This is a genomic window from Salinispora cortesiana (assembly GCF_000484695.1).
GTDB classification, from domain to species: domain Bacteria; phylum Actinomycetota; class Actinomycetes; order Mycobacteriales; family Micromonosporaceae; genus Micromonospora; species Micromonospora cortesiana.
Window position 1 is genome coordinate 113,052 of sequence record NZ_AXVR01000003.1, and the last position, 57,671, is coordinate 170,722.

Consider the following 57,671-nt stretch of genomic DNA (forward strand, 5'->3'; position numbering starts at 1 on the left):
GGCGGGCGCGGTCGGGTTGCCGGCCCAGGACCGGGTGCTGGGAACGGACTACCCGCCGGGGTACCCGCCACTGCCGACGGCGACCGCCGCGGGCGAGCCGACGATCCGGTTGGCCGCCAGTCGCAGCCGCCCCCCGGTCTTCCTCACCGACCTGGCTGCCGAGGTGGGCGCCGAGCTGGTGCCGATGGGGTCGGCCGGTGCGAAGATCGCGGCGGTGATCACCGGTGAGGTGGACGCGTACATCCATGCGGGCGGGCAGTACGAGTGGGATTCGGCGGCGCCGGTGGCGGTGGCGACCGCCGCCGGGCTGCATGCTTCCCGAATCGACGGCTCCGCGCTGAAGTACAACGAAGCCAACCCGCGCCTGCCGGACCTGTTGGTCTGTCGCAAGGATCTCGCCAGCGGGCTGCTCACGGCGTTGCAGCGCCATTGCGGGTAGCCTGAGCGCTACTTCTGGCAAAGCCGACCGGAAAGGTCTGGAAATGAGTGCGGGAATCGAGTCGGTGTCATGACCACGACGGCCGCATACCAGGTGTCCCACCTCGACGCGCTGGAGGCGGAGAGCATCTTCGTGCTGCGCGAGGTGGTCGCGGAGATGGAACGACCGGTGCTGCTCTTCTCCGGCGGCAAAGACTCAATTGTCATGCTGTGGCTGGCGCAGAAGGCGTTCGCCCCGGCGAACATTCCGTTCCCGGTGCTGCACGTCGACACCGGGCACAACTTCCCCGAGGTGCTGGCGTACCGGGACCAGCGGGTCGCCGAGCTGGGCCTGCAGCTGGTGGTGGCGAGCGTGCCGGAGGCCCTGGCCAGCGGGCTGGTGCGGGAGAGCGCGGACGGCATGCGCAACCGGATCCAGACCCCGGTGCTCCTGGCCGCCGTCGAGCAGCACCGCTTCGACGCGCTCTTCGGTGGCGCCCGTCGGGATGAGGAGAAGGCGCGGGCCAAGGAGCGGGTGTTCAGCTTCCGGGACGAGTTCGGCCAGTGGGATCCGAAGAACCAGCGTCCGGAGCTCTGGTCGCTCTACAATGGCCGGCACCAGCCGGGTGAGTCGATCCGGGCGTTTCCGCTGTCCAACTGGACCGAGCTGGATGTCTGGCACTACATCGCCCGGGAACGGATCGAGGCGCCCTCGATCTACTACGCGCACGAGCGCGAGGTGATCGAGCGCGACGGGATGCTGTACGCGGTGAACGAGTTCATCCGCCCCCGCGCCGGTGAGGAGCGGTTCAAGGCCCGGGTGCGCTATCGGACGGTGGGCGACGCCTCCTGCACGGCGGCGGTCCGCTCGGACGCCGACACGGTGGCGAAGGTCATCGAGGAGGTGGCGGCCACCCGGATCACCGAGCGGGGCGCGACCCGCGGTGACGACCGGGTCAGCGAGGCCGCGATGGAGGACCGCAAGCGGGAGGGCTACTTCTGATGACCACCGAGACGACCGCCGAGGTCGGTGCCGAAGCGGCGTCCGCCCGCCCGATGGACCTGCTGCGGTTTGCTACCGCCGGCAGCGTGGATGACGGCAAGTCGACCCTGATCGGCCGTCTGCTCTATGACACCCGATCCCTCTTCGCCGATCAGCTCGCCGCGGTGGAGGCGGTCAGCGCGGCCCGCGGCGACGAGTACACCAATCTCGCGCTGCTCACCGACGGTCTGCGGGCCGAGCGGGAGCAGGGCATCACGATCGACGTGGCGTATCGCTACTTCGCCACCCCCCGGCGGAAGTTCATCATCGCCGACACTCCGGGGCACATCCAGTACACCCGGAACATGGTCACCGGTGCCTCCACCGCCGACCTCGCGCTGATCCTGGTCGACGCCCGGAAGGGGCTGGTGGAGCAGTCCCGTCGGCACGCCTTCCTCTGCTCCCTGCTGCGGGTGCCGCACCTGGTCCTCTGCGTCAACAAGATGGACCTGGTGGACTGGTCGCACGAGGTCTACGAGAAGATCGCCGACGAGTTCACCGCGTTCGCGGCGAAGCTCGACGTACCCGACCTGACGGTGGTGCCGGTCTCCGCGCTGCACGGCGACAACATCGTCTCCCGGTCGGAGAAGATGCCCTGGTACGAGGGGCCGTCCCTGCTGCACCACCTGGAACGGGTGCACATCGCCAGCGATCGCAACCTGGTCGACGTGCGCTTCCCGGTGCAGTACGTGATCCGCCCACAATCCACCACCGTCACCGACTACCGCGGGTACGCGGGGCAGGTCGCCTCCGGCGTACTCAAGCCCGATGACGAGGTGATGGTGTTGCCGAGCGGCTTCACCAGCCGGATCGCCGCGGTAGAGACCGCCGACGGGCCGGTTCCGGAGGCGTTTCCGCCGATGTCGGTGACCGTACGGTTGACCGACGAGATCGACATTTCCCGGGGCGACATGATCTGTCGCCCGAACAACGCCCCGGCCGTCGCCCAGGACATCGAGGCGATGGTCTGCTGGATGGACGAGACCCGACCGTTGCAGCTCGGTGGCAGGTACGTGATCAAGCACACCACCCGGTCGGCGCGGGCCATTGTCCGCGGGCTGCACTACCGGTTGGACATCAACTCACTGCACCGGGACGAGTCGGCGGGGGAGTTGAAGCTCAACGAGATCGGCCGGGTCCGGTTCCGGACGATGGTCCCGCTGCTCGTTGACGAGTACCGCCGGAACCGTACCACCGGTGGGTTTGTTGTTATCGATGAGACGACGAACCGGACGGTTGGCGCCGGCATGATCGTCGAGGCGGGCTGACCCACCCGGTCGCGCGAGCGCTCCTGGTCCGCCGCTGATCGAGGTTGGCCGCGGGCCGGCGACGGCGTGCCGCCGGCACCGTGCTGGCTATCCCCGTTTCGGCAGGTGGTCGCGGTAGAAGGCCCAGGCGTCGCGGATGATGTCGTGCAGGGCGGGCTTGGCGGGCGTCCAGCCCAACTCGGTGCGGGCCAGGTCGGCGGTGGCCACCAACTCGGCGGGGTCGCCGACGCGGCGTGGGGCGACCACCACCGGAACCGGACGGCCGGTGACCTCACGGACCACCTCGACGACCTGACGGTTGGTGAACCCGCTGCCATTGCCGAGGTTGTAGATCCGGTGCTGTCCGCCGACCGCGGCGTCGAGCGCGAGTAGGTGGGCGCGGGCGAGGTCGGTGACGTGGATGTAGTCGCGGACGCAGGTGCCGTCAACGGTCGGGTAGTCGTCGCCGAAGAGTTGGAGCTTCTCCCGGCGGCCGGCGGCGATGTCGAATGCGATGGGGATGAGGTGCGTCTCCGGGTCGTGCCGTTCCCCGAGGGGCACCGGGGCCCCTAGGTGAGCGCCGGCGACGTTGAAGTAGCGCAGCGAGACGGCAGCCAACCCGCTTCCGGCCGCCGCCGAGGTGAGTGCCATGTCGACGGTGAGCTTGGTGGCCCCGTACGTGTTGGTCGGGGCGGTGATCGCCGACTCCGAGATGGGTAGCTCGACCGGGTTGCCGTACACGGCGGCGGTGGAGGAGAAGACGACCTTCGGCACCCCGGCGACGCGTACGGCGTCGAGCAGGGCGAGGGAGCCGATGACGTTGGTGTGCCAGTACAGCTCTGGCCTGACCATTGACTCACCGGCGGCGATCAGGGCGGCGAAGTGCAGCACCCCGTCGAAGCCCGCCTGTCGGGTTACCACCTGCGCCACGTCGTCCAGGGGGGCGACGACGTGGGTGGCGTCGGGTGCCACGGCGATGCGGTGTCCGGTCCGTAGGTCGTCCAGGACGACAACCTCGTGGCCGGCGTCGAGCAGCATCCGGGTCACCACGCTGCCGATGAAGCCAGCGCCGCCGGTGACGAGCAGTTTCACGTCGATCTCCTCCTGGCGGGGCCGCCCTGCAGCGACCCTCGGTGGTCACCCTACGGCGGCTTGCTGTGCCGGCGCTGCGAGTCACCCGGCGGGGCGGGACGCCGTCCGCGGCGAGGAAGAAGTGGCGCAGTGCTGTCCCGCCACTGCGGTGAGTGTCTACCATCCATCTCATGCGGGAAGCGGGTCGTCCCGGGCTCCGGCGCCGTGCGCGGGGGCGACCCCGCCGCGAACCCGGCCCGCTGGCCGGCGCGATAGCCCGGGTCGTGGTCCGCACCGCTACCGCCGCCACCCGGCTGGTGACCGGTCTGCTCGGCACCAGCCCGGTGGCCGGCCGGGAACGGATCAGCGAGGACGAGCTGCGCGACCTGGTCGCCGCGGCGACCGTGCTGGGGCCGGTGGAACGGCGGATCATCGACGAGGTCCTCGTCGCCGGTGCGAGCCTGGTACGCGAGGTGATGATGCCGCGCACCGAGGTGGTCTTCCTCTCCACCGCGCTGACCACCGCCCAGGCGGAGCGCCTCGTCCGGGCTGAGCCGCACACCCGCTACCCGGTGGTCGACGGGACCCACGACGACGTGGTCGGCTTCGTGCACCTGCACGACGTGCTGCTCCGTACCGACGAAGACCCGCGGGTCACGGTCGGCGAGCTGGCCCGGGAGGTCAAGCGCCTGCCCGGCAGTAAACGGGTGCTTCCGGCCCTGAGCGAGATGCGCCGGGAGGGGCATCACCTGGCGGTGGTCGTCGACGAGTACGGGGGGACCGCCGGCATCGTCACCTGTGAGGATCTGATTGAGGAACTGGTCGGCGAGGTGCACGACGGGTACGACACGCCGCCGGAGCCGACCAACGCCGGCCTGCCCACCACGGTTGACGGTCGGCTGAACCTGGCCGACTTCGCCGAGCGGACCGGGGTGAACCTGCCGTACGGGCCGTACGAGACGGTTGGTGGCTATGTCATGGCCGCGCTGGGCCGGCTGCCGGTGGCCGGCGACGAGGTGTCGGTGACCGTTGCCCCGGCCGCCCCGGTGGAGCCGGTGCGGGAGGCAGCCGGGGGCTGGCGGCTGCGGGTGCTGGCGCTGGAGGGGCGTCGGGTCGCCCGGGTGACGGTTGCCGCCGCTCGGCCCGCCGAGTCGCGACGGGGGACGGGGCTCCCCACCCAGTCTGGACGCGGTCGACCCGCCGGCCCGTCCTGACGGGTGCCCTGGGTTGCTGACAGAATTGCCAGCATGTCCAACGTACCTGTTCGACCGCGCGTGTTCTCTGGCATTCAGCCGACCGCCGACTCATTCCATCTCGGCAACTACCTGGGCGCGGTTCAGCACTGGGTGGCGTTGCAGGAGACGCACGACGCCACCTACTGCGTGGTTGATCTGCATGCGATCACCGCCGGGCACGACCCCCAGGTGTTGGCGCAGCGGTCCCGGGTAGCCGCCGCACAGCTTCTCGCGGTGGGGCTGGACCCAGAGCGCTGCACCCTCTTCGTGCAGTCCCAGGTGCCCGAGCACGCGCAGCTGGCCTGGGTGTTGGGGTGCATCACCGGGTTCGGTGAGGCGGGCCGGATGACCCAGTTCAAGGACAAGTCGCAGAAGCAGGGCAACGAGCGGGCCAGCGTCGGCCTGTTCACGTACCCGGTCCTACAGGCGGCCGACATCCTCCTCTACCAGGCGGACGCGGTGCCGGTCGGCGAGGACCAGCGGCAGCACCTGGAGCTCAGCCGCGATCTGGCGCAGCGGTTCAACACGCGGTTCGGGTCCACCTTCACGGTACCGGCGGCGCACATCGTCAAGGACACGGCGAAGATCACGGACTTGCAGGACCCGACGGCGAAGATGTCGAAGTCGTCCTCCTCACCGGCGGGCATCGTCCTGTTCCTGGAGGAGGCGGCCCGATCGGTCAAGAAGATCCGTTCGGCGGTCACCGACACCGGCCGCGAGATCGTTTTTGACGTCCAGCAGAAGCCGGGTGTCTCCAACCTGCTGACGATCTACTCGGCGCTCTCCGGCCGGAGCATTGACGATCTGGTCGGCGCCTACGCGGGCAAGGGCTACGGTGATCTGAAGAAGGACCTCGGCGAGGTGGTGCGCGAGTTCGTGACGCCGATCCAGGAACGCACCCGCGGCTACCTGGACGACCCGGCCCAGCTCGACAAGCTGCTCGCGACTGGGGCGCAGAAGGCGCGGGCGGTGGCGGCGCCGACGCTAGAGGCGGTGTACGAGCGGGTGGGTTTCTTCCCGCCGGTGCGCGCCGAGTAGGCAGCGACGCGACGTGTGCGGGTGAGCGGGATGGAACCGGTGGCCAAAGGGGTGGCACGAGGCGTGGACCTGCGGGACGGGTCGTCGGCAGCCGGCGGCACAATCCAGATCGGCATCGCTGTGGACATCCCCGAGCCCTGGGGGAGTGTGCTGACCCAGCGGCGGATGGCGGCGGGGGACCAACAGGCCGTCCCGGCGCACGTCACGCTGCTCGGGCCGACCGAGATCCCAGGTGCTGCCCTGCCGGCCGTCGAACGGCACCTGACCGCGGTCGCCGCCGCGCACCTCCCGTTCACCCTGCACCTGCGCGGGACCGGGACGTTCCGGCCGGTCACCCAGGTGGTCTTCGTAACAGTGGCGACCGGGATCAGCGAGTGCGAACTGCTCGCCGCGGCGATCCGGGCGGCTCCGGAGCTGCACCGGGAAACCCGTTTTCCGTACCATCCGCACGTCACGGTGGCGCAGGACGTCTCACCCGAGGCGCTGGACCAGGCGTACGAGGACCTGGCCGACTTCTCGGCGATGTTCGGGGTGGAGGCGTTCACGCTCTTCTCCCATAGTGGCCAGACGCGGTGGCAGCCCCGGCGGGACTTTCGGCTCGGCGGCTGAGCCGGTGCCCCGCCCCCGACGGCGCAATCCGTGTCCCGCCCCCGGGGGGTCCGCGTCGGTCCGGTCTTACCGCGGGGGATGCGGGCGCGTCGGTGACCAGTCGGCGAGGATGGCGGGGTGAACGTGTTCCGCCGTCTCCAGGCGGGTGTCCACGGGCGGGTCACCACCGCGCGGCGCCGCTATTCGGCCTTCGACCACGGGTTGCGCGCGGCCCTGCTCTACAACCGTCGGTTCGGCAGCCGGCTCGCCGCCGCGATCGCGTACTACGGCTTCTTTGCGGTCTTCGCGCTCGCCCTCGTCGCCTACTCCGTCTTCGGGGCGATCCTGGAGGGCAACGCCGAGGTCAATGCCGCCGCGGCTGGATTCCTCCGGGAGAACCTGCCTTTCCTCGACCCGGTGCAGGTCGCGGAGAGTAGCGGGGCTGTCGGTGTGGTCGGTCTGACCATCCTGGTCTTCACCGGGGTCGGCTGGGTGGAGGCGATCCGTTCCTCCCAGCGGCTGCTGTACGGCCTCGACCAACAACCCGGCAACTTTGTCGTTCGCCGGCTGGTCGACCTGGGCGTGCTGCTGGTGGTGTTCGTGCTGCTCGGCATCTCGGTAGCGGCGGTGGACACGCTGGAGTCGCTGCTGCGGTGGTTGTTGGGCAGTGCCGGCTCGGCCGGGCTTACCACGATCAGCGCGGTGCTCAGCATCTTCGTGAACGCGGTGCTGGCGACCTTGTTGCTGGCGGCGGTGCCTCGGCTGCGGCCCAGCCGAGTCCGGCTGCGCCCGGCGGTGCTGCTGGTGGCGGTGGGTATCACCCTGCTCAACACCATCGGGCGGTACTACGTGGTGCGGACCGAGCGAAACCCGGCGTACACGGTGGTGGCGGGCGCGGTGGGGCTGCTGCTCTACCTCTATCTGCTCAACCAGCTCGTGCTCTTCGGCGCGGCGTTGGTGGCCACCGACACCCGGGGACAGGTGGTGGATCTCGCGGCGGAGCGGGTCGAGGTCGATCAGGAGGAGGGCTCCCCGCCCCCCGGGCAGCCGGATGCGAACCGGCCGACGGCACCCGAACAAGGGACGGAGCGTCGAACCGGGGATCCGCCCACCGCCGGGGAACGATGATTGACGGGTGGGCGCTCTCGTGACACTCGATCTGCCGGACGACTCGCCGATGCTCGACCTGCCGTGGATTATCACCTTCGGGCCGCTTGGCGACGCCGACGAGTGGGAGCCGGTGGTCTGCGGCCCGTACGAGCGAGCGCCCGCGTTGGCGCTGGCCGAGGTGATGGTGGCGGAGGAGGCGCTGATGGCGGTGGTCGAGCCGCTGCTGCCGGCGGTGTCGGCGGAGCAGATCCGCGATGAGATCACCGCAGCCCGGGCCGCCGCCGAGGAGGAGGTGGCGGCGCAGGCGGACAGCGCCGAGCTCTACGGCAGCTTCGAGGACACCTTCGACGAGGAGCTGGCGGCGGCGGAGCGGGAGCCGGACGCCCAGCCGTCGATGCCGCCGAGCGAGGCCGCGATCCGGGCGGGCTTTGCCCGGATCGCGGCGAAGTTGCCCGGCATCGAGCGTTGACCCGCGCCGGCCGGCTGCCCAGCCGCCCGGCGGCCCGGGGCACGCCGAACGACCAGGTTGACTGGGGCTTACCCGGTCAGCGCCGTTCGAACCAGGCAGCCGCGTCGACCGAAATCAGGTAGCCGGTGCCCTCCCGGGTGAGCGGGGCGCTGGCGACGAGCGGGTCGCCGTACCCGGTGCTGACGGCGGGTGCGTCGCTGATGTTGACCACACAGGTGAGCGCCGTACCGCCGGCGGTACGGGTGAAGGCGAGGACGCCCGGCCGGGTCTCCTCCCAGACGATCTGGGCCGCGGCGGTGGAGAGCGCCGGGTGCGCTCGGCGGATCCGTAGCGCGGTGCGATACAGCTCGAGCGTGGACTCGGGGGCGCCGATCTGGGCAGCTACCGACAGGTCACGCCAGGTCGCCGGGGCGGGCAGCCAGCTCGGCGCGCTGCCGTCGGGGCTGAAGCCGTACGGGGCCAGCTCGCCGCTCCATGGGATCGGTACCCGGCAGCCGTCCCGGCTCTGGCCGGTCCGCAGGTACTGCGGGTCCTGCCGCAGGTCGTCGGGGAGGTCGAGGACCTCGGGCAGGCCCAGCTCCTCACCCTGGTAGAGGTAGGCGCAGCCGGGCAGCGCGAACATCAGCAGGGCTGCGGCGCGGGCGCGGCGCAACCCGGCCGGCCCATCCCCGTACCGGGTGACGTGTCGTTGCTTGTCATGGTTTGACAGCACCCAGGTGGTGGGCGCGTTGATGACCGCTGACTCGGCGAGCGCGGTGTCGATGACCTTGCGGAAGGAGTCGGCCGACCAGTGGGCGTCGAGGAAGTCGAAGCTGAACGCCTGGTGCAGCTCGTCTGGACCGATGTAGCGGGCGAGCCGTTGCGGGGTCTCCGCCCACGCCTCGGCCACCGCCATCCGGCCGCCGGGGTAGCTGTCCAGGATCGGCCGCCAGGCGCGGTAGATGTCGTGTACCTCGTCCTGGTCGAAGTAGGGCAGTCGGCTCTTGCCGAGCAGTTCGACCTGTCGTTGGCCGGTCTGTCGGCCGAAGCCGACATCCGGCAGGCCCTCCGCTTTGATCATTCCGTGGGCCACGTCGATCCGGAAGCCGTCGACGCCGCGGTCCAACCAGAACCGGAGCACGTCCTCAAACTCGGCGCGGACCTTGGGGTTGCGCCAGTTCAGGTCCGGCTGCGCCGAGTCGAAGAGGTGCAGGTACCACTGCCCGTCGGGCAGTCGGGTCCAGGCTGGCCCGCCGAAGATGCTCTCCCAGTCGTTCGGCGGCAGCTCGCCTGCGGCTCCGCGCCCCGCGGTGAAGTGGTAGCGGGCCCGTTCGGGGGAGCCGGGGGCCGCAGCGAGGGCGGCCTGGAACCAGGGGTGGGCACTCGACGTGTGATTGGGCACCAGGTCGACGATGATCCGCAGGCCCAGCGCGTGCGCGTCAACGATGACTTCGTCGAACTCGGTGAGGGTGCCGAACATCGGGTCGACATCGCGGTAGTCAGCGACGTCGTAGCCGCCATCAATCATGGGCGAGGGGTAGAAGGGGGTCAACCAGAGCGCCTCCACCCCGAGGTCCCGCAGGTATGGCAGGCGTTGCCGCAGGCCCGCCAGGTCGCCGATGCCGTCGCCATTCGCGTCGGCGAAGCTGCGGAGGTAGACCTGATAGATGGCGGCGGAGCGCCACCAGTCATCGTCGGAGGTCGGCGGCGTGGGGTTGCGGACGGTCATGAGGGGTTCCCCGATCTCGCGCGGTACGGCGGTCTCCGGCGCGGGCAGGGGTGGTGGCGCCGGTTGCTGTGCAGAATGCCGGCAGGGTGTTGCAAGAGTCAAGCAGACCTTGCGCAAGTTGGCCCTCGGGTCACTTCCTGATGGGAACCCGACGGGTGGACGGTGGGGTGTTAGACCGAGACCGCCAGGGGGGACGGGGTGGGGGCACCCGGGTCAACGCTTGGCGTCCGGGCGACCGCGGTCGAGCCGCGTACCACCAGCTCCGGCCGGAACAGGTACTCCGAGTGTGGGGCGGCATGCCCGTTGATCTCGTCCACCAGGGCCTGGACGGCGGCAACCGCCATCGCCGCGACCGGTTGACGCATGGTGGTCAGGGGCGGGTCGGTGAAGGCCATCAGCGGGGAGTCGTCGTAACCGACGACGGAGATGTCGCGGGGCACGGCGAGCCCGCGCTGTCGGGCGGCTCGGATGGCACCCAGCGCCATGGGGTCGGAGCCGCAGATCAGGCCGGTGACGCCGCGATCCAGCAGCCGGGTGGCGGCGGCCTCACCCCCCTCGACGCCGAAGAGGGAGAGCTCGGTCAGCTCGGTGAGCTCAGCCTCGGAGACATCGGTGCAGCGCCGCATGGCGGCTGTGTAGCCGGCGACCTTGCGCTGCACCGGGACGAACCGGTTCGGTCCGGTGATCAGGCCGATCCGGCGGTGCCCCAGCGCGACCAGGTGGGTGACGGCCAGCTCGGCGGCCTCCCGGTCGTCACAGGAGATGAAGGGCGCGGGGAGGTTCGGCGCGTAGCCGTTGACCATGACAACCGGCAGTGGTCGGGCGATCAGTGCGCGGTACCGCTCGTGGTCGGCGGCGGTGTCAGCGTGCAGGCCGGAGACGAAGACGATGCCGGAGACCTGCCGGTCGAGCAGCATTTCGACGTATTCGTCCTCCCGGATTCCGCCGGGGGTCTGGGTGCACAGCACGGGGGTGAAGCCGGTCGGGGCCAGCGCCGACTCGATGATCTGCGCGAAGGCGGGAAAGATCGGGTTATCGAGCTCCGGGACGACCAGACCCACCAGTCCGGCGCAGCGCTTGCGTAGCCGGGCCGGACGTTCGTAGCCGAGCACGTCGAGGGCGGTCAGGACGGCCTGTCGGGTCTCGGGCGCCACCCCGGGCCGGTCGTTGAGCACCCGCGACACGGTGGCCTCACTGACCTCTGCCTGCTGGGCGATGTCGGACAGTCGAGCGCGCATGGCGGCACTGTAGCTCACCGAATGGTTCTTGCGCTCACGGGCAAATGTTTGCAGTCGTGGCTCCGGGGCTGTTGGCCCGAGCTGAGGACGGCTTTCGATTGGGTGCGGGCCCCGGGGCGGTCTGCATCGAGCTGCGTCAACACAGCGGGGGTGTGGGCCGTGGGAGTGCGGGGGTGATGGTCGGTCGGTGCCAGGGCCTGCCGTTTTGTCTTGGAAGCCCGACATAAGGGAGGGTCTGGATGACAAGATGGCCCCGGTTGTTGCAAGACTGTTCGCAAAGGGTTTCTAACTTAGAAAACTCTTGCTAGTGTCCCGCCGACACCGGCAGGCAATCTAGGAGCGAACATGCGTCGCACAGCCAAGGGAGTCGCCGTACTCGCCTCCGCCGCCCTTGCTCTGACCCTCGTCGCCTGTGGCGGGGACGAGCAGAGCGCGGGGGAAGAGTCAACGACCGACCCCGCAGCCATGAAGGCCGAGCTGACCTGGTGGGACACCTCGGACCCGAAGAACGAGGGTCCGGTCTTCCAGGAGCTGATCGCCAAGTTCAACCAGACCTATCCGAACGTGAAGATCAACTATCAGTCGGTCCCGTTCGGTGAGGCGCAGAACCAGTTCAAGACGGCCGCGCAGGCCGAGACCGGCGCACCGGACATCCTGCGGGCGGAGGTGGCCTGGGTTCCGGAGTTCGCCTCGCTGGGCTACCTCTACGCGCTGGACGGCTCCGAGCTGCTCGCCGACGAGTCGGACTTCCTGGCTACTCCGCTCGCCTCGAACAAGTACGACGGCAAGACCTACGGCGTCCCACAAGTGACCGACACGCTGTCGCTCATGTACAACAAGAAGCTGTTGGCCGAGGCGGGTGTCGCCGCCGCGCCGACGACCTGGGCCGAGCTGAAGACCGCCGCCCAGGCCGTCAAGGAGAAGACCGGCGCGGACGGCCTCTACCTCAATCCGGCGGGCTACTTCCTGCTGCCGTTCCTCTACGGCGAGGGCGGGGACCTGGTTGATGTCCCGGCCAAGAAGATCGTCGTCGGCTCGGACCAGAACGTCGCCGGGCTGAAGATCGCCAAGGATCTGATCGACAGCGGCGCAGCCGTTCAGCCGCCTGCCACGGACTCCTACGGAACCATGATGACCCTCTTCAAGGAAGAGAAGGTCGCCATGATCATTAATGGTCCCTGGGAGGTCAACAACGTTTCGCAGGCGCCGACCTTCGGCGGCGTGGAGAACCTCGGCATCGCCCCGGTCCCCGGCGGCTCGGCCCGGGCCGGCGGTCCGGTCGGTGGGCACAACTACACCGTCTGGTCCGGTATGCCCCAGGAGAAGGTCGAGGCCGCCGTCGCCTTCGTGGCGTTCATGAGCTCCACCGAGTCACAGGCATTCCTCGCCGAGAAGCTCGGGCTGCTGCCGACGCGTAAGTCGGCCTACGACCTCGACGCGGTGCGGAGCAATCCGATCGTGACCGCGTACCAGCCGGCCGTCGAGGCCGCGGTCGGCCGCCCCTGGATCCCCGAGGCCGGCCAGTTCTTCGAACCGCTGGACCAGATGGCCACCGAGGTCCTGATCCAGAACCGGGACCCGAAGGAGGCGCTCGACGAGGTCGCGAAGAGGTACCAGGCGGAGGTCGTCACCGCGTACGGGTTCTGATTCACCGCCGGCGGGCAGGGGCCGGCGACCACTTGTCCCTCGGTATCCGGCCGGGCCGGCGACCGCTCCGGTCGCCGGCCAGCCGGCTCACCTACTGGAGCTCAGCTGATATGCGCACCGTGACCGCCGCGCCAGCGTCCGCGCCGCCCGACCATCGCTTCGCCCGTCCGTCTCGACTTCGTCGTAGCTGGGACCGGAACTGGTACGCCTGGGCGATGGTCCTGCCGGTGGTGATCGTCCTGGCAGTCTTGATCTTCTATCCGCTCGGCCGGGGAATCTGGCTCTCCTTCACCACCCTCAACGAGGCCAACCAGGTGGCGGAGATCTGCACCAAGTCGATCAGCGGCGGCGAGGTCTGCGAGGAGAACCCCAACCGGTGGGAGTATGCGGGTCTGGACAACTACGTCCGGGTCCTCACCGGCCAGGTCGGCCGGTTCTGGGAGTGGACCGGGATCACCCTGATCTGGACCTTCGTCGGTGTCGCCTTCCACTATTGTCTCGGGCTTGGCCTCGCCATCCTGCTCAACCGCCCGATGCGCGGCCGTGGCCTCTACCGGGTGCTGCTGGTGCTGCCGTGGGCGGTGCCGGCCTTCGTCAGCGCCTTCGCCTGGAAGTTCATCTTCAACGAACGCTTTGGCCTGGCGAACTCGCTGCTCACCGCGCTCGGGGCCGACCCGCTCCCGTGGTTCTCCGAACGGTGGACATCACTGTTCACCGCGATTGTCACCAACGTCTGGCTCGGTGTGCCGTTCATGATGGTGGCGCTGCTCGGCGGGCTGCAGACCATTCCCGGTGAGCTCTACGAGGCGGCGGAGATCGACGGCGCATCGCCGTGGCAGCGGTTCCGTGCCGTCACGATGCCGGGCCTGCGCCCGACCAGCATGACCGTGATCCTGCTCGGCACCATCTGGACGTTCAACCTCTTCCCGGTCATCTTCCTGGTGACGGAGGGAGAGCCGGCCGGAGAGACCGAGATCCTGGTGACCGGCGCGTACCGGGCAGCCTTCGAGGGCATTCGCAATTATTCGCTCGCCTCCACGTACGGCGTGTTGATTCTCTCCATTCTCTTGGTCTTCTCCGTGTTCTACCGGCGGGCACTGCGTAAGCAAGGCGAGGTGTGGTGATGGGCCAATCGACCAGCTCCGGGACGGCCGCGTCAACGGCGCGGACGCCGACGGCCCCGATCAAGGCCGGGTCAACGCCGGCGGCCCCGGCGGAGCCTGCACGGCGTGCCGGCCGTAGTCGGCGCAGCCGGGCGACGTCGCTGCTGTTGCACGGGACCTTGATTGTCGCGTCGCTGGTCGCGATCGGTCCGATCGTCTGGGTGCTGCTCTCCTCGTTCAAGCCCGGGTACGCGGTGCAGAGCACCAACCTGACCCTGGTCCAGGATCCAACGCTGACCAACTACCGCTACGTGCTCTTCGACACCAGCTTTCTGCGGTGGCTGCTGAACTCGGTGATCGTGGCTGCCGGCACGATGGGGATCGGTATTTTCCTCTCGGCGACCACCGGTTACGCCGTCTCCCGGTTCAACTTCCCGGGCCGCCGGCCGTTGATGATGGTCTTCCTGGTCACCCAGATGTTTCCGGTGGCCATCCTGATCGTGCCGATCTACACCATCATGGCGCGGCTCGGGTTGATCAATACGTTGCCGTCGCTGGTGATCGCCTACCTGACCATCGCTGTTCCGTTCTGCGCCTGGATGCTCAAGGGCTACTTCGACTCCATCCCCACCTCGCTGGACGAGGCGGCGGCGCTGGATGGCTGCGGCCCGTTCGCCACCTTCTGGCGGGTGGTGCTGCCACTGGCCCGCCCGGCCATCGCGGTCACCGCCTTCTACACCTTCCTGACCGCGTGGGGGGAGGTCGCGTACGCGTCGGCCTTCATCCAGACCGACAACCAGTTCACCCTGGCGTACGGGCTTCGGCAGTTCGTGCCGCAGTACAACCCGCAGTGGGAGTACCTGACGGCGGCGGCGGTGCTGGTGACGGTCCCGGCCGGGCTGGTCTTCCTGTTCGCCCAACGGCACCTGGTCTCGGGTCTGACCGCAGGTGGTACGAAGGGCTGACGCGCCGATCGACCGAGCCCCTCTACTACGACCCGTCGTTGGTGCGGGAGGATAGGCCGCGTGGAAGCTCTACGACTCATCCTCCGCTACATCCACCTGATCGGGTTCGCGCTGCTGCTCGGTGGCGCGACGGTGCAGTACCTCAAGGGCAGGTTCCGGATCAACCCGGCCATGCTCTGGGGTGCGACGCTCGCACTGCTGACCGGAATCGGCCTCTCCGCGCCCCTGCGGGACGGGGGTGAGCCGGACCCCGCGAAGCTCGTCACCAAGCTGGCGCTCGCGCTGTTCATCTTCGTCATGGTCTTCTTCTCGCGGAAGCGGGAAGCGGTCAACCGTGGACATTTCCTCGCGATCATCGGGCTGACCCTGGTCAACGCTGCGGTAGCGGTCTTCTGGCGGTAACGTCCGACGGGGGACCTCCCCTGCGGAGGAGAATTCGTCCCACCCCGCGCTCCTTTGACCGGCATGTCGAGTGACCGAAATACCCCAGGATCACGTCGGGGTAACAGGCACTCAACAGTCACGCATGATTGTCGGCCGGGGTAGGTGCCTGGGCGTACGCTCGGCGTCCGGAACGTGGGACACCGGCGGCACAGTGCAGGCCGGTTCACAAGGGCTGCCACCGCGGATGCGCGGTGCGCAACGGAAGGAGACGTCTTGCGCTCGGTGCGTGGGATGCGGATCGCCTCGGTCTTCGCGGTGGGTGGCCTCGTGCTGGCCGCCACCGCCTGCGGTGAGGCACCCGAGGAAGACAACGCCGGCAACGGCGGCGAGAAGTTCAGTGCCTGCATGGTGACCGACGTCGGCGGGATCGACGACAAGTCCTTCAACACCTCGGCCTGGAAGGGCCTGGAGGCGGCCAAGGCCGAGAACAAGGACATCGACATCAAGTACGTCGCGTCGAAGGCCGAGGCGGATTACGAGCCGAACCTGACGCAGTACGTCAACCAGGACTGCAACTTCATCCTCGCCGTCGGTGGACTGATGGGTGACGCCACCTCCACGATCGCGGCGGCGAACCCGGACCAGCAGTTCGGCATCGTGGACACGAAGTTGCCGGAGGGCAACGTCTACCCGATGCAGTTCGACACCGCCCAGGCCGGCTTCCTCGCTGGCTACCTGGCCGCCGGCCTCAGCGAGACCGGCAAGGTGGGCACCTACGGTGGTCTGAAGATCCCGCCGGTGACGATCTTCATGGACGGCTACGCCGACGGGGTCGACCACTACAACGAGGCCAAGGGGAAGAACGTCCAGGTCCTGGGCTGGGACAAGGCCAGCCAGAACGGCTCGTTCGCCAATGACTTCGTCAAGCAGGACGAGGGCAAGAAGGTCAGCGACGCACTGGTCGCCCAGGGCGCGGACATCATCATGCCGGTCGCTGGCGGTGCTGGCCTCGGCACCACCGCGGCGGCCCAGGCCTCCGGTGGTAAGTACAACACCATCTGGGTCGACGTCGACGGCTGCGAGAGCACCTCGAACTGCCCGGCGATCATCACCACGGTGGTGAAGAACATCCCCGGCGCCGTTCAGGAGGCCGTGCTCAAGGCCGCCGCCGGCGAGAAGCTGGAGGCGGACCCGGGCTTCACCGGCACGCTGGCCAACGAGGGCGTCTCGCTCGCGCCGTACCACGAGTTCGACAGCAAGATCCCGGCTGAGCTGAAGGCCGAGGTCGACAAGCTGAAGGCGGACATCGCCGCTGGCCTGATCAAGGTTGAGTCGCAGTCCCAACCGCAGTGAGCTGATGCCGGCTCGCCGTGGTAGGGCGCTCAGCCAAGCTGCTCGGCGAGCGGCACCGCACGACGATCCGGCCGCCTTGGCGCCACGGGACCTCCCGTTGGCGCCGGGGCGGCCGATCGGCTCCACCGACGAGTGCCGTTGCCGGCGTACCGGCAACTCCCCGCACCATCGCTTCGTACCCGGGAGGTTGCGCTGAGACTCGAACTGCGCGGCATCACCAAACGCTTCGGTGATCTGGTCGCCAACGACCACATCGATCTGACAGTGGAGCCGGGGGAGATCCACGCCCTGCTCGGGGAGAACGGCGCGGGCAAGTCGACCCTGATGAACGTGCTGTACGGGCTTTACCAGCCCGACGAGGGCGAGATCCTGGTGGACGGGAAGTCGCTGCAGCTGCGCGGCCCGGCGGACGCCATCGCGGTCGGGATCGGGATGGTCCACCAGCACTTCATGCTGGTACCGGTCCTCACCGTGGCAGAGAACATCATGCTCGGGGCCGAGCAGGTCCGGGGTGGCATCGTCGGCTTCCTCGACCGTCGACGTGCCCGGCGCAAGGTCGCGGAGGTATCCGCCCGCTACCACCTCCAGGTTGACCCGGACGCGATCATCGAGGACCTTCCGGTCGGCATCCAGCAGCGGGTCGAGATCGTCAAGGCGCTGACCCGCGATGCTGACCTGCTCATCCTCGACGAGCCGACCGCGGTGCTCACGCCGCAGGAGACCGAGGAACTGCTCGCCGTCATGCGGGCGCTCAAGGCCGCTGGTAGGTCGATCGTCTTCATCACCCACAAGCTCGGTGAGGTGAAGGCCATCGCCGACCGGATCACCGTGATCCGGCACGGACGGGTCGTCGGCACCGCCGCGCCGGAGGCGAGCCGGGACGAACTGGCCGCACTGATGGTCGGCCGGACCGTTCGGCTCACCGTGGACAAGCGGCCCGCGACGCCGGGCAAGCCGGTTCTCGAGCTCTCCGGGGTGACGGTAGACGACGACCGGCAGGTACGTACGGTGGACGGCGTTGACCTGACCGTGTACGCGGGCGAGGTACTCGGCATCGCCGGGGTGCAGGGTAACGGCCAGAAGGAGCTGGTCGAGGCGGTCATGGGGCTGCGTCCGGTGCTCGCCGGCTCGGTGCAGCTGCGCGGGGAGCGGATCGACGACTGGTCAACCAAGGAGGTCCTCCGCGCGGGGGTCGGCTACGTGCCCGAGGACCGCAGCGTCGACGGGCTGGTCAAGGAACTCAGCATCGCGGAGAACCTGGTGCTGGACATGTACGACCGACCACCGTTCGGCAGGGGGCTCGCGCTCCGACCGGATGAGATCAGGAAGTCAGCGCAGGAGCGGATCGCCCAGTTCGATGTCCGTACCTCGTCGGCGGAGGCGGCGGTGGGCACGCTGTCCGGCGGCAACCAACAAAAGGTGATCGTCGCCCGGGAACTGTCCCGGCCGCTGAAGCTTCTCATCGCCGCCCAGCCGACCCGCGGCGTCGATGTCGGCTCCATCGAGTTTATTCACAGTCAGATCATTCACGAGCGGGATGCCGGAACCGCCGTCCTGCTTGTCTCCAGCGAACTCGACGAGGTGATCGGCCTGGCGGACCGGATCGCGGTGATGTGCCGCGGTCGGATCGTCGACATCGTCGGCCCGGACGTCCCCCGTGAGGAGATCGGCCTGCGGATGTCGGGCATCGGTCCGGACACGGCGGGAGCCGGGGCGAACGGGGCGACGGCGGGTACCGACGGCGGGACGCCCGCCCCGTCGGGCCCCGGCAGCGAGGACGAGGCATGACCAACACAGGGTCCGGCTCCCCGGACAAGGAACCGGCGACCGCGGACCAGGCGGCCAGGATGGCGCTCGACAACACCGAGCGCGCCGAGCCGACGAGTCAGCAGCCACCGGAGCGCCCCGCGCTCGGGCGGCTCTTCGTGGAGAATCTCTGGGCCGCCAACACTCTCACGGTGACGGTGCTGTCGTTGCTGCTGGCGATGGTCGTCGGTGGGATCCTGATGATCGTCTCTGATCCGGACGTGCTGGGCACCTACAGTTACTTCACCGCCCGCCCGGGCGACGCCCTCAACGCCAGCTGGACGTTGGTCAGCGAGGCGTACACGAACCTGTTCAAGGGCGCGATCCTCGACCCCGACGCGGTCGGCCTCACCGCGGCGCTGAGCCCGATCTCGGAGACGCTGACCTACACCGCCCCGCTGGTCTTCACCGGGCTCTCCGTGGCGCTCGCCTTCCGTGGTGGCCTGTTCAACATCGGTGCCCAGGGTCAGGCCACGATGGGCGTCATCGCGGCCGGGCTGGCCGGGTTCCTGCTGCCGCTGCCGGCCGGGCTGCACCTGCTCGTCGCGGTCTTCGCCGGTGCGGTTGGCGGTGCCGTGTGGGGCTTCATCCCGGGGATTCTCAAGGCCCGCACCGGCGCCCACGAGGTGATCAACACGATCATGCTCAACTACGTCGCGGCGTACTTCCTGGTCTGGTTGATCGTGCAGAACGGGGTGCAGGACCCGAACCGTACGGATGCCATCAGCCGGCCGGTGGACGCCTCCGCGCAGCTCCCCCGGCTGTTCGGCGACAACCTGCGGGCACACGCCGGAATCATCCTCGCCGTGCTGGTGACCTGGGCGGTCGCCTGGCTGCTGAACCGGTCGACCCTCGGCTTCGAGCTGCGGGCCGTGGGGAGTAACCCGGCGGCCTCGCGTACCGCCGGCATCAGTGTCACCCGGACCTATGTGTTGATCATGGTCTTCGCCGGTGCCCTGGCCGGCCTCGGTGGCTCGCAGATGGTACTCGGCACCACCGCCGCCGCGCTGACCCCGCTGGTCGTGGCCCAGATCGGTTTCGACGGCATCCTGGTGGCGCTCCTCGGCCGGGTGAAGCCGTGGGGCGTGTTGCTCGCCGCACTGCTCTTCGGCGCGCTGCAGGCCGGCGGGAACCGGATGCAGTCGTACTCGGGCGTCTCGCTGGAACTGGTTACGGTGCTCCAGGCGCTGATCGTCATCTTCATCGCCGCACCAGCCCTGGTGAAGGCGATCTTCCAGCTTCGAGCCGCCCGGGCCGCCCGGCCGCAGACGAGCCTCGCGAAGGGCTGGTGACGCGCATGTCCACCATGGCTGTTGACGACGTCGCGGTCGCCCCGGTCAACGAGGGGTTCTGGACCCGGAACCGGAAGGCTGGCCTGGTGCTGACCGCGCTCGGCCTGCTGGCCGTGCTGCTCTTCACCACGCTCGCCACCGGTGAGCCGGCCCGGTTCACCCTCAGCGAGGACGCCAGCGGCGCCACGTTGAAGATCAACGGTACGGTCGGCGCGGCCCTCTTCGGGGCGGTCGCCCTCGCCGCCGGCGTGGCGATCCTCGCCGGGCTGCCGACGCGCTGGTTCACCCTCGTGCTCGGTGTCGGCCTGGTCGGCTTCGTGGTCAGCTTCCTCTGCTGGCAGGTCTCCACCGCGCCGGCCGGGCAGAACTTCATGCCCCTGGTCAACATCGTCCGGGGCACCTTCATCCTGGCTCTTCCGCTGATCTTCGGGTCGTTGGCCGGTGTGCTCTGCGAACGCTCCGGCGTGGTCAACGTGGCCATCGAGGGTCAGCTGCTGATGGGCGCCTTCAGCGGCGCCCTCTTCGGTAGCCTCAGCGGCAACCTCTGGGTGGGCCTGATCGCCGCGGCGATCGGCGGCACCTTCATCTCACTGCTGCTCGCGGTCTTCGCCATTCGCTACCTGGTGGACCAAGTGGTTATGGGGATCGTGCTGAACCTGCTCGCGGTGGGCATCACCGGCTTCCTCTACGAGCGGCTGATGCAGCCCGACCCGGCGAAGTACAACAGTGCCCCACGGTTCAGCGACTGGGAGATCCCGCTGCTGTCGGAGATTCCGGTGCTTGGGCCGGCGCTGTTCGCCGGCAACATCTTCCTCTACCTCGGCCTCCTCCTGGTCCTGGTGATTCACATCGGGCTGTTCCGCACCCGGTGGGGCCTGCGTACCCGTTCGGTCGGGGAGCACCCGACCGCCGCCGACACCCTCGGTGTCCGGGTGCTGCGGCTGCGCTACCGAAATGTGCTGCTGGCGGGGGCGGTCGCCGGCATCGGTGGTGCGTCGTACACGCTCGCCCTCTTCTCGTTCACCAAGAACATGATCGGCGGCAAGGGCTTCATCGCTCTGGCGGCGCTGATCTTCGGCCGGTGGAGCCCGACCGGTGCGCTGCTCGCGGCGCTCTTCTTCGGCTTCGCCGACCAGCTCGCCACCTATCTGAGCGCGATCAACAGCGCCATTCCGAGTCAGTTCCTGGCGATGCTGCCGTACCTGGCGACGATCCTGGCGGTGGCGGGGCTGGTGGGTAGGGTCCGGGCGCCGGCCGCCGACGGAAAGCCGTACATCAAGGGTTGATGGGACACCAGATGGAGATCGACTGGGAGCGGCTGCGCGCCGCGGCGACCAAGGTGATGCGGCACGCGTACGTGCCGTACTCGAAGTTTCCGGTAGGGGCGGCCGCCCTGGTCGACGATGGTCGCGTCGTGGTCGGCTGCAACGTGGAGAACGCGTCGTACGGCATGGTGCTCTGCGCCGAGTGCGGGGTGATCTCCGCGCTGCACGCCACCGGTGGTGGGCGGATCGTCGCGCTCTCCTGCGTCGACGCCACCGGGGAGCCGCTGATGCCGTGCGGGCGGTGCCGGCAACTGCTCTGGGAGCACGGTGGCCCGGAGTGCCTGATCGAGGCGAAGAGCGGAGCGCTCCGGATGGCCGAGCTGCTGCCGTACGCCTTCGACGCGGCGGATCTGGAGGCGGTGACCGGGGCGGACCCGGTTCCGGTGGTGCCGGAGCGGCTGGCTGCCTGGCGGGGACGCGGGACGGTCTTCGTGCATCCGGACCTGTCGGCGGGGCAGCAGGTGTGGACGGCGTACTGGGAACGCTCGGCGGGGGAGGCCGGCGACGGCGAGACCGGCGTGCTCGAGGAGGGACCGAGCTGGGGCGATCCAGCGGAGGCGATCACCTGGGGGCTGGCCCGGGTACCCCGGGTCGTGGTGGTGGACGCGGCGGGCACGATCTTCTGGGCGGGTGAGGGCGAGCCGCCGTTGGAGATCCCGATCCGGTGGCCGGGCTGAGCGTACGAGCCGAGGGGCGACCGACGGCGGGACACATCGGAGCGTGCGGGTGGCTAGCCCGGGCTGAGGACGTGGGGAGAGGGTTATCTCATGGCGGGTTTTACGGCGGTTGATGTCATTCGGGCCAAGCGGGACGGCGCGGTCCTCTCCGATGCACAGGTTGACTGGGTGGTGGACGCCTACACCCGGGGTCAGGTGGCGGACGAGCAGATGTCCGCGCTCGCGATGGCGATCCTGCTGAACGGGATGACCATGCCGGAGATCGCCCGGTGGACCTCAGCCATGATCGCTAGCGGAGAGCGGCTGGACCTCTCGGCGGTCGACCGACCGACGGTTGACAAGCACTCGACCGGTGGTGTCGGAGACAAGATCACCCTGCCGCTGACTCCGTTGGTGGCGGCCTGCGGTGCGGCGGTGCCGCAGCTGAGCGGCCGGGGCCTCGGGCACACCGGCGGCACGCTGGACAAGCTGGAGTCCATTCCGGGCTGGCGGGCATCGCTTCGCAACGAGGAGTTCATCGCCCAGCTCCGTGGCGTCGGCGCGGTGATCTGCGCGGCCGGCGCCGGTCTCGCGCCGGCGGACCGCAAGCTGTACGCGTTGCGGGACGTGACCGGCACGGTGGAGGCGATCCCGCTGATCGCCAGCTCGATCATGAGCAAGAAGATCGCCGAGGGGACCGGCGCTCTGGTGCTCGATGTCAAGGTCGGCTCGGGCGCGTTCATGAAGTCGGTCGACCAGGCCCGGCAACTGGCCCGCACCATGGTCGAGCTGGGTGGTGCGCAGGGCGTTCGCACGGTCGCCCTGCTGACCGACATGTCCACTCCGCTGGGGCTGGCCATCGGCAACGCGGTCGAGGTGACCGAATCCGTGGAGGTGCTGGCGGGCGGCGGACCGGCCGACGTGGTGGAGCTGACCCTGGCCCTGGCCCGCGAGATGCTGGACGCGGCCGGGCTTCCAGACGCCGACCCGGCGGCGGCGTTGCGCGACGGTCGGGCGATGGACGCCTGGCGGGCGATGCTCCGAGCTCAGGGCGGGGACCCGGATGCTCCGCTGCCCACCGCGCCGGAGGTCGAGGTGGTCCGCGCTGACGAGAGCGGTGTGGTGGCCGAGGTCGACGCGTGCGGCATGGGGGTGGCCGCGTGGCGGCTCGGTGCCGGACGGGCCCGCAAGGAGGACGCGGTGTCCGCGCCGGCGGGGGTGTTGCTGCACAAGCGCCCCGGTGATCCGGTTCGGGCCGGTGAGCCCCTCTTCGAGCTGCGGGCCGAGGAGGCCGACCGGATCCCGGCGGCCCGGACAGCGGCGGTGCGGGCGGTACGGATCGCGGCGTCCGCACCGGAACAGCAGCCGCTGGTGCTTGAGCGAATCAGCTGACCGTCCGTTCCGTTCCCCTCAGCGGAGGGATATCCTGCCTGGCCAGGAGGACGATCCGGCCAGCCAGTCCACACAGACGAGGATAACCGTCGTGGCGGTACCTGCCCCAAACCCCCGAATGGTGCGTGCGGCCAGCCTGGAGGAGTTGTCTCGGCTGGGTCTACCACTGCCGCCGGCGCACTTTCCACTGGTGTGGGAGCCCGGCGACGAGATCGAGCTGCGCCCGACCGGTGAGATCGAGACTCGGGTCGCGGTGCTGCACCTCATCCTGGCCCGCTGTTTCGGCATGCCGCCGCAGGCCGCGATGAGTTGGCTGCTCGCCTCGCATCTGGTGGAGAAGGTCACCCCGCCGGAGTGGCAGTTCGTTACCGGCGGCAAGGGTGACCACCGTTCTTTCGTGCTGCACTACGACGCGTTGTACGCCCTGGCCTGGGTGCTGGGCCTAACCCGGCAGCTGGACCCGACGCTGCCGGTGGACGAGCGGCTGGTGGAGCGGCTGCCGAACATTCTGGCCGGCGAGACGGTCCGGCGCTGGCGGTCGCGGACCCTCACCGCCCCACGGCATCCGGCGGACGTGGCGGCCCTGCTTGACCTGCACTACTGCCTGGACTGGGCCTATCTCGAGGTGGAGCAGGCCCACCGAACCCTGCCCGGCCTGGTGGACGCCAACGCGATCGGGCAGCGTCGGTGGGCACTGGAGTGGGCGGTGGTCCTCCGGGGGCCCTACCACGACGAGCCCCCCGGCTGGGAAGAGGTGGATCTCTCCACCTAGCGGCGGCGGTGGACGCCGAGCCGGACGGCCACGGTCACCTCGACCGGTTCGGGCAGGGTGGCGATCCGTTCGGGGAGCCCGGCCGGATCGGTGTGCCAGGCACTGGGTCCCATTCCGACCAGGGCGGCGATCTCCGGGCGGGTCAACGTCAGCCGGGTCCGGTGTTCGGTCTCCGACTCAGTGGCGAAGCGCTTCCCGAGGTGCCCGGCCACCCGGTCGGACTTCGCCGGATCCACCCGGAGCAGGCCGAGTGCGCCGACCAACTCGGTGAGGTGGTCGGCGGCCGGCGTGACGACCAGCAACGCGCCGGCCGGATCAAGTACCCGATGGAACTCCGCCCCGTTGCGCGGGGCGAAGACGTTCAACAACACGGCGACCGACGCGTCGGGCAGGGGCAGCTGCTGCCAGGTGTCGGCCAGTGCCGCCCCGGCCCGTTCATGCGCGCGGGCCGCGCGGCGCAGCGCCGGCTTCGACACGTCCAGGGCCAGGCCGACGGCGTCCGGCAGCGCCGCCAGCACCGCGGTGAGATGCCGCCCGGTGCCGGCGCCGGGCTCAACCACCAGGGGGTACGCCTCGACGGACGCCCCGGGCTGGGGGTGTGCGGCGCGGTGGCGGGCGGCGGCGACTGTGGCCGCTTCGGCCAGCGCCCGGGAGATCAGGTCGTAGTGACCGGCGGCGAGGAAGTCGGCGCGGGCGGCCACCATTTCGCTGGTGTCCCCGACGTGTGGTGCCCGGCCGGCCAGGAGGTTCACATAGCCCTGTCGGGCCACGTCGAAGCTGTGTCGGCGCGGACAGGTCAGCGTCTGGGTGGTGCCAGCGGTCGCCTCGGCCAGCGGAAGGGCGCAGATTGGGCAGCGCAGCCGGTGGCGGATGCGGGGATCCATGTCGGGCTCCGGGCCGGTCGGGGGCGAGCCGGGCGGTCACCCGGTGGACCGGCATCCTATCGACCCGGTTGCCGCGTCGCGCCCTGCCGCGCGTGGTGGGCGGGTGGGCGTGACCCGGGCAACGCGCCGCCGGGTCTGACGCTGCCCAGATGCCGGTGCCGACTAGGGTCTGAACATGGTCGCGACTATCCGGTACGAGGACATCGTCCAGGTCCCCAAGGCGCTGCTGCACGATCACCTCGATGGTGGCCTGCGACCAGCGACGGTCGTCGAGCTGGCCGCTGAGGCGGGGCACGAGCTCCCGACGACCGACCCGGAGGCGTTGGGTCACTGGTTCGTCGACGCTGCCAGCTCCGGCTCATTGGAGCGGTATCTGGAGACCTTCGCGCACACCGTTCAGGTCATGCAGACCGCTTCGGCGCTGCGGCGGGTGGCCCGGGAGTGCGCGCTGGACCTGGCGGCCGACGGTGTCGTCTACGCGGAGGTCCGGTTCGCGCCGGAGCTGCACCTGGAGCGGGGTCTGACCCTGGATGAGGTGGTCGCGGCGGTGATCGCCGGCTTCGCCGAGGGCAGTGAACTCGCCGCGACGCAGGGCACGCCGATTCGGGTCGGCACGCTGCTGACCGCCATGCGGCACGCCGCCCGGTCGCAGGAGATCGCCGAACTGGCCGTGCGGCACCGGGACGTCGGCGTTGTGGGCTTCGACATCGCCGGGGCCGAGGCCGGCTTCCCGCCCACCCGGCACCTGGATGCCTTCGAGTACCTGCAGCGGGAGAACTTCCACTTCACGATCCACGCCGGTGAGGCGTTTGGGCTGCCGTCGATCTGGCAGGCCATCCAGTGGTGCGGAGCAGATCGGCTCGGCCACGGTGTGCGGATCGTGGATGACATCACACCCGGCCCGGAGCCGGCGCTTGGTCGGTTGGCTGCCTACGTGCGCGACAAGCGCATTCCGTTGGAGCTGTGCCCCTCGTCGAACGTGCAGACCGGGGCGGCCCCCTCGATCGCGGACCACCCGATCGGGCTGCTGCGGGATCTGCGGTTTCGGGTCACTGTCAACACCGACAACCGGCTGATGAGCGGCACCTCCATGTCGCGGGAGATGGCATTGTTGGTGGACGCGTTCGGGTACGGCTGGCGAGAACTACAGTGGCTGACGATTAATGCCATGAAGAGCGCCTTTATCCCGTTCGACCAGCGGCTACAGATTATCGACGAGGTGATCAAGCCGGCGTACGGGCGGCTGCTGACCGGCGCCGGGCAGTCGTAGGGGGCGAAGCCCCGGTGTCGGTGTGCCGGCCGCTCCGTTCACACCCCGTCGCTGGCGGCGCTCGCGGCGTCAGCGGCAAATCATCCCTTCGATGGTAAAAAGTGGCGAGCTGGCTGCTTCAATTGACCGAGTAGCTGTACCGAATTCACCCCACGACTGCGTATAATGGCGCGCCGAGTCCATCCCTGGGGCAGCTGGAGCGTCGACTCCTCCTGCCGCGTCGGCGAGTCAGGGGGTAGCGCTCCCGATCGACCTGCCCTTTCGGTGCCGGTGGTGGCGGGTTCCCAGAATTCGGGCGGTAGCCGTTTGGGTCGAGCTGAGAAGCCTGGTTCATCAGGCTATGTACGACTTTTGCCGGCCGGCGAGGCGGTTGGTGTGGCGACGCAGAGGAGGCGCTCCATTGCGTTGGGTAACTCAGGTCAGACTGAATGCGATCGAATCGTCAAAACATCTTGCTGTGGCGGTGGTCAAGGCCAGCCTGGGCTTTCTCTTTCCGGGGCGGCGTGGTGGAATCTCGGATGGTCCGACCCATGGGTCGGTCACCGGGTGTTGCCCGAGGGCAACGCAAAGGCTGCAATCGCGAGGGCGGTGACGTGAGCAAACGACCGAAGACGGCAGGTTCTCCCCTGTCGCGTCTGCGCCGGCCTGCTGGTCGGCTCCGCGACCTGCCGATCTGGTCCAAGCTCGGTCTCATCTTGATCGTGCCGACCGTCGCAACGGTCGTCGTGGGTACCAGTGGCATCGTTGATCACCTGCAGACACTCAACAATGCCAACCGGTCCGGCGACCTCGCCAGTCTGGTCGCCTACTCCGGTGACCTGGTCAGTCAGCTGCAGGACGAGCGGACGGAAGCGATCCGGCTGCTCGGCGAGGACCGGCCGGCACAGCGGGAGGAGCGCAGCGCGGCGTACGAGGAGGTGTCCGCCCGCGTTGACCAGGCAAAGGAACCGTACGCCGAGCGGCGGAGCGAGGTTGAGGACCTGCCCGCCACGCTGGAGAACCAGCTCCGCTTCATCGACCAGACCCTCACCGACCTGCCCGGAACGCGAAGCCAGGTGCTCAACGGTCGACTCAGCATCACCCAGGCGCAGCAGCAGTACGATGCCCTGCTCACCGACCTGATCAACCTGCGGGACTCGGCCACCCAGCTGGCCGGCGACTCCGAACTGAGCGACCGGATGCGGGCCGCGACCGCCCTCACCCGGAACAAGGAGTACCTGTCCCAGCAGCAGGACGTGGTTCACGTCGCCTTCATCCGGCAGCAGTTCACCCCCGAGCTTCGGAACACCTACATCTCCACCTGGACCGGCCAGCGGCAGTGGCTGGAGACCTTCGCCGCCGTCGCTGACCGCGCCGACCAGGAGCTGTACGACCAGACGGTCGCCGGTTCCGTAGCGCGGGAGGCGGATTCCTACAACAGCAACCTGCGCGGCCTCGCCGCTGCCACAACCCTGAAAAACGTCGGCTTCACGCCCGACCAGTGGAGCGAGGCGATGGTCGAGTACGCCGCCCTGGTCCGCGAGGTGGAGGTGAAGATCGACAGGGACGCCGTCCAACTCGCCGACGAACTCCGGTCGGCCGTGCGGCTGCAGGTGTTCCTGGAGACCGGGCTGCTGCTCAGCATGCTGCTGCTCGCCATCCTCTTCGCCTACCTGGTTGCCCGCTCGATGGCGCGGTCGTTGCGCGAGCTGCGGCAGGGCGCTCTTATGATCGCCCAGCACGGGCTGCCGCAGGCCGTCGCCCGACTGCGGGAGACGCAGGCCGCCGGAGGCCAGCAAACCCCGGTGCAGCTCGCCAGCCGGATCGCCGAGCCGCTGCCGGTGCGTAGCAAGGACGAGTTCGGTCAGGTGACCGAGGCCTTCAACGCGGTCCACCTGGAGGCGGTGCGGACCGCGGCGGAGCAGGCCGCCCTGCGGGCTTCCGTGGCAACCATGTTCGTCAACCTCGCCCGCCGGTCGCAGATCCTGGTCGACCGCCTCATCGGCCAACTCGATCGACTCGAACGGGGCGAGGAGGACCCGGACCGGCTGGCCGAGTTGTTCCAGCTCGACCACCTCGCCACCCGGATGCGCCGCAACGACGAGAACCTGCTGGTCCTCGCCGCCGCGGACTCCACCCGCGTGCAGCGGGAGCCGGCTGCCCTGATCGACGTGCTACGGGCCGCCCAGTCCGAGGTCGAGCACTACACGCGGATCGAGTTCGGTGTCATTGACCGCGACATCGAGGTCGCGGCCGCCGCCGTCAACGACCTGGTACATCTCGTCGCCGAGCTGTTCGACAACGCGACGGCGTTCTCGCCGCCCGAGTCGCAGGTCGTCGTGGAGGCCCGCCGGGTCGGTGACCGCGCCTCCCTCTACGTGGAGGACCGTGGCATCGGCATCAGCCCCGAGCAGCTACGGGAGCTGAACGAGAAGCTCGCCACCCCGCCGCAGGTGGACGTGGCGGTTTCTCGGATGATGGGTCTGGTCGTGGTTGCCCGGCTGGCGTCCCGGCACGGGGTCAAGGTGGAACTGCGCTCCGGCGTCGATCGGGGAGCCGTCGCGGAGGTGAGCCTTCCGGCTGGCGTGCTGGTGCCCCGGGCGCTCGCCGCCGGGCCGCAGCTGCCCCCCGGCCTGCCGCCAGCGGTGAACTCCAGCTCGACGGGGTCTTTTGAGGCGCTCTCCGCGGCGCGTGGTTCGCTCTCCGGCCCCCGCCCGGGTGAGTCGGGTAACCAGGTAACGCTCGGTGGCCGGCCCTTCGACCCGGCCCACAGCAACGGTGCAGGAACGCCCTCGGGTTCGCCCCAGGCGATGCCGGCGTGGTCCGATCTCACCGGTGCGAACAGCGCCGCCACCGGCGGTGGGTCCCCCGCCCCGTACCCCACCAGCGGGCAGCCGAACGGCGCGTTGCCGCAACGGCGTCCCTCGGGTGCGTCGGAGGTCACCGGAGAGCAGCCGGGGATTCCGCGACAGCTGCCGAGCAGCCCGGAGGCCCAGCCGTACGCCCCGCCACCGACTCCGTACTCCGGGTGGTCGGTGTCCGGCCCGCCAGCCACGGGCATGCCGACTTCCGCGTCGCCGGTCTCCGGGCAGCCGACCTCCGGGGCACCGGCCTCCGGCCAGCCGTGGGCGATGCCGTTGCCGCAGCGTCCGGCCACCACGACCCCGAGTAGCGTCGCCCCGCCGGTTTGGCCACCGGTGCCCAGCGCAGCCGGAGAGGCTTCCGCTGCTCCGGCCTCCGAGCGGGTCCCCGCAGCCCCCGACCTGACTACCGAGCTGCCCCGGGTAACAGGTCCGGCCGGCCCCCCGCCCGCCGCGTACCCTGCCGCTCCGGTATCGGCCGGCCCCGTCGCTCCGGTGCCGGGACCCCAGCCGACCTCGGCGCCGGCGATGCCAACCACACCGCCGACCGCACCGGCGCAGAACCAGCAGCCGGCCGACGCGACGATGGAACTGCCGATTTTCCGGGAGCTGGAGTCGGCCTGGTTCCGCACCCGACGACCCGGCTCGGAGGAGACAGGCAAGGGCCCCGACGCTGCTGGGGGCGGCGGTGTCATGGGGCCGGGTGGTGCCGCGACCCAGCAGTTCGCCAGGATAGATGCGGACAGGCAGCAGCAGACACCACCCGCAACGACAGGTAACACACCAATGGCAGAATCCCCGACGACCGGTGGTACGTCGCCTCAGAACAGCACGACAGTAAACGGGAGCACACCCCCCACGGGCGGGTTCGCCCAGCGGCGGGGAAGAGCTGGTGAAGGCTGGAGCACCGCCGCCGACGATGGTTGGCGGGCCGCTACCGCGGCCAGCGACGTACAGGTGGCGGCGACCACCTCGACTGGCTTGCCGAAGCGCACGCCGATGGCGCAGCTGGTACCGGGCGCGGTGGAGAAGCCGTCGGCGGCGGCTCAGCGGCGCACGCCCGAGTCGGTCCGAGGGCTGCTCTCCGCGTATCACCGTGGGGTCCAGCGGGGGCGCAAGAACCCCTCGGACAGCAACCGGACCAGCCCGGAGGGGAATCCGGGTGGGCAGTCCTCGCAATCTGGCTCAGGCCCAATGGCCGGGAGCGGGCAGAAGGAGCAAGAAGGATGACTACTACGCAGGACCTCGGCTGGCTTCTCGCCAACTTCGCCGATCGGGTGCCGGGAGTCGCGCACGCGGTCGCCGTGTCGGCGGACGGCCTACTCCTCGCGGCCTCACGGGACCTTCCGCGGGACCGGGCCGACCAGTTGGCTGCCATCGCATCCGGCTTGGTCAGCCTTACCCAGGGAGCAGCCCGCTGTTTTGAAGGCGGTGCCGTGCTCCAGACCGTGGTAGAGATGGACAACGGCTTCCTCTTCCTGATGTCGATTTCGGATGGCTCATCGTTCGCCGTGCTGGCCGCCCGCAATTCTGACGTGGGACAGGTCGGTTACGAGATGGCCCTCCTGGTTGACCGGGTGGGTGACGCGTTGACCCCGCAGCCGCGTGCGGCTGCGGGCATGCCGGGCTGATGTCTCGCTAACCGGGCGGTCGGCGCGGCGAGGACAACAACGAGGGGACCTGCCCGCGCCGGGCGGTCCGGGGTGCGAAGGAGGTGAGCGGCGACATGACTGATCATGACGAACCGACCGGCGCGTTGGTCCGTCCGTACGCCGTGACCCGGGGTCGCACCCGTCCCCGGCTCGACATCGCGATGGAAGCGCTTATCGAGACGACGGTGCGCGGGCGTGCCGTTGCCACCGGCAACGGCGGACACGGCCGTGAGTACCAGTACATCGCCGCGCTCTGTGATGGACGTGTGCAGTCGTTAGCCGAGATCGCGGCGCGGATGCAGCTTCCGCTCGGGGTGGCCCGGGTGCTCATCGCCGACATGGCGACAGACGGCCTGGTCGCGGTCCACGAGCCGACCATTCTGGACGACTCGGACGACGTGGTGGGCACTGAACTGCTGGAAAGGGTGCTGAGTGGACTTCGCAGGCTCTGACGTGGCGCGTCCGCCGACCTCGAGCGGCCGCGTGACATCGGCGAAGATTGTCATTGCCGGTGGATTCGGCGTCGGTAAGACGACGCTGGTCGGCTCGGTCTCGGAGATCACGCCGCTGACAACGGAGGCGATCATGACCTCCGCGAGCGTGGGCGTTGACGACAATCGGCAGGTGCCGGGGAAGTCAACGACCACGGTGGCCATGGACTTTGGCCGGATCACCATCGACCGAGACCTGATTCTGTACCTGTTCGGTACGCCCGGTCAGACTCGGTTCTGGTTCATGTGGGACGAGTTGGTTCGTGGCGCCATCGGCGCGGTCGTCCTGGTCGACACTCGTCGACTCGCTGACTGCTTCGCGGCGATCGACTTCTTCGAGCACCGGCGGCTGCCCTACCTGGTGGCCATCAACTGCTTCGATGGGATGCAGTACCACAACCCGCAGGAGGTCCGGGACGCGCTGGCAATCTCCAGCGACGTGCCGGTGGTGGCGTGTGACGCCCGTAACCGAGAGTCCACGAAACACGTGCTGATCTCGCTTGTCGAGTATGTGCTCACCATGCGCCGGTCCCGGGCTGTCGCCCGGGCCTGACTGACTGTGCGGCTGTCCGGCGCCGGTGCGGCCGTCGCCGGACAGCCAAGCCCCGTTCGACGCCGCCGGCCAGGAGTAGCGGAGCCGCACCCGGTCCCGCATTCGCCGCACACCGATGTCACGGCAGGCCGGGCCGAGGAGATCGAACAGCCCCCGGCTAACTGCCGAGGGCTGTTCGCGATTTAGCTGGTGTTGGTTGAGTCCGGTACCCGTGAGTCAGGACCGGTATCCGGCCGAGCGGTACTCGTACTTTCGTTCCTCGTCACGATCACCGGTGTCCCGGGTGAAGTCCCAGCCACCGGCGGCTTCGCGCCCCGGGCGGCCGCCGACCGCGAAGCCCCCGATCTCCTGACCGCGACGCCAGCCGCGGAAGTAGCCGGTGGTGTTCTCCGCGAGGCTGGCCGGATCGCGAACAATCCGCAGCGGCCGGTCGTCCCGCTTCGGTGAACCGGGGACCAGGTTGGCCTGCGGGACCCGAATGGGAAGGCCCGCTGCCGTCTCCGAGCCGGCCGCCGGCTTCGCCGCCTGCTCCGCTGCCTGCTCGGCCGCCTGCCAACCGGTGTCGTTCAGCGACGACCAATCCACCTCATCGTCTTCGCTCTGACCGACGAACCAGGCCGACTTCGCCTGGGCGAAGATGAGCAGGTCGCCGTCCCCGTCGTCGGCGACCGGTGGGGGACGGTGCTCCACCGGCGGCGACTGCTGTCCGGTGGGGTGCTCAATGGGCTGGTGACTGCGGGCCCCATCCTGGTCGACGAGGCGGAGCGGTGGCGTCTCGAGCTGCGGGTCGGCGCCGTCGCGCAGCGCGCGGTCGGCCAGCGGCGGTGGCTCGACCAGGCGCAGCACCGGCGGCTCCTGCGGCATGTCGTCGGCCAGCCACGGCGGTGGCACTCGATTCTCCGCGCCTGGATCGGTCGGAGCGTCCACCCCCTGCCCGCCATACGAGTCGGCCCTCGGGCTAAGCGCGGAACTGTCCGCCGGGTCCGGGTTGTTCACCAGCGGCCAGTTCGCCCGCGAGCCAGGGGGAGCGGGATCCCCGCCGGGGCGCGGAGTGGGCACCGGCACGCTGGGATCGGTCACGCTGAACCCGCCGCTCGGTGTCGGCGACTCGGCTTTCGTGTTGGGTCGTGGCGGGACGACGGTGCGCTGCCGCTCCGCGCGGGCGTTCTGAATCGCCGCGGTGGTCAACGTCGCCCGGAACGGCTCACCCGCCTCCGCCGGTGAGCTCGAGCCGCGCTGCGACGGCGGGGCGGAGGTGCTACCGGGCGACGAGATGGGGCGGTTCGTCGGTCCGTCAACGGGGCCTGGCGTCGCCTCCGGCTGAGCCGGTGCCGCGGTGACCCGGGGGCCAGCCACGGCCGCGGGTGCGATCGGCTCCGGGGCCACCGGCGGGGGTGCGACCGGCGTCGGCGCAACCGGTGGGGGACCGAGCGGGCGCGGGGACGGCGGGGCGGTCTGGCCCGGCGTCGCCTCCGGCCGGGACCGGCGGGCGCCAGCCGGCCGGGTGGACCGGGCAGCGCCGGCGGCCGTCGGGCCGTCGATCGGCGCGCCGCGCCGGGCGGCGGCCCGACGGCCCGGCGCCGGAGTGCCCGCCCGGTCATGGAGCACACCGACCAGTGCCTCGCAGCCGACGTCGCAGGCACGGACCGCGGCGACCGCCTGCCGGACAGTCGTGGACACCACTGCGGTGAGGGCCCGGCTGACCGAGGCGCGGCGTGGAGTCTCGGAGACCGCGACCCGGAGGGAGGTGATCGCAGCCTCGACCACCTCGGGTGCGGCGACGCCTTCGGCGGTGAGGTCCGCGACGACTCGGCCGGTCGGCTCGTCGGGCCCGGTGCTGGCCAGCATCCCGGGCTCGGGAAGGGCGTCCAGCACCGCCAGCGCCACCGGCTCGGCCGGGTCCGGGTAGGCCTGTAGGGCCGCCGGGAAGAGCTCCCGCAGCACTTCCCGTAGCGCGACCGCGGCCGAATGCCGGCCGCTGGCGAGCGCGGCGTGCGCGGCGAGGACCGGCTTATAACCGGCCAGGTCCCGCGGAGCAGGGAGCGCGACGGCGGAGAGCGCACCGGCCTGTAGCGCACGGGCGAGGCCGATGGCCCGTCGCTGCACCGGCGGTGCCTGCACCTCCTCAACGGAGTCGTCGTCGGCGAACCGCTCAGCGAAGTCGTCCACCGAGTCGTCGTCGGCGATCGCCAGCGGACGACCAGCGGCGCTGACAAGGGAGGTGACTGTGTGGTCGTCGTTGTCGGCGGCGATCGCCGCACCGCTGGGTCCGCCCGATCGCTCCACGAGCAGCGTGACCAACTGGGCGTAGCCGGCGGGGTCGTCGCTGATCTCGCAGACGTGTAGCAGACGGCCAGCGTCGTCGACCACAGCGGATGTCAGCGTCGAACCGACGGAAGCTGGCCGCTCAGCCGGATCCGCCGAGGCCAGACCGCAGTACACGCGCACGAGCGCCACGCGTCGTCCTCCTCCCGGGACACAGTTCTTCTCTGCCAGAGAATGATGCTCCCTGGTACAGGTCAGTCGCGCCAGTCCACAACGGCAGAGATCTTGCCGACAATGGTGCGCCAACCCAGGCTTGCGGTTTGTGCCCCGATCTTCTTGAGCCGGCGCCGGCCGCGAAACGCGCCGATCCCCCCGTTAGCAGCTGCCCGTAGCGCCTCGTCCAGGTCGTCGAGGCTGGAGCCAGCGGAGAGCATCTCCAGCACGGCGGGCAGCCGCAGCGCGTACGAGAGGTCACGGGCGATCTCGCCGGCTTCGATGAGCAGCGTCGAGTCCCACGCGTCGTGCCCGCCGCGCAGGTTCTCCACGACCAGGTCGAGCTCGTAGGTGTCCTCGTCGAGCGGCGTGACATCAGCCGGCTCCACCCGCTCGGACAGCTCACCCCAACCGTCTAGCTGGGACAGATCGTTGGGTGCGCCGGAGCGCACGAAGCTGACCAGAGACTCGGCCGTCTTGAAGAGCAGCAGCCGACCCTTGTGACTGAGGAAGACCGGCACCTCTTCATCGTCCGCGTCGTCCGTGGACTCGGCCGAGTCAGCCTCCGCCTCGTCCCCGGAGTCGCCGCGGGCCCTGCGCTCCTCGTCGTCGCTCTCCGCGAACTCCTGGGCGACCTCCTCGTCGAGGATGACGACCTGCTCGTCGTCCTCTTCGGTCACCACCTGTCGGCGGGCGAGGAAGGGGTCGTCCTGGTCGCGCTCTTCGACGTCGGTCGGGGTCAGCTCCCGAACTGGGCGGTAGGCCCGCAGCGTGTAGCCGGTGCCGGCGGGTAGCGCGATCTCCACCGGGTCGATTCGCAGCTCCGCCCAGAGCGCGCGGGTGGCCTCAGTCGACGTGGCGGTGCCGGAGGCAGCCGAGTCGTCGAGTACAGGCTCGTCGGAGTCGGGTCGTTGAGGCGACTGGCGGGCCACGCTGACCTCCGTGTGCTTCGGATTGCCCACCCACCAGGTCGACCCGGCGGGTGACTACGCGCACATACCCTAGTGGGCGGCGCCGGACTGTGGTGTCGGCACCCCGGCGCCGATCGGGAATTACGGACGTGCGAGCGGACCGCGGCTGGTCGGCGGGCAGTGGCCGGACTGCGCGTCGATTCGGAAACTCGCCGGCCCGGTCAGGGTAGCGGGCCGAGAGCGAGATAGCCGCGCTCGGCAGCCTCCTGGAGCTGCCACTGATCCCGGTACCAGCCGGGGGTGGCCACCAGGTCGGCGTGCCGACCGCGTTGGACCACCCGACCAGATTCGAGCACCAGGATCTCGTCAACCGCGTCGAGGCCACGTAGCCGGTGGCTGATCAGCAGGACGGAGCGGCGGGCCGGGGTGGCGGCCAGCACGGACGCCAGTACGTCGTCCGCGGCCACCGGGTCGAGCCCCTCGGTCGGTTCGTCGAGCACCAGCACCGCCGGCTCGGCGAGGAGCGCCCGGGCCAGCGCCAGACGCTGCCGCTGGCCGCCGGAGAGCTGCCCGCCCTCTTCCCCCACCACCGTGTCCCAGCCGTCGGGCTGCTCCCGTACCCAGCCTGCCAGCCCGGCGGTGCCGGTCGCCGCAGCAAGGTCCTCCTCGGTCGCACCGGGGCGGCCGAGCAACAGGTTCTCCCGGACCGTGGCGTGGAAGACGTACGCCTCGGCGAGTAGGCCCCCGACAAACCGGGGGAGGAGCTCCGCCGGGTAGGCGGAGAGCTCCTGTCCGTCCAGGACGATCTGTCCGGTGGTCGGCCGTACGCTGCCGGTCAGGACGGCGGCGAGCGTGCTCTTGCCGGCGCCGCTCGGCCCCACCACGGCGACCCGTCGGCCGGGGGGTAGATCCAGGCGGAACCGGTCGAGGGCGGGCGGCCCCTCGCTGCGGTAGCGGACGGTGACATCGCTGAACCGAACTTGCGCGGCGGTGGGGGCGGGGCGCGCCGGCGGGGTGGCCGCGGAGGCTGCCGGCGCCTCCCGGAGTAGCGCGGCGACCCGGGTGAGGCCGGCGCGCAGGCCGGTCCATTGTCGGGCGGCGCCGACGAGGGCGAGCGCGACCTCGACGGCGACCAGCGTGCCGACGGCGAGGACGCCGACCAGCACCCCGTCCACGCCGTCGGCCAGGGCCACCAGCAGCACCGCCCCGGCGGTCAGCCCGGCCACCAGGACCCCCAGCGCGTCCACCGCGAAACCGGTCGCGGCCAACCGCCGCTCGATTCGGGCCAGCCGCCGGATCCGACCCGTTGCCGTGCCCCGGGCCCGATCGGTGGCCCCGAAGGCGGCGAGGTCGGCAGCGCCGTGGGTGAGGTCAACGGCGTCGGTGGCCAGGGCGCCACGTAACGGCGCCAGTTCGGCGGCGGCGCGTCGGGTCAGCACGGTGGCCAGCGCCGGCAGCGCGACCCCCGCAAACAGCAGGCCAACCGCGAGCGCTCCGGCGGCGGCGGGTGAGACGAACGCGGTCGCCGCGACGGCCACCACGCCTACCAGCCCCGCTGCCGCGGCCGGAACAAGGACCCGGAGCAGCAGGTCCTGGACGGCCTCGACGTCGGAGACCAGCCGGCTCAGGGCGTCGCCGGAGCGCTGCCCGGCACTGTCCCGCCGAGACGCCAGGGCAGCAAAGACGCGGGTACGGACATCGGTGACCAGCCGCAGCACCGCGTCGTGCCCGGCCAGGCGCTCGGTGTAGCGGAGCACGCCGCGCCCGATGGCGAGCGCACGGACGGCGACGATCGCCACCGTCAGCCGGTCCAGCGGCGGGCGGCCGGCGGCGCTCATCAACAGCCACGTCGCGGTGGACATCAGGGCCAGCGCGGCGAACTCGGTGGCGGCGGCGAGCAGGCCCGCCCCGAGTAGCCGGTTCAGGTAGGGGCGGGCCAGCCGCAGCACCACCCGCTCCGGCGCGCCGGCAGGTCCGGTGGACAGCGGCGCCGCATCGCCCTCGGTGCCGGCGGCCGGGGGAGTGCCCGGATGGCTGGTCGGGTCGGAGACACTCATCAGGTCGTCCTCCCGGCAGGGGTTGGGGTGAGCTCGGTAACCCGCCCGTCGGCGACCCGCAGCACGCGGTCCGCGTCAGCCAGCAGCGCGGGACGGTGGGCCACCAGCAGCGCGGTGCGGCCAGCCACCAGCGTGCGGGTGGCCTCGAGCACGGCCGACTCGCTCCCCGAGTCCAGGCGGGCGGTCGGCTCGTCGAGCAACACCACCGGTGCGTCCCGGAGGAAGGCACGGGCCAGCGCAACCCGTTGTCGTTGACCGCTGGAGAGGCCGTGCCCCCGCTCACCGAGGCGGGTGGCCAGCCCGTCGGGGAGCGTGGCGACGACATCGGTCAGCGCTGCGTCGCGAACGGCGTCAGCCAGCGCGACATCCGGCGTGTCGGGGGAGCCCAGACGGATGTTGTCCGCCAGTGAGGCGGCGAAGAGGTGGGCCCGCTGCGGAACCCAGGCGAGGTGCCGACGCCAGGCATCCAGGTCGGCCTGGGCCAGGTCGACGCCGTCCACGGTGACCCGGCCGGAGGTGGGCCGAACAAATCCGAGCAGCAGGTTCAGCAGGGTGCTCTTGCCGGCGCCGCTCGGCCCGACCACCGCGATCCGCTCGCCGGGCCGGATGGTCAGCGTGACATCGCGCAGCGCAGTGGTCCGGTCGTAGGCGACGGTGACGCCCTCGAACCGGATCACGCCCCGGCCGTTCGGCTGGGCCGGGCCCGTCCCGGCGCCGGCGTCGGGTGCCCCGGCGGAGAGGGTGAGCGCCTCGTCCAGCGCGGTGAGCCCCTCCATGCTGGCGTGGAAGCGGCTGCCGGCCGTCCGCAGCGGCAGGTACGCCTCGGGGGTGAGGAGCAGCACCAGCAGCGCGGTCTGCAGGGTCAGCCCGCCGCCGAGCAGCCGGACCCCGACCGGCACCGCGACCAGCGCGACGGAGAGGGTGGCGACCAGCTCCAGCACCAGTGCGGAGAGGAACGCGATGCGCAGCGTCCGCATGGTCGCCACCCGGTGCCCGTCGGCCATCCGGCGGACCACCTCGGTCTGCGCCCGGGCCCGGCCGAACGTCCGCAGCGTCGGGAGCCCGGCGATCATGTCCAGGAAGTGCCCGCCGAGCAGCGCCAACCGCCGCCACTGACGTTCCGTCGCAGCCTGCGCCTGCCAGCCGAGCAGCGCGCCGAAGATCGGGATGAGAGGGAGGGTGACCGCGATGATGAGGGCGGAGCTCCAGTCGGCGACGAAGATCCGGGCGAGTACGGCGATCGGCACGGTCACGCTGAGCACGAGCTGCGGCAGGTACCCGGTGAAGTAGGCGTCCAGCGCGTCCAGCCCGCGCCCGGCCAGGGTCGCCAGCTGACCCGCCCGCTGCCCGGCGACCCAGGTCGGGCCGTGCCGACCAACCGCGGCGAGCAGCTCGGCCCGCAGCGCTGCCTTGACCGTCGCGGCGACCCGGGCCGACACGGTTCCCTGCGCCCACACCAGCAGCGACCGGGCGCTGATCGCGGCGACGAAGCCGGCCAACGCCGGCCGGTTGAGCCGCCCGTCGAATGCGGTGGCGAGCAGTGCGGCGAGCGCGGTCGCCTGCGCCAGCACCAGGCCCGCGGCGAGTACGCCGAGGAGCGTGAGTACGGCGAGGTCGCGCCGGGCCGCGGGGACCCGTCGCAGCAGACGTGGATCGAAGGGACGACGGTTCACCGTTGTCCCGGTGCCCTACCGTCGGTCCGTCCCCGAAACACCCACCAGCACATTTCGCAAAGCCTAGTCGGGCCGGACTCCGGTGGTTCCGCGGCCATCAGCTCAGGAACAGCGAGACCGGTAGGGCGACCAGCGTGGTTGTCACCGTCAGCGCGGCGGCGCCGACCAGCCGGGGCGGTCGTCCCGAGTCCAGCAGCCGGTGGACCCGCAGTTCGAGGTCGTGGTCGCCGAGGCCCAGGGTGCCGGCCGGGGTGATCCGGTCACCAGCGGCGGCGAACCGGCGCAGCGCACCCGCCAGGGGCGCCTCGGCGTGCCGCTCGCGGGCCTTGTCGTCGGCGCGCATCTCGACGAGCAGGGCGACTCGCTCGTGTGCGTCCCGTACCCAGCGGAGCCAGGGCAGCACCCGGCGGAGCGCGGTGAACGGCAACAGGACGAGATCGTGCCGTTCCTGGGCGTGGGCCCGCTCGTGGGTGAGCACGGCCGCCAGTTCGGCCCGGTCCAGCAGGTCGAGGGTGCCGGCGCTGACGACGACCCGAGGCCGTACCCCGGGCAGGCAGTACGCGGCCGCACTCGGATGGTCGAGCACCAGTGCACCGGGCACCGTCGGATCCTGCCGGGCGACCAGCGTGAGTAGGTCCCGGTGGCGACGTTGGGCCCGGACGGCGCTGTGCAGGCTGCGGAGGGTGGTGGTGAACAGCACCACGCCGATTCCGCAGCCGAGAACGACGAGCCCGAGCTGAGGCGCGGTTACCCCGGCCGGCCACGCGCCGCGCCGCAGCTCCCCGACGAGGGCCCAGAGGGCGCTGCCGGTCGGCAGGTCGTAAGCGGCCAGGCCGAGGGCCATCGGGAGACCCATCGCCGCCAGGCCAGCCGCCAGGCCGACCGCCTGCCAGCAGAGAATGGCCACCCGCGGGCTGCGCCAGGTCCAGGTCGAACGGGCCAACACCTGCACGGTGAGCCAGCAGGCCAGCACCGTGAGCCCGAAATGTAGCGCGTACGTCATCGCGGGCCGCCCTAGTGCTCCGGTGCCTTGGCGGCCGGGGTGACCGGGCCCGTCGGTGTGGTGGGGCCCGCCGGTGTGGTGCGGGCCGTGGGTGTGGCGGGGCTGCCCGGTGCGCTGGGCTCGCCCGCCGCGCTCAGTGCGGCGCGCAGCACCTCCGCCTCGGTGCCGGTCACCGACCGGGCGAAGCGCACCAGGGCGGCGTCGCGGCTACCGCCGAGGTCCAGCGCGTCGAGCATGAGTTGGGCGATGTGTGCCTCTCGGCTTGCGGCGGCCCGGTACCGCCAGGCCCGCCCCTCGCGTTCGCGCCGCACCATACCCTTGCCGGCGAGCCGGTCCAGCACGGTCAGCACGGTGGTGTAGGCCAGCTCGCGCCCGGCGAGGGCATCGACGACCTCCCGCACCATGAGCCCGTCTGACCTGCCGGGGAGTAGGTCCCACAGCACATCCATCACTGCGCGTTCGAGCTCGCCGAGCCGGGTCACCCGGTAATCCTACCCTCCGTAGTAGTGTCCGCTACCCGCCCTTGGGGTGCCAGACCGTCTTCGTCTCCAGCAGTGCCGTCATCCGGGCCAGGCCGGGATCGGCGTACCAGTCGTGGTTGGTCGGGACCGGGCGCAGCACCCGCTTGAGGTTCTCCGCCGCCTTGACCTCCAGACCCGTCGCCAGTTCGGCGTCGGCCACGCCGGCCAGGTCCAGGGCGTTGACATCCCGGTGGCCCGCCAGCGACGGGACGGTCTCCTGGAGGCGACCGGTCAGGATGTTGACCACCCCGGCGGGCAGGTCGGCGGTGGCCAGCACCTCGGCCAGGGTCACCGCGGCGAGGGGGTCGGTGGGCGAGGCCGCCACGACCACCGTGTTTCCGCTCACGATCGCCGGGGCGATCACACTGACCAGGCCGAGCAGCGCCGGCGCGGCGGGGGCCACCACGGCCACCACGCCGGTCGGCTCCGGCGTCGACAGGTTGAGGTACGGGCCAGCGACCGGGTTCACGCCGCCCCGCACCTGGGGCAGCTTGTCCGACCAGCCGGCGTACCAGACCCAACGGTCGGTCGCGGCGTCCACCTCGTCGCCGGTGATGCCCAGGGCCACGAACTGCTCACGCCGGCCCTCCAGCATCTCGGCGGCGCGGTAGAGGATCTGACCCCGGTTGTACGCGGTCGCGCCGGCCCAACCCGAACCGGCGGCCCGGGCCGCCACGACGGCGTCCCGGGCGTCCTTGCGCGAGGCGAGCGCCACGTTGGCCGTGCTGTTCTCACCTGACTGCACGAGATACGACCGTCCCGACTCACTACGCGGGAACTTCCCGCCGATGTAGAGCTTGTACGTCTTTCGTACCGCGACCCGCTCAGACATTCAGGTATGCCTCCAGCCCGTGCCGGCCGCCCTCGCGACCGTAGCCCGACTCCTGGTAACCGCCGAACGGCGAGGTGGGGTCGAACTTGTTGAAGGTGTTGGCCCAGACCACGCCGGCCCGGAGCCGTTCGGCCAGCCACAGCATCCGGGAGCCCTTCTCCGTCCACACGCCGGCCGAGAGCCCGTACGGGGTGTTGTTGGCCTTCTCGACGGCCTCCGCCGGGGTGCGGAAGGTCAGCACGGACAGCACCGGGCCGAAGATCTCCTCGCGGGCGATCCGGTGGGCCTGGGTGACCCCGGTGAAGATGGTGGGCGCGAACCAGAAGCCCTGCTCGGGAAGCTCGCACGGGGGCGACCAACGCTGGGCACCCTCGGCCGCGCCGGCGTCGGCGAGCTCGCTGATTCGGGCCAGCTGCGCCGCCGAGTTGATCGCCCCGATGTCGCTGTTCTTGTCCAGCGGGTCACCGACGCGCAGCTGGGCCACCCGCCGTTTGAGCGAGGCCAGCACCTGGTCGGCGACCGACTCCTGAAGCAGCAGGCGGGAGCCGGCGCAGCAGACGTGCCCCTGGTTGAAGAAGATGCCGTTGACGATGCCCTCAACCGCCTGGTCCACCGGGGCGTCGTCGAAGACGATGTTGGCGGCCTTACCGCCCAGCTCCAGGGTGAGTTTCGTGTCCCTGCCGGCGACGGCCCGGGCGATGGCCCGGCCCACCTCGGTCGAGCCGGTGAAGGCGACCTTGTCCACGTCATGGTGCTCGACCAGGGCCCGGCCGGTCTCACCCGCGCCGGTGACGATGTTCACCACTCCGGCGGGGAGGTCGGCCTGCTGGCAGATCTCGGCGAAGAGCAGCGCGGTCAGCGGGGTCGTCTCCGCCGGTTTGAGCACCACGGTGTTGCCGGTGGCCAGCGCCGGGGCGATCTTCCACGCCAGCATGAGCAGGGGGAAGTTCCACGGGATGATCTGCGCGGCCACCCCGAGCGGTCGGGGGTTGGGACCGAACCCCGCGTGGTCGAGCTTGTCCGCCCAGCCGGCGTAGTAGAAGAAGTGGGCGGCGACCAGCGGAAGGTCGACGTCCCGGGACTCCTTGATCGGTTTGCCGTTGTCCAGCGACTCCAGCACCGCCAACTCGCGGGACCGCTCCTGGATGAGGCGGGCGATCCGGAACAGGTACTTGGCCCGGTCTCGGCCCGGCATCGGACCCCAGACCCGGTCGTACGCGGTTCGCGCGGCGCGGACCGCGCGGTCGACATCGCCGACGCCGCCGGCGGCGACCTCGGCGAGGACCTCCTCGGAGGCGGGGTTGATCGACGTGAAGCTGTCGCCGTCGGTCGGGTCGACGAACTCGCCGCCGACGAAGAGCCCGTACGCGGGCTGGAGCCGTACCACCGAGCGCGACTCGGGGGCGGGGGCGTATTCGAACATCGCGCTCAGTCCCGGGTGAAGTAGTCGGGACCGGCGTAGTCGCCGGTCGTCAGCTTGGTGCGCTGCATCAGCAGGTCGTTGAGGAGGCTGGAGGCACCGAACCGGAACCAGTCCGGGTCCAGCCAGTCCGCGCCGACCGTCTCGTTGACCAGCACGAGGTACTTGATGGCGTCTTTGGTGGTCTTGATGCCGCCGGCCGGCTTCACGCCGACCTGCCGTCCGGTCGCGGCGCGGAAGTCCCGGACCGCCTCCAGCATCACCAGCGTCACCGGCGGGGTGGCCGCCGCCGGGACCTTGCCGGTGGAGGTCTTGATGAAGTCCGCACCGGCCAGCATGGCGAGCCAGGATGCGCGACGGACGTTGTCGTAGGTGGAGAGCTCCCCGGTCTCCAGGATCACCTTGAGGTGGGCCGGGCCGCAGGCCTCCCGGACGGCCACGATCTCGTCGTAGACCTCCTGGTATCGGCCGGTCAGGAAGGCGCTCCGATTGATCACCATGTCGATCTCGTCGGCGCCGGCGGCGACCGCTGCCCGGGTGTCGGCGAGCTTGATCTCCAGCGGCGCCTGGCCGGCGGGGAAGGCGGTCGCCACGCTGGCCAGGTGTACCACGCCGGCTCCGGCTGGTGCTGCCGCGGCGCCGGCCGGCCCGGCCCCGCTGGCGGGCCCACGGAGCACCTCGGCCACGTACGGGACCATCGATGGGTAGACGCAGACGGCGCCGACGTGTGGACAGGACGGGTCGGCGGGGTCGGGGCGCAGGGCCTTGGCGGCGAGCGCCCGAACCCTGCCGGGGGTGTCGGCCCCCTCCAGGGTGGTCAGGTCGACCATTCGGATTGCCAGGTCGATCGCCCAGGCCTTCGCCGTGGTCTTGATTGAACGGGTGCCGAGTTGCGCCGCCCGCTGCTGGGCACCGACCTGGTCCACCCCGGGCAGGCCGTGGAGGAACGCCCGGAGGGCGGTCTCGGATCGTCCCAGCTCGGTTAGGTCCGACCGGGCCGACATCGCTGTCGCCGTCATGACCCGGAGTCTACGCCGGAGCTCCAGACTGTGATCTTGGCCATGGTGGTGGTGCGCGCCAGCGCCGTCGTTCCGGCCACACCGAGGGTGCCCAGGGCCGTGGGCGGGTAGGTTGAGCGACCGTGGAAGTACACGTCATTGACCACCCGCTCGCCCAGGCGCGGCTGACCGCGATGCGCGACGCCCGGACCGACTCGGCCTCGTTCCGCGCCGCGCTGCACGAACTCACCACCATGCTGGTGTACGAGGCGGCCCGCTCCTTCCCCGTCGAGCGCTACCCGGTGCAAACCCCGGTCACCGGCACCCAGGGCACCCGACTCGCCAATCCACCGCTGCTGGTGCCGGTGCTGCGGGCCGGCCTCGGCATGGCCGACGCCGCGCTGGGCCTGTTGCCGGAGTCGTCGATGGGCTTCGTCGGCCTGGCCCGGGACGAGGAGACCTTCGAGCCCCGCGCGTACATGGAGTCGCTCCCGCCCGACCTCACCGGACTGCCGGTGCTGGTGCTCGACCCGATGCTCGCCACCGGTGGCTCGTTGGAGCACTGTTGCCGGCTTCTCGCCGATCGGGGGTGTACCGACATCACTGTGCTCTGCGTGCTCGCCGCACCGGTCGGAATTGATCGGCTGGACCGCTCCGGCCTGCCCCTGCGCCTGGTCACGGCCGCAGTCGATGAGGGCCTCAACGACCGTCGGTTCATCGTTCCCGGCCTGGGCGACGCCGGCGACCGGCAGTTCGGCGGTATGCCCCGCTTCTGACCGACTGGTCCAGGTCGGTGTTTGGGCGGGGGCCGACCCCGCCCTACACCCCCAGGCTGGCGGCGACCTCGGCGTGCAGCTCGGCCACGGCGGTGGCGGCGCGGTGGCGGGCCGTCGCGATGTCACCCGCCACGACCGGCTGCACCACCTCCAGGTACGCCTTGAGTTTCGGTTCGGTGCCGGACGGTCGGATCACCACCCGGGCGGTGGCGCTGCGCAGGATCACCACATCGGCCGCCGGGAGCAGGTCCCGGGACTCGATGAGCGCCTCTCCGAGCAGCGCGTTCGGGGTCGCGGCGCGGATCCGGGCCATCGCGTCTGCGATCACCAGGTCGTCCACCCGCACCGAGAGCTGGTCGGTGTGGTGCACGCCGAACTCGGCCGCCAACTCGTCCAGCCGGTCGGCGAGGCTACGCCCCTCCGCCTTGAGCCCAGCGGCGAGCTCGGCGATGGTCAGCGCTGCGGTGATGCCGTCCTTGTCCCGAACATGGTCGGGGGCGACGCAGTAGCCCAGCGCCTCCTCATAGCCGAAGACCAGCGGGGTGGACCCCCCGCCGGCCCGGACAATCCACTTGAACCCGGTCAGGGTCTCGTCGTACGGCAGGTCGCGGGCGGTGCACATCGCGCGTAGCAGCGCCGACGACACGATGGTGGTCGCGTAGAGGCCGGCTCGGCCGCGTCGCATCAGATGGTCGGCGAGGAGCGCCCCGACCTCGTCACCGCGGAGCATCCGCCACCCCAGAGCCTCCCGGCCCGCCGTGGAGTCGGCCGGCTCCCGGATCACCACCGCGCAGCGGTCGGCATCCGGATCGTTGGCGATCGCGAGGTCCGCACCGGTCGTGTCGGCCAGGGCGGTGAGCCGGTCAACGGCCCCGGGCTCCTCCGGGTTGGGGAAGGCGACCGTGGGGAACTTCGGGTCCGGCTCAGCCTGGTCCGGCACGAGCCGCGGGGTGGGGAAACCGGCGTCGGTGAACGCCGCGGTGAGTACCGCCGCGCCGACTCCGTGTAGCGGCGTGTACGCCACCTTCAGATCGCGCGGTCCGCCCGGTGCGATCACCGCGACGGCCTGCTGCACGTACGAGGCCACCAGGGTGTCGTCGAGGAGCTGCCCGGGTGGGCCCAGCGGTACGGCTGCCAGCGGGCCGACCGCGCGGATGGCGGACTCGATCTCGGCGTCCGCCGGCGGCACGATCTGCGCCCCCGCGCCCAGTTCACCACCGAGCTGGGCGCCCAGGTAGACCTTGTAGCCGTTGTCCTGGGGTGGGTTGTGGCTGGCCGTCACCATTACTCCGGCGACCGCCCCGTGCTGGCGCACCGCATGGGCCAGCACCGGCGTTGGCAGCGGGCCGGGGAGCAGCAGGGCCGGGCGGCCAGCGCCGGTGGCGACCTGCGCGGTCCGTTCCGCGAAGGCGCGGGAGCCGGTTCGGGCGTCGTACCCGATCACCAGCGGGCCGGCGCCGCCTTGAGCGGTCAGCCAGGCGACCAGCCCGGCGGCGGCCTGCGTGACCACCGCGAGATTCATTCCGTTCGGGCCGGCGCGCAACGGGCCGCGTAGGCCCGCGGTGCCGAAGGTCAGCGGGCCGGCGAAGCGGTCGGCCAGCTCCGGGGCGCTGGCCGGAAACTGGTCGAGCACCGCCTGCAGCTCGGCGCGGCTGGCCGGGTCCGGATCGTCGTCGAGCCAACGTTGGGCCCGCTCGCGAAGGTCATTGAGGTGGTGGTGATCCGCCGACATGCCTCTTGATAACACGTCGGCGGATCACCGCGTCGACTCGCCCAGGCTCAGCTGGCCGCGGTCAGCTGGAAAGATTTGACCATCTCGTCGAAGATCGGTCGACTCTCCTCGAACCGGGCGTCGGTGGCGGTCAGGTAGAACGAGTACGACTGGCCCTCGTGGGCGACGCCACGCCAGATGCCGTGCCGCATCTCCCCGCCCTCGCCGCAGGTGTATTCGAACTCGGCCGCCGGCTTGCCGGCCAGCTCCGTCTCGACGTCCCAGGCGATCTGACGGTACGGCTTCACACAGGAGGTGGAGCGGGTCTGCAACCCCTCCTCGGCGACCTCTGCCCAGCGTGCTGAGGTGTTGTTCCACTTCTCGGTGATGACGCGGACCCGGCGGCCCTTGTCCTCCGGGTCGACGTAGTCGGTGTACAGCCCGCCGACCTTCTCTTCCCAACCCTCCGGCACCAGGACCCGCACTCCCCGTGCCGAGTGCTCCACCAGCTCGGGGAGCTCGACGGCAGGAGCGGCCGACGTCGGGGCGGCCTGTGGTGCCACCGGGGCCGAATCGTCTCCGCCGGTGAGGGCGAGGATGCCAACCAGGAGCACCACGGCCAGCCCGCCCGCGACGGCGAGTTGAACCTTGCCCGGCCAGCCCTTCACCTGGCGAACGAGTTGGTCGCCGGTGGCTCGCGCCCGGCCGGCGAGACTGCCCGCACGGCCGGCGAGACCGCCCGCCGGTGCCGGTGTCGGCGACTGCGGTGTGCTGGTCCACGCCTGACCGGTGCCCGGAACCGACCACTGGGCCCCGACCGTGGTGGGAGTGGCCGGGCCCGGGTGGCCACCGATGCGCTGGGTGGCATCCCCGCCGTAGGTGCGGCTCGGCGCCGGCATCGCCCCGGTCGGTGTGTTCAACGGACCGGCGAGCGCGTCGGCGCTGGTGTCCTCCAGGACGGCGGGGGTCGCCCGGGACTCCACCGCGGGCCGCTCGCCCCGGCGCAGTGCGGCCAGTCGGTCGGTGAGTGACTCACCGGCCGCGAGCATCGCTCGCCCGCCGATCGTGCCGCTCGGCTTCGGCTGGGCTGGTGGGGCCGGCTGGGCCGGTTGCGGGATCGCGGCTGGTCGCTGCTGGACCGGCACCACCGAGTACGGGTCGGTCACCGAGTTCACCGCAGCCGCGTTGCTGGTCAGCGGGCCGGCGAGCAGTTCGCGGAGCATGGCCCGGGCCGTGTGTACCGGCAGTCGGCGGTCCGGGTCCTTCTCCAGCAGCCCCATCAGTACCGGCACCAGCGGGCCACTGCGCTGGGGCGGGGCCGGCGGGTCTTCGACGACCGCGTGCATCGTCTCGATCGGATCGCCCTTGTCGAAGGGCGGGCGTCCCTCGACAGCCGTGTAGAGGGTCACCCCGAGGGAGAAGAGGTCGCTGGGCGGCCCGAAGTCCTGGCCCATCGCCCGTTCGGGGGAGATGAAGTGTGGGGAGCCGAGCACCATGCCGGGCGTGGTGAGCTGCACGTCGGTGGGCATCCGGGCCACGCCGAAGTCGGTCAGCACGCAGCGGCCGTCCGAGCAGATCAGCACGTTGGCAGGCTTGACATCACGATGCAGCACGCCGATCGCGTGCGCCACCTCCAGCGCGCCGAGTAGCGAGACGCCGATCTTGGCTACCACCCGCTGGGCTAACGGTCCGTCTTCGATCACCATGTCCGCGAGGCTGCGGGAGTCGAGTAGCTCCATCACGATCCACGGCCGGCCACCCTCGGTGACCACGTCGTAAACCTGGACGACGGCGGGGTGTTGGATCGCTGCTGCGGCACGGGCCTCGCGCAGGGTGCGTTCGTACATGGCGTCGCGGTCGGAGGGGGCCAGCCCCTGGGGTAGGACGACCTCCTTGACGGCCACGTCTCGGCGCAGGAGCGTGTCTGCGGCACGCCAGACCGTGCCCATGCCGCCGTTGCCCACTGCCGAGCGCAATGAGTAGCGCCCGCCGATGATCGTGTTGGGTGTTGCGCGGTCGCTGGGAGGACTGACAGGTCCGCCGCTCCACGTCGGGATCTGAGTCACTGAAGAGCCACCGGGGATTTCGAGGGGGGCTGGGACACAACCCCCCTATCTTGCTGGTTCGGATGCCGGTTGCGAAAGCCGACGCGGCGGACATTTGGCAAAGTCGACGATGCGTGTCCAACCGGGCACGCCGGGTGGGTCGGGTGGGGACGTGTGCCCAATCCCTCATCCGGCGCCGGAGCAGGTCGTCTTACCATCCGGTAATGAGCGAACGGCGGTCAAGCGAGTCCGGTTTCCCGATTCAGGGCGTCTACACGGCGGCCGACCTCCCGGAGGACCTGGACTCCCGGCTGGGTAACCCGGGGGAGTACCCGTACACCCGCGGGGTCTACCCCACCATGTACACGGCGCGTCCCTGGACGATGCGCCAGTATGCCGGCTTCGGTACCGCCGCGGAGTCCAACGCGCGCTACCACCAGCTGCTTCGGGCAGGCACGATGGGGCTCTCCGTCGCCTTCGACCTGCCCACCCAGATGGGGTACGACTCGGACGAGCCGATCGCGCACGGTGAGGTCGGCAAGGTCGGTGTCGCCATTGACTCCATCGAGGACATGCGGCTGCTCTTCGACGGCATCCCGCTGGACAAGGTCTCCACGTCGATGACGATCAACGCGCCGGGTTCGGTGCTGCTCCTGCTCTACCAGTTGGTCGCCGAGGAGAACGGCGTGCCCGGGGCGGCGTTGAACGGCACGATCCAGAACGACATCCTCAAGGAGTACATCGCCCGCGGGACGTACATCTTCCCGCCGAAGCCCTCGCTGCGCCTGGTCGCGGACACCTTCGCCTACTGTCGCAGCGAGGTGCCGAAGTGGAACACCATCTCCATCTCCGGCTACCACATGGCCGAGGCGGGCGCATCACCCGTGCAGGAGATCGCCTTCACCCTGGCCAACGGGGTCGAGTATGTGCGCGCGGCGATCGCCGCGGGGCTCGCGGTGGACGACTTCGCGCCTCGGCTGTCGTTCTTCTTCGTCGCCCGGACGACGCTGTTGGAGGAGGTGGCGAAGTTCCGCGCCGCCCGGCGAATCTGGGCGCGGCTGATGCGGGACGAGTTCGGGGCGAAGAATCCGAAGTCGATGATGCTTCGCTTCCACACCCAGACCGCCGGCGTGCAGCTCACCGCCCAGCAGCCGGAGGTGAACCTGGTCCGGGTGGCGGTGCAGGGGCTCGGTGCCGTACTCGGCGGAACGCAGTCGCTGCACACCAACAGCTTCGACGAGGCGATCGCCTTGCCGACGGAGAAGGCCGCCCGGCTCGCGCTGCGGACGCAGCAGGTGCTCGCCTACGAGACGGACCTGACCGGCACCGTCGACCCGTTCGCCGGCTCGTACGTGGTGGAGGCCATGACGGCCGAGATCGAGGCCGCGGCAGAGGGGTTGATGCAGCGGGTCTTCGAGCACGGTTCGGCGGTTGAGGCGATCGAGGTCGGGTTCCAGAAGCGGGAGATCGAGCAGTCGGCGTACCAGATTGCGCAGCAGATCGACTCCGGCGAGCGGGTCGTGGTGGGTCTCAACCGGTTCGCGGTGGACGAGGAGGAGCCGTACGAGCCGCTGCGGGTTGACCCGGCGATCGAGGTCGCGCAGGCCGAGCGGCTGGCGAAGCTGCGGGCCGAGCGGGACTCCGATGCGGTCGAGCGCGCCCAGGCGCAGCTGCGGGCCGCCGCCGAGGGGGGCGGTAACGTGCTCTACCCGATGAAGGAGGCGCTGCGGGCCCGGGCCACGGTTGGCGAGGTCTGCGGCACGCTGCGTGAGGTCTGGGGGATGTACCGCCCCGCTGACCGTTTCTGACCACGCCCCCGCTTCTCCTCGTCGCTGCCCACTACTGCTGGCGGTTGCTGCTCGTTGTCGGCGCTGCCCGCTGCCCGCTGCCCGCTGCCCGCTGCCCGCTGCCCGCTGCCCGCTGCCCGCTGCCCGCTGCCCGTTCGCGGGCTGGGTGGCGGTTCCGGCGCGTAGCGGGCGGCCACCGTGGGTAACCCGTTCGAGTGAGGTAAACGCACACCGTGTGTGGTTGGTTACCGGGCGAACATGTGAACGTCTGCGGGCCCGGTCGCGAGTGTGGTTGCTAGTTGTCGGAGTGTCCGTTAATAGAACGGACTAATGCCACAATCCGGATGACGGGTCTCGGTGTTGGGGAAATTTTCCTAACTCGTGAATCGGTTACGCGTTGTAGGAGGTGTGGGGCGGATGGCCGCGTTCAACCGCGATCTACCTGCTGTCCCGCCGATGAACGAGCGTTCCGAGCAGGGCGTACGTGACGCAGAGCGGCCCGATCGCTACCAGAACGAGGTTGCGCAGCGTCACCGTCGGAGGTCTACGCTGTCGGCGGTTCCGGAAGATTCATCCATTTCTAGTGATCGAGAATTCGACGTGACGAGTACGTTGACGCTGCCGAGTAATGGCCAGCTGGCGTCGTCCTGGACGGAGGCGCCCGCCGGCTCCCAGCCCTTACCCCTCGACCTGGACCAGCTCCTTGCGCTCCGGGTTTCGGGCCTGATCGCCACCCGTCGACGGATTCACTCGCATCCGGAGCTCTCCGGCGAGGAGTTCGAGACGGCCGCCCTGATCGCCCGGGAGCTGACGCGGGCCGGGTTGCGACCCCGGCTGCTCCCCAAGGGCAACGGAGTCATCTGCGACATCGACGGCCGCCCAGACGGCCCGGTGGTCGCGTTCCGGGCCGACATCGACGCGCTGCCGTTGACCGACAGCAAGGACGTGCCCTTCCGCTCCACCGTTGACGGGGTCTGTCACGCCTGTGGCCACGACGTGCACACCGCGGTCATGCTCGGCCTGGGAATGCTCCTCGCCCGCCTCGCCGAAGCGGGTGAACTGCCGGGCCGGGTGCGCCTGATCTTCCAGCCGGCAGAGGAGATCCTGCCCTGTGGGTCGCTCGAGGTGATCGAGGCCGGTGGTCTCGACGAGGTGGTGCAGATATTCGCGCTGCACTGCGACCCGAACCTGCCGGTCGGCGAGGTCGGCCTCCGGGTCGGTCCGATCACCGCCGCCGCCGACAACGTCAGCGTTCGGTTGACCGGTCCCGGCGGGCACACTGCCCGACCGCACCTCACCGTCGACCTGGTTGACGCCCTTGGCCGGCTGATCACCGAGGTGCCGGCCCTGGTCGCCCGGCGGGTGCCGGCCAACAGTGGACTACTGCTGGTGTTCGGCCACGCCTCGGCCGGCACCCGCTACAACGTCATCCCGTCGGAGGCCTGCGCCTCCGGGACGCTGCGCGTGATGGATCGGGACACCTGGGCGATGGCCCCCAAGGTCGTCGCCCAAGTGGTCCAGGACGTGATCGCCCCCACCGGCGCCACCGTGGACCTGGACTATCAGCGCGGCCGACCACCGGTCAGCAATGACTCCCAGGCCATTCAGGTCCTCGCCGCCGCGACCACCGCCGCGCTCGGGCCGGCCGGCATCGCGGAGACCCCACAGAGCATGGGGGGTGAGGACTTCTCCTGGTATCTGGAGTACGTCCCCGGTGCCCTGGCCCGACTCGGTGTCGGCCGCTCGGGCCCGAACGTTGACCTCCACCGCGCGTCGTTCGACCCGGACGAGCGGGCCATCCCGGTCGGTGTTCGGCTCATGGTGCAGACCGCTCTCCAGGCGCTTGCGGCGGCGGGCTGACCGCGGGTGGAGCGACCCCGCCGCCGGTGGGGTCGGCCGGCCCCCTCCCGGCGCTGTTCGCGGGGGGAGCGACCAGGGCCGGCCGCGGGCGACGGCGCAGCAACCACACCAACGTGCCCAGCGGCACGCCGAGTAGAAGCAGCCACGGCAGTACGGCTCCGAGCACGGTCAGCAGGACGGTCCACGAGATCAGGAAGACCTTCCACCCGCCCTTGAGACCAGCCACGAAGCCGAACGCGGAAGTGTCGTCCTCAGTGGTGGCGTCCGGGCCGACCAGCGACACAGTGATCGAGGAGAGCGCGGTCAGGTCCGCCAGCCGGCGTTGCTTCGCCTCCAACGAGGCGAGGTCGGCCTCGCGGCGCGCCAACTCGTTTTCCAGCGAGACCAGATCGCTGATCGACTGTGCCTCGCCGAGCAGCCGCCGGGCGTTCTCCACCCGGGCCCGTTGAGTGGTGATCCGGGCGTCCAGGTCGATCACCGCCTCGGTGACGTCCTCGGTAGAGATCTCCTGCCGCTGCCGTTTGCCGAGTTCGGCGACCTGCTCCACCACCGCGGCGAACTTCGCGGCCGGCACCCGGAGCGTCAGCTCGGCGGTGGCGTTCCCGGCCGCACTGCGTCGCTGGTCACTACCGACGAAGCCGCCGGCCGTGGTGGTCAGGGCGATCGCCTCGCGGGCGGCCTGCTCGACATCGGGCACCTGCACGCGCATCGAACCGGTGTAGACGATGGCGCGCTGGTCGACCCGGAGGTCCGCCGAAGGGTCGTCCCCCGCAGCCGGCCCGTCCGGCTCGCCCGCACCCGCCTCGGTCGCCGCCGCGTCGCCGCCGGTGCCCGGACCGGCGTGCTCGTCAGTGCCCGCACCGCAGCCACTGACGAGCAGCACCCCCATCAGTACCGCCACCAGCGCCGCCCCTCGGCGGCGCGCTGCACATCGATACATGTCCGCTCCGATCCGTAACATTCATCTGCTCCCACCCGGGGCGTGACCCGGACGGCGGGGACGATCGGTCAGTCGGGACGCGTTGCGCCGTCCCTTCGGGCAGACTGCGCTGAGGAGGTCACGATTCGATTCTCGAGGAGTCACGAATGCGGCTGACCAAGTACACGCACTCCTGCATCCGGGTGGAGGACGAAGGCGGGGTGCTGGTCGTTGATCCCGGCGTCTACAGCGAGCGCGTCGCGCTGGACGGGGTGGACGCTGTGTTGATCACCCACGAGTACCCGGACCACGTGGACGTGGCGGCCCTGACCGAGCAGCACGACCGGGGGCCCTTCGTCCTGTACGGGCCGCCGTCGCTGGCGGCCGTGCTCGACGGCCTGGTCGCCGCGTTCGTCCCGGTCGAGGCGGGCGCGGAGTTCACCGCCGCCGGCGTTCCGGTCCGCGCCTACGGCGGCCGACATGCCGTGATCCACTCCGACCTTCCGGTGGTGGAGAACCTGGCGTACCTGATCGACGACGTCGTCTACCACCCCGGCGATTCCTTCGTCGTGCCGCAGGATATGCCGGTCGACACGCTGTTCCTGCCGATCCACGCGCCCTGGGCGAAGTTCGCCGAGTCGCTGGACTTCCTGCGCGCCGTCGCGCCCCGCCGGGCGTACGCGCTGCACGACGGGTTGCTCAACGACCGCGGCCTGGACGTGTTCAACAACAACTTCGCCCGCCTCTCCGACGTGGACTACCGGCGGCTGGTGCCGGGCACCCTGGTGGACGCCTGAGCCGCATGCCTGGTCCCTCCCGGGAGCTGCTGCGGCAGCTCTATCGCACGCCCCCCGACCAGTTTGTGGCCGCCCGGGACCAGGCGGTGGCCGAGGCGCGGCGGGCTGGCGACGCACCCGCGGCGCGGGAGATCGCCCGGCTTCGTCGCCCCACGGTCGCGGCGTGGCTGGTGAACCTGCTCGCGTTGGAGCGACCGGAGCTCGTCGCCGACCTGGGCCAACTCGCGGAGTCACTCCGGTCGGCCCAGCGCGAGCTTCGCGGCGCGCAACTGCGGGAGCTCTCCACCCAACGGCGGGCCGTGGTCGGCGCGCTGCTCGCGGAGGTCCGCAGCCTGGCGACCGCGGTGCCCGGTGCCCCGCCGCCCGGCAAGCTCCCGCTCGGTGCGGTGGAGTCGACCCTCAACGCCGCGCTCTCCGACGTCGAGGTCGCCGAGCAGGTGCGCTCCGGCCGGTTGCTCCGGGCCGCCAGCTACGCCGGCTTCGGCGAGGTGCCTCGACCGCAGCTGCGGCTGGTCACCGAGGAGTCGGCGCCGTCCCGGGCACCGGGGAGCGACCGGGCAGCACCCCGTGCCCGGCAGGCGGAGCGGGCCGCCCGCGCCGAGTGGGAACGGCGACGCCGGGCGTTGGATACGGAGTTGGCGAAGGCACGTACTGATCAGGAACGGGCCGAGGCGGAACTGGCCGGCGCCGCGGAGGCAGAGCGGGGCGGGGTGGACGGCCTCGCCGCGATCGAGACGGAACTCGCCGAGCTGGAGCGGCAACGGGCTGTTGCCGAAGAGGAGCTGAGCCGGGCGAAGTCGGCGCGGCGGGCAGCCGAACGGGCGGTCACCGTCGCGCGGCGCCGGACCGGTGAGGTTGAGGCCGCCGTCGAGGCGTTCGCCGAGGAGGAGGCTGACCCCCGCGGGGCCGGCCGACCCCCAAATGTGTGATTGACGACGCACGACGGGGCCGGCTCGTTGCCCCATCGGGGGCGATAGCAGACTGGGGGTCGTGCGACATGCCCCGACAATCTGCCGGCCGTCAGGCCGACGCGGTGCCGGTGGGGCGGGAGCGCAGTCCCGTGACGTAGTCGTCCGGTGCCCCCGCCTTCTCGGCGGCGTTGGCGATCTCCGAGAGGTACCACGAGGTGGGCAGCCCACCCTCGTAACCGTCGAAGACGTAGATCCACGCCGTCACATCGCCGGTCAGGGCCGACACCCGCAGGTGGAGCTTTCGGTAGGTGCCGGAGGTTACGCCCTCGATCTCGTCGAGCTGCGCCGCGTCGTACTGGTGGATGTCGTAGAGCGCCACGAAGACACGATCCCCGGGAGACTCCACCACGGTGCTGACCGCGCCCTCCCAGCCGATCGCGCCCTCACCGGCGAACGTGAGCCGCCAGCCTTCGAGCCAGCCGGTGCCCACCATCGGCGAATGCGGACAGTAGGCGCGCATCCGGGCAGGGTCGAGGTTTGAGCCGTAGGCGGCGTAATGACGCACAACGATGACGATAGCCCGGCCGACGGGTGGGGGAGAATACGACGGTGCGTGTCGGATGCGTTCGGGAGAAGAAAGTCACTGTGAGCATGGACGGGGAGTGAGCGTTGTGAGCCGGATCGTGATCATCGGCGGGGGGCCGGCCGGTTACGAGGCGGCGTTGGTCGCCGCCCAACTGGACGCCGATGTCACCGTGGTGGAGGCAGACGGTGCCGGCGGCGCCTGCGTGCTGTCCGACTGTGTGCCGTCGAAGACGTTCATCGCCAGCTCGCAGCTGGTGACCGGGTATCGGGACTCGGAGGAGTTCGGGATCCACTCGGACGGGTTGGCGGCGGTCACCGTCGACGCCCCGGCGGTGCACGCACGGGTCAAGCGGCTCGCGCTCGCGCAGTCTGCCGACATCCACGCCAAGTTGGTCAAGGCCGGGGTGACGTTCGTGGCCGGCAGCGCCCGGCTCGGTGAGGACACGCTCGGTCACAACCACCGGGTGATCGTCACACCGGCGGACGGCGCGGAGTACCGGATCGATGCCACCACCGTCCTGATCGCCACCGGCGCGACCCCGCGCCAGCTCCCCACCGCGGTCCCGGACGGCGAGCGCATCCTCACCTGGCGGCAGGTGTACGACCTTCCCGAGCTGCCCCGGCACCTGGTCGTGGTCGGCTCCGGCGTCACCGGCGCCGAGTTCGCCAGCGCCTATCTGGCGATGGGGATCGAGGTCACCCTCGTCTCCAGCCGGGACCGGGTGATGCCGCACGAGGACGCCGACGCGGCGATGGCGATCGAGCGGGTGTTTCGCAGCCGGGGGATGAGCATCCTGAACAACTCCCGGGCCAACGCCGTCCGCCGGACTGCCGACGGCGTCGAGGTCGAGCTCTCCGACGGGCGCCGGGTGCAGGGTTCACACGCGCTGATCGCGGTGGGCTCCATCCCCAACACCGCCGACCTGGGGCTGGTCGAGTACGGCGTCGAGTTGGCCCGGGGTGGGTACGTCGCGGTCGACCGGGTGTCCCGGACCAACGTGCCCGGAATCTACGCGGCCGGGGACTGCACCGGGATGTTGCCGCTGGCCAGCGTGGCCGCGATGCAGGGCCGGATCGCGATGTGGCACGCGCTCGGTGAGGCGGTTCGACCGCTGCGGCTGCGTACGGTCGCGGCGAACGTCTTCACCGACCCGGAGCTGGCCACGGTCGGTGTCTCCCAGGATGAGGTGGACGCGGGGAAGGTGCCGGCCCGGCAGGTCATGCTGCCGCTCGCCGGCAACGCTCGGGCGAAGATGGACGAGGTCCCCGACGGCTTCGTCAAACTCTTCTGCCGGCCCGCCAGCGGTCAGGTGATCGGCGGCGTGGTGGTGGCCCCGAAGGCCAGTGAGCTGATCCTGCCGATCACGATGGCGGTGGAGAACCATCTGACGGTCAACGAGCTGGCGCAGACCATCACCATCTACCCCTCGCTCTCCGGCTCCGTCACCGAGGCCGCCCGGCAGTTGATGCTGCACGAACCAGAGTGACGGGTCCACGTCGTGTTTACCCGTTGTACCTCTGATCCACATCCCACCGCCAAAGCCCCGACTCGCACGGGTCGGGGCTTTGGTCTGTCTCCCTGTCCGTTGCGGACGGCTCTCCGTTCTAGGGAAGGGTATCGTTGTGGTACATCGTGTACCCAGCACGGAGGTGGCCCTGTGGTTGATCAGCAGCTCATTCCCGGAGAGCGGGTTGAACGGCTTCGTCGGGCAGCGGGGCTGTCCCGCGAACGCCTCGCTGGTCTTGCGGGTCTCAGCGCGACTACCGTGAAATTCATCGAGAACGGCCGGCGATCGCTGACCTTGCGGGCGGCGCAGCAACTTGCTCCGCACCTTGGCGTCCGTGACCTCGGCGATCTGTTTGGCCCTCAGGTTTCCTTATCCCTGGATGGCCGGCCCAGCCACCCCGCCGTTGACGATGTCCGTCGGGCGCTTACCGCTTGGCAGGTCACTGTTACTGGTGAGCCCGAGTCCACTGACTACCTGCGTGGCGCGATTGACGCTGCCTGGCAGACGTGGCACACCAGCCGCCACCAGCGTACTGAGGCCGGTCAGTTGCTACCGGGGCTACTGGAGGCGACTCAACGCGCCACCCGGTTGCACCGGGGGGCGGATCGACGTGCCTCCCTGGCGCTGCTCGCCCAGGCTTACCACCTCGCCCAGGCATACCTGGCCTGGCATGGTGACCGCGAGCTGTGCTGGCTCGCGGTTGACCGTGGTATGACCGCTGCCCTGGATGCCGACGACCTGCTGGCAGTTGGGCAGTCCATTTGGTATGCGGCTCACCTGCTCCGCGCCACCGGTCGTGGAGACGATGCTTTGGAGCGGTTGGGTGAGGCACGTGCGTTGATCGAGCCGCATGTGACGGATGGCGGTGTCGAGTGGGCGGAAATGCTTGCCGATTTGCATCTTTGTACCGCACTGACCAAGGCGCGAATGGGGGATCAGGGTGCCTGGTCTGACTGGGACACCGCCCGTCAGGTCGTGGAACGGGCACTGCCCAGTGGTTTCGTCGGGCTACGCACCCGGGTATCCCGTCCGCTGGTTGACGTCTACGCGGTGATGTGCGCCGTGGACCTGGGTGACCCGGACGAAGCCCGGCGTCGTGCCCATGCCCTCGACCCGGCATCGATTCCGTCGACTGAACGCCGCGGGCGGAACTTGTCAAGGCCGGTGGGACCAGTGGGTGTTACGCCGCTTGCGGCATCGGTTGATCGGTAGCGGGTTCGGTGGGGTTGATCCAGACGGTGTCGGGCAGGTGCAGCGCCTTGGGTCTGGGCCGGCGGGAGAAGCGTTCGGGGTGGGCGGTCCAGGCGGTGTCGAGGGCGTGGGCGCGTAAG

General features: G+C 70.4%; 48 protein-coding genes and 1 pseudogene (2 of these 49 cut by a window edge). 31 read left to right on the forward strand and 18 right to left on the reverse strand.

All coding sequences use genetic code 11. From position 1 onward, the window contains the following. From K228_RS0103010 to K228_RS0103020, 3 genes are all read left to right on the forward strand, one after another. Nucleotides 1–439, forward strand: partial view of an inositol monophosphatase family protein gene (locus K228_RS0103010; RefSeq protein ID WP_025617072.1) — the 3' portion only. The gene continues 389 nt to the left of window position 1, outside the view; the window shows 439 of its 828 coding nt (coding positions 390–828); the start codon falls outside the window, past its left edge; its stop codon occupies nt 437–439. 69 nt (nt 440–508) lie between these two features. Next, nucleotides 509–1,420 carry a sulfate adenylyltransferase subunit CysD gene (cysD, locus tag K228_RS0103015; protein WP_025617073.1) on the forward strand — a complete coding sequence of 304 codons (912 nt, stop codon included), beginning with the start codon at nt 509–511 and terminating at the stop codon, nt 1,418–1,420. Beyond that, on the forward strand, nt 1,420–2,727 hold the full coding sequence (locus K228_RS0103020) for a sulfate adenylyltransferase subunit 1 (RefSeq protein ID WP_025617074.1): 1,308 nt from the start codon (nt 1,420–1,422) through the stop codon (nt 2,725–2,727). Before cysD ends, K228_RS0103020 begins: the two co-directional genes overlap by 1 nt. An 87-nt stretch (nt 2,728–2,814) precedes the next feature. Here the strand turns inward: K228_RS0103020 and galE are convergent, their stop codons facing one another. After that, nucleotides 2,815–3,798 (reverse strand): UDP-glucose 4-epimerase GalE, encoded by a 984-nt coding sequence (galE, locus tag K228_RS0103025; protein ID WP_025617075.1) that lies wholly within the window; start codon nt 3,796–3,798, stop codon nt 2,815–2,817. A 170-nt stretch (nt 3,799–3,968) separates the two neighbouring features. Between galE and K228_RS0103030 the strand changes: the two genes are divergently transcribed. From K228_RS0103030 to K228_RS0103050, 5 genes are all read left to right on the forward strand, one after another. After that, nucleotides 3,969–4,991 (forward strand): hemolysin family protein, encoded by a 1,023-nt coding sequence (locus tag K228_RS0103030; RefSeq protein ID WP_033776439.1) that lies wholly within the window; start codon nt 3,969–3,971, stop codon nt 4,989–4,991. 33 nt (nt 4,992–5,024) lie between these two features. Next, the gene (gene trpS, locus K228_RS0103035; RefSeq protein WP_025617077.1) at nt 5,025–6,050 is read left to right on the forward strand and encodes a tryptophan--tRNA ligase; all 1,026 of its coding nucleotides are present in this window, start codon (nt 5,025–5,027) and stop codon (nt 6,048–6,050) included. Nucleotides 6,051–6,080: 30 nt separating this feature from the next. After that, on the forward strand, nt 6,081–6,659 hold the full coding sequence (locus tag K228_RS0103040) for a 2'-5' RNA ligase family protein (protein ID WP_025617078.1): 579 nt from the start codon (nt 6,081–6,083) through the stop codon (nt 6,657–6,659). Nucleotides 6,660–6,776: 117 nt separating this feature from the next. Further along, nucleotides 6,777–7,766: a YihY/virulence factor BrkB family protein gene (locus K228_RS0103045; protein WP_025617079.1), complete on the forward strand. Its 990-nt coding sequence runs from the start codon at nt 6,777–6,779 to the stop codon at nt 7,764–7,766. 7 nt (nt 7,767–7,773) lie between these two features. Then, entirely contained in the window at nt 7,774–8,217 is a 444-nt protein-coding gene (locus K228_RS0103050) for a hypothetical protein (protein ID WP_025617080.1), read from the forward strand. A 76-nt stretch (nt 8,218–8,293) separates the two neighbouring features. On the opposite strand, the gene K228_RS0103055 is transcribed toward K228_RS0103050, so the two are convergent. Together K228_RS0103055 and K228_RS0103060 are read right to left on the reverse strand one after the other, a co-directional pair. Further along, the gene (locus K228_RS0103055) at nt 8,294–9,925 is read right to left on the reverse strand and encodes a glycoside hydrolase family 13 protein (protein ID WP_025617081.1); all 1,632 of its coding nucleotides are present in this window, start codon (nt 9,923–9,925) and stop codon (nt 8,294–8,296) included. A 170-nt stretch (nt 9,926–10,095) separates the two neighbouring features. Then, complete coding sequence (locus tag K228_RS0103060) at nt 10,096–11,163, reverse strand: LacI family DNA-binding transcriptional regulator (RefSeq protein ID WP_029723325.1); 1,068 nt, start codon at nt 11,161–11,163, stop codon at nt 10,096–10,098. Nucleotides 11,164–11,508: 345 nt separating this feature from the next. On the opposite strand from K228_RS0103060, the gene K228_RS0103065 reads away from it, so the two are divergent. From K228_RS0103065 to K228_RS0103115, 11 genes are all read left to right on the forward strand, one after another. Then, on the forward strand, nt 11,509–12,810 hold the full coding sequence (locus K228_RS0103065) for an extracellular solute-binding protein (RefSeq protein ID WP_025617083.1): 1,302 nt from the start codon (nt 11,509–11,511) through the stop codon (nt 12,808–12,810). 110 nt (nt 12,811–12,920) lie between these two features. Then, complete coding sequence (locus tag K228_RS0103070; protein WP_025617084.1) at nt 12,921–13,934, forward strand: carbohydrate ABC transporter permease; 1,014 nt, start codon at nt 12,921–12,923, stop codon at nt 13,932–13,934. Continuing rightward, complete coding sequence (locus K228_RS0103075) at nt 13,934–14,878, forward strand: sugar ABC transporter permease (RefSeq protein WP_025617085.1); 945 nt, start codon at nt 13,934–13,936, stop codon at nt 14,876–14,878. Before K228_RS0103070 ends, K228_RS0103075 begins: the two co-directional genes overlap by 1 nt. Before the next feature lie 60 nt (nt 14,879–14,938). Continuing rightward, nucleotides 14,939–15,280, forward strand: a complete 342-nt coding sequence (locus tag K228_RS0103080) for a hypothetical protein (RefSeq protein ID WP_025617086.1) — start codon at nt 14,939–14,941, stop codon at nt 15,278–15,280. 273 nt (nt 15,281–15,553) lie between these two features. Further along, on the forward strand, nt 15,554–16,615 hold the full coding sequence (locus tag K228_RS0103085; protein ID WP_025617087.1) for a BMP family lipoprotein: 1,062 nt from the start codon (nt 15,554–15,556) through the stop codon (nt 16,613–16,615). A 138-nt stretch (nt 16,616–16,753) separates the two neighbouring features. Continuing rightward, nucleotides 16,754–18,403: an ABC transporter ATP-binding protein gene (locus K228_RS0103090; protein ID WP_342667110.1), complete on the forward strand. Its 1,650-nt coding sequence runs from the start codon at nt 16,754–16,756 to the stop codon at nt 18,401–18,403. After that, on the forward strand, nt 18,400–19,713 hold the full coding sequence (locus tag K228_RS0103095) for an ABC transporter permease (RefSeq protein WP_025617089.1): 1,314 nt from the start codon (nt 18,400–18,402) through the stop codon (nt 19,711–19,713). Before K228_RS0103090 ends, K228_RS0103095 begins: the two co-directional genes overlap by 4 nt. Before the next feature lie 5 nt (nt 19,714–19,718). Continuing rightward, the gene (locus K228_RS0103100) at nt 19,719–20,999 is read left to right on the forward strand and encodes an ABC transporter permease (RefSeq protein WP_025617090.1); all 1,281 of its coding nucleotides are present in this window, start codon (nt 19,719–19,721) and stop codon (nt 20,997–20,999) included. Further along, complete coding sequence (locus tag K228_RS0103105; RefSeq protein ID WP_245603410.1) at nt 20,999–21,715, forward strand: cytidine deaminase; 717 nt, start codon at nt 20,999–21,001, stop codon at nt 21,713–21,715. The genes K228_RS0103100 and K228_RS0103105 overlap by 1 nt, the downstream gene beginning before the upstream one ends. A 90-nt stretch (nt 21,716–21,805) precedes the next feature. Then, nucleotides 21,806–23,086 (forward strand): thymidine phosphorylase, encoded by a 1,281-nt coding sequence (locus K228_RS0103110; protein WP_025617092.1) that lies wholly within the window; start codon nt 21,806–21,808, stop codon nt 23,084–23,086. 118 nt (nt 23,087–23,204) lie between these two features. Continuing rightward, on the forward strand, nt 23,205–23,858 hold the full coding sequence (locus K228_RS0103115) for a DUF4272 domain-containing protein (RefSeq protein ID WP_025617093.1): 654 nt from the start codon (nt 23,205–23,207) through the stop codon (nt 23,856–23,858). Here K228_RS0103115 and K228_RS0103120 read toward each other — a convergent pair. Beyond that, on the reverse strand, nt 23,855–24,742 hold the full coding sequence (locus tag K228_RS0103120) for a putative RNA methyltransferase (protein ID WP_025617094.1): 888 nt from the start codon (nt 24,740–24,742) through the stop codon (nt 23,855–23,857). The two genes, K228_RS0103115 and K228_RS0103120, sit on opposite strands and share 4 nt — an antisense overlap. A gap of 175 nt (nt 24,743–24,917) precedes the next feature. Between K228_RS0103120 and K228_RS0103125 the strand changes: the two genes are divergently transcribed. The 5 genes from K228_RS0103125 to K228_RS0103145 all read left to right on the forward strand — a co-directional run bounded on the left by K228_RS0103125 (nt 24,918) and on the right by K228_RS0103145 (nt 31,548). After that, complete coding sequence (locus K228_RS0103125) at nt 24,918–26,012, forward strand: adenosine deaminase (RefSeq protein WP_025617095.1); 1,095 nt, start codon at nt 24,918–24,920, stop codon at nt 26,010–26,012. A gap of 593 nt (nt 26,013–26,605) precedes the next feature. Beyond that, entirely contained in the window at nt 26,606–30,082 is a 3,477-nt protein-coding gene (locus K228_RS0103130; RefSeq protein WP_025617096.1) for a sensor histidine kinase, read from the forward strand. Continuing rightward, nucleotides 30,079–30,483 (forward strand): roadblock/LC7 domain-containing protein, encoded by a 405-nt coding sequence (locus tag K228_RS0103135; protein WP_011904728.1) that lies wholly within the window; start codon nt 30,079–30,081, stop codon nt 30,481–30,483. Before K228_RS0103130 ends, K228_RS0103135 begins: the two co-directional genes overlap by 4 nt. Before the next feature lie 95 nt (nt 30,484–30,578). Further along, nucleotides 30,579–30,956: a DUF742 domain-containing protein gene (locus K228_RS0103140; protein ID WP_025617097.1), complete on the forward strand. Its 378-nt coding sequence runs from the start codon at nt 30,579–30,581 to the stop codon at nt 30,954–30,956. Between the two features lies 1 nt (nt 30,957). Beyond that, complete coding sequence (locus tag K228_RS0103145; protein WP_025617098.1) at nt 30,958–31,548, forward strand: GTP-binding protein; 591 nt, start codon at nt 30,958–30,960, stop codon at nt 31,546–31,548. 216 nt (nt 31,549–31,764) lie between these two features. On the opposite strand, the gene K228_RS0103150 is transcribed toward K228_RS0103145, so the two are convergent. The 9 genes from K228_RS0103150 to deoC all read right to left on the reverse strand — a co-directional run bounded on the left by K228_RS0103150 (nt 31,765) and on the right by deoC (nt 43,462). Further along, the gene (locus K228_RS0103150) at nt 31,765–34,005 is read right to left on the reverse strand and encodes a hypothetical protein (RefSeq protein ID WP_029723329.1); all 2,241 of its coding nucleotides are present in this window, start codon (nt 34,003–34,005) and stop codon (nt 31,765–31,767) included. Between the two features lie 62 nt (nt 34,006–34,067). Further along, nucleotides 34,068–34,988 carry a hypothetical protein gene (locus K228_RS0103155; RefSeq protein ID WP_025617099.1) on the reverse strand — a complete coding sequence of 307 codons (921 nt, stop codon included), beginning with the start codon at nt 34,986–34,988 and terminating at the stop codon, nt 34,068–34,070. A gap of 170 nt (nt 34,989–35,158) precedes the next feature. Continuing rightward, the gene (cydC, locus tag K228_RS0103160) at nt 35,159–36,994 is read right to left on the reverse strand and encodes a thiol reductant ABC exporter subunit CydC (RefSeq protein WP_025617100.1); all 1,836 of its coding nucleotides are present in this window, start codon (nt 36,992–36,994) and stop codon (nt 35,159–35,161) included. After that, a complete protein-coding gene (cydD, locus tag K228_RS0103165) occupies nt 36,994–38,667 on the reverse strand; it encodes a thiol reductant ABC exporter subunit CydD (protein WP_025617101.1) in 1,674 nt (557 codons plus the stop codon). The genes cydC and cydD overlap by 1 nt, the downstream gene beginning before the upstream one ends. Nucleotides 38,668–38,764: 97 nt before the next feature. Further along, nucleotides 38,765–39,670 (reverse strand): M56 family metallopeptidase, encoded by a 906-nt coding sequence (locus K228_RS0103170; RefSeq protein ID WP_025617102.1) that lies wholly within the window; start codon nt 39,668–39,670, stop codon nt 38,765–38,767. 11 nt (nt 39,671–39,681) lie between these two features. Beyond that, complete coding sequence (locus K228_RS0103175) at nt 39,682–40,152, reverse strand: BlaI/MecI/CopY family transcriptional regulator (RefSeq protein ID WP_025617103.1); 471 nt, start codon at nt 40,150–40,152, stop codon at nt 39,682–39,684. A 31-nt stretch (nt 40,153–40,183) separates the two neighbouring features. Further along, nucleotides 40,184–41,023 (reverse strand): aldehyde dehydrogenase family protein, encoded by an 840-nt coding sequence (locus K228_RS0103180; protein WP_025617104.1) that lies wholly within the window; start codon nt 41,021–41,023, stop codon nt 40,184–40,186. Next, a complete protein-coding gene (locus K228_RS0103185) occupies nt 41,016–42,446 on the reverse strand; it encodes an aldehyde dehydrogenase family protein (RefSeq protein WP_025617105.1) in 1,431 nt (476 codons plus the stop codon). Before K228_RS0103185 ends, K228_RS0103180 begins: the two co-directional genes overlap by 8 nt. A gap of 5 nt (nt 42,447–42,451) precedes the next feature. Then, a complete protein-coding gene (gene deoC, locus K228_RS0103190) occupies nt 42,452–43,462 on the reverse strand; it encodes a deoxyribose-phosphate aldolase (protein WP_025617106.1) in 1,011 nt (336 codons plus the stop codon). Nucleotides 43,463–43,584: 122 nt separating this feature from the next. Between deoC and upp the strand changes: the two genes are divergently transcribed. After that, entirely contained in the window at nt 43,585–44,217 is a 633-nt protein-coding gene (upp, locus tag K228_RS0103200; RefSeq protein WP_025617107.1) for a uracil phosphoribosyltransferase, read from the forward strand. Between the two features lie 43 nt (nt 44,218–44,260). On the opposite strand, the gene K228_RS0103205 is transcribed toward upp, so the two are convergent. Further along, complete coding sequence (locus K228_RS0103205; RefSeq protein ID WP_025617108.1) at nt 44,261–45,949, reverse strand: phospho-sugar mutase; 1,689 nt, start codon at nt 45,947–45,949, stop codon at nt 44,261–44,263. Between the two features lie 47 nt (nt 45,950–45,996). Beyond that, nucleotides 45,997–47,994, reverse strand: a complete 1,998-nt coding sequence (locus K228_RS0103210; RefSeq protein WP_025617109.1) for a serine/threonine-protein kinase — start codon at nt 47,992–47,994, stop codon at nt 45,997–45,999. Between the two features lie 203 nt (nt 47,995–48,197). Here K228_RS0103210 and K228_RS0103215 point away from each other — a divergent pair, with 203 nt between their 5' ends. Then, entirely contained in the window at nt 48,198–49,781 is a 1,584-nt protein-coding gene (locus tag K228_RS0103215; RefSeq protein ID WP_025617110.1) for an acyl-CoA mutase large subunit family protein, read from the forward strand. A 579-nt stretch (nt 49,782–50,360) separates the two neighbouring features. Further along, a complete protein-coding gene (locus K228_RS0103220) occupies nt 50,361–51,620 on the forward strand; it encodes an amidohydrolase (protein ID WP_025617111.1) in 1,260 nt (419 codons plus the stop codon). Here the strand turns inward: K228_RS0103220 and K228_RS0103225 are convergent. Next, nucleotides 51,577–52,581, reverse strand: a complete 1,005-nt coding sequence (locus K228_RS0103225) for a DUF4349 domain-containing protein (RefSeq protein WP_029723330.1) — start codon at nt 52,579–52,581, stop codon at nt 51,577–51,579. The two genes, K228_RS0103220 and K228_RS0103225, sit on opposite strands and share 44 nt — an antisense overlap. Before the next feature lie 125 nt (nt 52,582–52,706). Between K228_RS0103225 and K228_RS0103230 the strand changes: the two genes are divergently transcribed. Together K228_RS0103230 and K228_RS0103235 are read left to right on the forward strand one after the other, a co-directional pair. Then, nucleotides 52,707–53,336, forward strand: a complete 630-nt coding sequence (locus K228_RS0103230) for an MBL fold metallo-hydrolase (RefSeq protein WP_025617113.1) — start codon at nt 52,707–52,709, stop codon at nt 53,334–53,336. A gap of 5 nt (nt 53,337–53,341) precedes the next feature. Further along, nucleotides 53,342–54,265 carry a hypothetical protein gene (locus tag K228_RS0103235; protein ID WP_025617114.1) on the forward strand — a complete coding sequence of 308 codons (924 nt, stop codon included), beginning with the start codon at nt 53,342–53,344 and terminating at the stop codon, nt 54,263–54,265. Nucleotides 54,266–54,356: 91 nt separating this feature from the next. Here K228_RS0103235 and K228_RS0103240 read toward each other — a convergent pair whose 3' ends face one another. After that, entirely contained in the window at nt 54,357–54,812 is a 456-nt protein-coding gene (locus K228_RS0103240) for a gamma-glutamylcyclotransferase (RefSeq protein WP_025617115.1), read from the reverse strand. A gap of 106 nt (nt 54,813–54,918) precedes the next feature. On the opposite strand from K228_RS0103240, the gene K228_RS0103245 reads away from it, so the two are divergent. After that, nucleotides 54,919–56,319 carry an NAD(P)H-quinone dehydrogenase gene (locus tag K228_RS0103245; protein ID WP_025617116.1) on the forward strand — a complete coding sequence of 467 codons (1,401 nt, stop codon included), beginning with the start codon at nt 54,919–54,921 and terminating at the stop codon, nt 56,317–56,319. Nucleotides 56,320–56,490: 171 nt separating this feature from the next. Continuing rightward, nucleotides 56,491–57,492: pseudogene (locus tag K228_RS0103250) on the forward strand (helix-turn-helix domain-containing protein); the annotation flags it as partial. Between the two features lie 28 nt (nt 57,493–57,520). Here the strand turns inward: K228_RS0103250 and K228_RS0103255 are convergent. After that, on the reverse strand, nt 57,521–57,671 hold part of the coding region annotated (locus K228_RS0103255; RefSeq protein WP_025617118.1) for an integrase core domain-containing protein (this coding region is incomplete at its 5' end). Its footprint extends 165 nt past the window's final position; 151 of 316 annotated nt are visible.

Coding starts and splice junctions, on each gene's coding strand:
- K228_RS0103185 (WP_025617105.1), bottom strand. CDS start 42,446: ATGTTCGAATACGCCCCCGCCCCCGAGTCGCGCTCGGTGGTACGGCTC.
- K228_RS0103110 (WP_025617092.1), top strand. CDS start 21,806: ATGGCGGGTTTTACGGCGGTTGATGTCATTCGGGCCAAGCGGGACGGC.
- K228_RS0103055 (WP_025617081.1), bottom strand. CDS start 9,925: ATGACCGTCCGCAACCCCACGCCGCCGACCTCCGACGATGACTGGTGG.
- K228_RS0103105 (WP_245603410.1), top strand. CDS start 20,999: ATGGGACACCAGATGGAGATCGACTGGGAGCGGCTGCGCGCCGCGGCG.
- K228_RS0103140 (WP_025617097.1), top strand. CDS start 30,579: ATGACTGATCATGACGAACCGACCGGCGCGTTGGTCCGTCCGTACGCC.
- K228_RS0103125 (WP_025617095.1), top strand. CDS start 24,918: ATGGTCGCGACTATCCGGTACGAGGACATCGTCCAGGTCCCCAAGGCG.
- K228_RS0103180 (WP_025617104.1), bottom strand. CDS start 41,023: ATGTCTGAGCGGGTCGCGGTACGAAAGACGTACAAGCTCTACATCGGC.
- K228_RS0103205 (WP_025617108.1), bottom strand. CDS start 45,949: ATGTCGGCGGATCACCACCACCTCAATGACCTTCGCGAGCGGGCCCAA.
- cydC (WP_025617100.1), bottom strand. CDS start 36,994: ATGAGTGTCTCCGACCCGACCAGCCATCCGGGCACTCCCCCGGCCGCC.
- K228_RS0103170 (WP_025617102.1), bottom strand. CDS start 39,670: ATGACGTACGCGCTACATTTCGGGCTCACGGTGCTGGCCTGCTGGCTC.
- K228_RS0103120 (WP_025617094.1), bottom strand. CDS start 24,742: ATGGATCCCCGCATCCGCCACCGGCTGCGCTGCCCAATCTGCGCCCTT.
- K228_RS0103115 (WP_025617093.1), top strand. CDS start 23,205: ATGGTGCGTGCGGCCAGCCTGGAGGAGTTGTCTCGGCTGGGTCTACCA.
- K228_RS0103135 (WP_011904728.1), top strand. CDS start 30,079: ATGACTACTACGCAGGACCTCGGCTGGCTTCTCGCCAACTTCGCCGAT.
- K228_RS0103100 (WP_025617090.1), top strand. CDS start 19,719: ATGTCCACCATGGCTGTTGACGACGTCGCGGTCGCCCCGGTCAACGAG.
- K228_RS0103235 (WP_025617114.1), top strand. CDS start 53,342: ATGCCTGGTCCCTCCCGGGAGCTGCTGCGGCAGCTCTATCGCACGCCC.
- K228_RS0103030 (WP_033776439.1), top strand. CDS start 3,969: ATGCGGGAAGCGGGTCGTCCCGGGCTCCGGCGCCGTGCGCGGGGGCGA.
- deoC (WP_025617106.1), bottom strand. CDS start 43,462: ATGACGGCGACAGCGATGTCGGCCCGGTCGGACCTAACCGAGCTGGGA.
- K228_RS0103060 (WP_029723325.1), bottom strand. CDS start 11,163: ATGCGCGCTCGACTGTCCGACATCGCCCAGCAGGCAGAGGTCAGTGAG.
- K228_RS0103230 (WP_025617113.1), top strand. CDS start 52,707: ATGCGGCTGACCAAGTACACGCACTCCTGCATCCGGGTGGAGGACGAA.
- K228_RS0103085 (WP_025617087.1), top strand. CDS start 15,554: ATGCGGATCGCCTCGGTCTTCGCGGTGGGTGGCCTCGTGCTGGCCGCC.
- K228_RS0103075 (WP_025617085.1), top strand. CDS start 13,934: ATGGGCCAATCGACCAGCTCCGGGACGGCCGCGTCAACGGCGCGGACG.
- K228_RS0103215 (WP_025617110.1), top strand. CDS start 48,198: ATGAGCGAACGGCGGTCAAGCGAGTCCGGTTTCCCGATTCAGGGCGTC.
- K228_RS0103065 (WP_025617083.1), top strand. CDS start 11,509: ATGCGTCGCACAGCCAAGGGAGTCGCCGTACTCGCCTCCGCCGCCCTT.
- K228_RS0103095 (WP_025617089.1), top strand. CDS start 18,400: ATGACCAACACAGGGTCCGGCTCCCCGGACAAGGAACCGGCGACCGCG.
- K228_RS0103225 (WP_029723330.1), bottom strand. CDS start 52,581: ATGTTACGGATCGGAGCGGACATGTATCGATGTGCAGCGCGCCGCCGA.
- K228_RS0103020 (WP_025617074.1), top strand. CDS start 1,420: ATGACCACCGAGACGACCGCCGAGGTCGGTGCCGAAGCGGCGTCCGCC.
- K228_RS0103040 (WP_025617078.1), top strand. CDS start 6,081: ATGGAACCGGTGGCCAAAGGGGTGGCACGAGGCGTGGACCTGCGGGAC.
- K228_RS0103070 (WP_025617084.1), top strand. CDS start 12,921: ATGCGCACCGTGACCGCCGCGCCAGCGTCCGCGCCGCCCGACCATCGC.
- cysD (WP_025617073.1), top strand. CDS start 509: ATGACCACGACGGCCGCATACCAGGTGTCCCACCTCGACGCGCTGGAG.
- trpS (WP_025617077.1), top strand. CDS start 5,025: ATGTCCAACGTACCTGTTCGACCGCGCGTGTTCTCTGGCATTCAGCCG.